36 protein-coding genes and 2 pseudogenes are annotated in these 42,423 nt (G+C 64.0%); 17 read left to right on the top strand and 21 right to left on the bottom strand.

All coding sequences use genetic code 11. The features are described from left to right. A partial coding sequence (locus J7302_RS25090) for an acyl-CoA dehydrogenase C-terminal domain-containing protein (protein ID WP_215380070.1) occupies positions 1-126 on the top strand: 126 nt, incomplete at its 5' end. 380 nt (positions 127-506) lie between these two features. On the opposite strand, the pseudogene J7302_RS26735 reads toward J7302_RS25090, so the two are convergent. The 4 genes and pseudogenes from J7302_RS26735 to J7302_RS25075 form a co-directional block, all read right to left on the bottom strand. Next, a pseudogene (locus tag J7302_RS26735) lies at positions 507-650 on the bottom strand (LysR family transcriptional regulator); the annotation flags it as partial. A 128-nt stretch (positions 651-778) separates the two neighbouring features. Beyond that, entirely contained in the window at positions 779-1,573 is a 795-nt protein-coding gene (locus J7302_RS25085) for a carbon-nitrogen hydrolase family protein (RefSeq protein ID WP_215381258.1), read from the bottom strand. Positions 1,574-1,587: 14 nt separating this feature from the next. Further along, entirely contained in the window at positions 1,588-3,270 is a 1,683-nt protein-coding gene (locus tag J7302_RS25080; RefSeq protein ID WP_215381244.1) for a flavin monoamine oxidase family protein, read from the bottom strand. A 284-nt stretch (positions 3,271-3,554) separates the two neighbouring features. Beyond that, complete coding sequence (locus tag J7302_RS25075; protein WP_215381242.1) at positions 3,555-4,028, bottom strand: Lrp/AsnC family transcriptional regulator; 474 nt, start codon at positions 4,026-4,028, stop codon at positions 3,555-3,557. Positions 4,029-4,237: 209 nt separating this feature from the next. Here J7302_RS25075 and J7302_RS25070 point away from each other — a divergent pair, with 209 nt between their 5' ends. The 4 genes and pseudogenes from J7302_RS25070 (at position 4,238) to J7302_RS25060 (ending at position 7,953) form a co-directional block, all read left to right on the top strand. Beyond that, the gene (locus tag J7302_RS25070; RefSeq protein WP_215381240.1) at positions 4,238-4,708 is read left to right on the top strand and encodes a YMGG-like glycine zipper-containing protein; all 471 of its coding nucleotides are present in this window, start codon (positions 4,238-4,240) and stop codon (positions 4,706-4,708) included. A gap of 203 nt (positions 4,709-4,911) precedes the next feature. Beyond that, entirely contained in the window at positions 4,912-5,169 is a 258-nt protein-coding gene (locus J7302_RS25065) for a DUF2790 domain-containing protein (protein WP_215381238.1), read from the top strand. A 346-nt stretch (positions 5,170-5,515) separates the two neighbouring features. After that, positions 5,516-5,710 (top strand): annotated as a pseudogene (locus J7302_RS27190) (AraC family transcriptional regulator); the annotation flags it as partial. A gap of 116 nt (positions 5,711-5,826) precedes the next feature. Further along, complete coding sequence (locus tag J7302_RS25060) at positions 5,827-7,953, top strand: TonB-dependent receptor (protein ID WP_215381221.1); 2,127 nt, start codon at positions 5,827-5,829, stop codon at positions 7,951-7,953. A gap of 57 nt (positions 7,954-8,010) precedes the next feature. Here the strand turns inward: J7302_RS25060 and J7302_RS25055 are convergent, their stop codons facing one another. After that, the gene (locus J7302_RS25055) at positions 8,011-8,577 is read right to left on the bottom strand and encodes a tetratricopeptide repeat protein (RefSeq protein ID WP_215381218.1); all 567 of its coding nucleotides are present in this window, start codon (positions 8,575-8,577) and stop codon (positions 8,011-8,013) included. 126 nt (positions 8,578-8,703) lie between these two features. On the opposite strand from J7302_RS25055, the gene J7302_RS25050 reads away from it, so the two are divergent. The 4 genes from J7302_RS25050 to J7302_RS25035 all read left to right on the top strand — a co-directional run bounded on the left by J7302_RS25050 (position 8,704) and on the right by J7302_RS25035 (position 13,195). After that, positions 8,704-9,615: a LysR substrate-binding domain-containing protein gene (locus J7302_RS25050; RefSeq protein WP_215381215.1), complete on the top strand. Its 912-nt coding sequence runs from the start codon at positions 8,704-8,706 to the stop codon at positions 9,613-9,615. 318 nt (positions 9,616-9,933) lie between these two features. Continuing rightward, positions 9,934-11,223 (top strand): NAD(P)/FAD-dependent oxidoreductase, encoded by a 1,290-nt coding sequence (locus J7302_RS25045; protein WP_215381213.1) that lies wholly within the window; start codon positions 9,934-9,936, stop codon positions 11,221-11,223. Between the two features lie 36 nt (positions 11,224-11,259). Continuing rightward, positions 11,260-11,817 carry a helix-turn-helix domain-containing protein gene (locus J7302_RS25040; RefSeq protein WP_215381209.1) on the top strand — a complete coding sequence of 186 codons (558 nt, stop codon included), beginning with the start codon at positions 11,260-11,262 and terminating at the stop codon, positions 11,815-11,817. A gap of 25 nt (positions 11,818-11,842) precedes the next feature. Further along, on the top strand, positions 11,843-13,195 hold the full coding sequence (locus J7302_RS25035) for a glutamine synthetase family protein (RefSeq protein ID WP_215381207.1): 1,353 nt from the start codon (positions 11,843-11,845) through the stop codon (positions 13,193-13,195). Between the two features lie 167 nt (positions 13,196-13,362). On the opposite strand, the gene J7302_RS25030 is transcribed toward J7302_RS25035, so the two are convergent. Then, on the bottom strand, positions 13,363-14,286 hold the full coding sequence (locus tag J7302_RS25030) for a LysR family transcriptional regulator (protein ID WP_215381204.1): 924 nt from the start codon (positions 14,284-14,286) through the stop codon (positions 13,363-13,365). Between the two features lie 111 nt (positions 14,287-14,397). On the opposite strand from J7302_RS25030, the gene J7302_RS25025 reads away from it, so the two are divergent. After that, complete coding sequence (locus J7302_RS25025; protein WP_215381201.1) at positions 14,398-15,477, top strand: polyamine ABC transporter substrate-binding protein; 1,080 nt, start codon at positions 14,398-14,400, stop codon at positions 15,475-15,477. Between the two features lie 73 nt (positions 15,478-15,550). Continuing rightward, positions 15,551-16,513, top strand: a complete 963-nt coding sequence (speB, locus tag J7302_RS25020) for an agmatinase (RefSeq protein ID WP_215381199.1) — start codon at positions 15,551-15,553, stop codon at positions 16,511-16,513. Positions 16,514-16,616: 103 nt separating this feature from the next. Here speB and J7302_RS25015 read toward each other — a convergent pair whose 3' ends face one another. From J7302_RS25015 to J7302_RS25000, 4 genes are all read right to left on the bottom strand, one after another. Next, the gene (locus J7302_RS25015) at positions 16,617-17,876 is read right to left on the bottom strand and encodes an OprD family porin (protein ID WP_215381197.1); all 1,260 of its coding nucleotides are present in this window, start codon (positions 17,874-17,876) and stop codon (positions 16,617-16,619) included. A gap of 124 nt (positions 17,877-18,000) precedes the next feature. Continuing rightward, positions 18,001-19,569 (bottom strand): acyl CoA:acetate/3-ketoacid CoA transferase, encoded by a 1,569-nt coding sequence (locus J7302_RS25010; protein WP_215381194.1) that lies wholly within the window; start codon positions 19,567-19,569, stop codon positions 18,001-18,003. Between the two features lie 168 nt (positions 19,570-19,737). Beyond that, on the bottom strand, positions 19,738-21,123 hold the full coding sequence (locus J7302_RS25005) for a GntP family permease (RefSeq protein WP_215381192.1): 1,386 nt from the start codon (positions 21,121-21,123) through the stop codon (positions 19,738-19,740). Positions 21,124-21,520: 397 nt separating this feature from the next. After that, entirely contained in the window at positions 21,521-22,984 is a 1,464-nt protein-coding gene (locus J7302_RS25000; protein WP_215381190.1) for a sigma-54 interaction domain-containing protein, read from the bottom strand. A 117-nt stretch (positions 22,985-23,101) separates the two neighbouring features. On the opposite strand from J7302_RS25000, the gene J7302_RS24995 reads away from it, so the two are divergent. Further along, the gene (locus J7302_RS24995) at positions 23,102-23,260 is read left to right on the top strand and encodes a YqaE/Pmp3 family membrane protein (protein ID WP_003084988.1); all 159 of its coding nucleotides are present in this window, start codon (positions 23,102-23,104) and stop codon (positions 23,258-23,260) included. A 117-nt stretch (positions 23,261-23,377) separates the two neighbouring features. Here the strand turns inward: J7302_RS24995 and J7302_RS24990 are convergent, their stop codons facing one another. Then, positions 23,378-24,226 (bottom strand): EamA family transporter, encoded by an 849-nt coding sequence (locus J7302_RS24990; protein WP_349814475.1) that lies wholly within the window; start codon positions 24,224-24,226, stop codon positions 23,378-23,380. 116 nt (positions 24,227-24,342) lie between these two features. Between J7302_RS24990 and J7302_RS24985 the strand changes: the two genes are divergently transcribed. After that, the gene (locus tag J7302_RS24985; protein WP_215381187.1) at positions 24,343-25,209 is read left to right on the top strand and encodes a LysR substrate-binding domain-containing protein; all 867 of its coding nucleotides are present in this window, start codon (positions 24,343-24,345) and stop codon (positions 25,207-25,209) included. Between the two features lie 184 nt (positions 25,210-25,393). Here J7302_RS24985 and J7302_RS24980 read toward each other — a convergent pair whose 3' ends face one another. The 7 genes from J7302_RS24980 to J7302_RS24950 all read right to left on the bottom strand — a co-directional run bounded on the left by J7302_RS24980 (position 25,394) and on the right by J7302_RS24950 (position 32,774). Next, positions 25,394-26,056, bottom strand: coding sequence for a flavin reductase family protein (locus J7302_RS24980; RefSeq protein ID WP_215381184.1), 663 nt, complete (start codon positions 26,054-26,056; stop codon positions 25,394-25,396). A gap of 12 nt (positions 26,057-26,068) precedes the next feature. After that, positions 26,069-27,571: an amidohydrolase family protein gene (locus J7302_RS24975; RefSeq protein WP_215381182.1), complete on the bottom strand. Its 1,503-nt coding sequence runs from the start codon at positions 27,569-27,571 to the stop codon at positions 26,069-26,071. Next, the gene (locus J7302_RS24970) at positions 27,568-28,764 is read right to left on the bottom strand and encodes an amidohydrolase family protein (protein ID WP_215381180.1); all 1,197 of its coding nucleotides are present in this window, start codon (positions 28,762-28,764) and stop codon (positions 27,568-27,570) included. The genes J7302_RS24975 and J7302_RS24970 overlap by 4 nt, the downstream gene beginning before the upstream one ends. A 111-nt stretch (positions 28,765-28,875) precedes the next feature. Then, positions 28,876-29,928, bottom strand: coding sequence for an extracellular solute-binding protein (locus J7302_RS24965; RefSeq protein ID WP_215381178.1), 1,053 nt, complete (start codon positions 29,926-29,928; stop codon positions 28,876-28,878). 50 nt (positions 29,929-29,978) lie between these two features. Beyond that, entirely contained in the window at positions 29,979-30,770 is a 792-nt protein-coding gene (locus J7302_RS24960) for an ABC transporter permease (RefSeq protein ID WP_215381176.1), read from the bottom strand. Then, positions 30,770-31,684 carry an ABC transporter permease gene (locus J7302_RS24955; RefSeq protein ID WP_215381174.1) on the bottom strand — a complete coding sequence of 305 codons (915 nt, stop codon included), beginning with the start codon at positions 31,682-31,684 and terminating at the stop codon, positions 30,770-30,772. The genes J7302_RS24960 and J7302_RS24955 overlap by 1 nt, the downstream gene beginning before the upstream one ends. Position 31,685: 1 nt before the next feature. Next, positions 31,686-32,774 carry an ABC transporter ATP-binding protein gene (locus tag J7302_RS24950; RefSeq protein ID WP_215381171.1) on the bottom strand — a complete coding sequence of 363 codons (1,089 nt, stop codon included), beginning with the start codon at positions 32,772-32,774 and terminating at the stop codon, positions 31,686-31,688. A gap of 141 nt (positions 32,775-32,915) precedes the next feature. On the opposite strand from J7302_RS24950, the gene J7302_RS24945 reads away from it, so the two are divergent. Both J7302_RS24945 and J7302_RS24940 read left to right on the top strand, forming a co-directional pair. Beyond that, positions 32,916-33,605: a GntR family transcriptional regulator gene (locus tag J7302_RS24945; RefSeq protein ID WP_215381169.1), complete on the top strand. Its 690-nt coding sequence runs from the start codon at positions 32,916-32,918 to the stop codon at positions 33,603-33,605. Between the two features lie 8 nt (positions 33,606-33,613). Next, the gene (locus J7302_RS24940; protein ID WP_215381166.1) at positions 33,614-34,375 is read left to right on the top strand and encodes an aspartate/glutamate racemase family protein; all 762 of its coding nucleotides are present in this window, start codon (positions 33,614-33,616) and stop codon (positions 34,373-34,375) included. On the opposite strand, the gene pfkB is transcribed toward J7302_RS24940, so the two are convergent. Continuing rightward, positions 34,372-35,394: a 6-phosphofructokinase II gene (pfkB, locus tag J7302_RS24935; protein ID WP_251702260.1), complete on the bottom strand. Its 1,023-nt coding sequence runs from the start codon at positions 35,392-35,394 to the stop codon at positions 34,372-34,374. The genes J7302_RS24940 and pfkB overlap by 4 nt on opposite strands. A gap of 416 nt (positions 35,395-35,810) precedes the next feature. On the opposite strand from pfkB, the gene rsxC reads away from it, so the two are divergent. Both rsxC and J7302_RS24925 read left to right on the top strand, forming a co-directional pair. Next, complete coding sequence (gene rsxC / locus J7302_RS24930; protein WP_215381164.1) at positions 35,811-37,211, top strand: electron transport complex subunit RsxC; 1,401 nt, start codon at positions 35,811-35,813, stop codon at positions 37,209-37,211. Further along, entirely contained in the window at positions 37,208-38,194 is a 987-nt protein-coding gene (locus tag J7302_RS24925) for an RnfABCDGE type electron transport complex subunit D (RefSeq protein ID WP_215381162.1), read from the top strand. Before rsxC ends, J7302_RS24925 begins: the two co-directional genes overlap by 4 nt. 344 nt (positions 38,195-38,538) lie before the next feature. Here J7302_RS24925 and J7302_RS24920 read toward each other — a convergent pair whose 3' ends face one another. Beyond that, a complete protein-coding gene (locus tag J7302_RS24920; protein WP_215381160.1) occupies positions 38,539-40,704 on the bottom strand; it encodes a methyl-accepting chemotaxis protein in 2,166 nt (721 codons plus the stop codon). A gap of 68 nt (positions 40,705-40,772) precedes the next feature. Continuing rightward, positions 40,773-42,092 (bottom strand): OmpP1/FadL family transporter, encoded by a 1,320-nt coding sequence (locus J7302_RS24915; RefSeq protein WP_215381157.1) that lies wholly within the window; start codon positions 42,090-42,092, stop codon positions 40,773-40,775. Between the last annotated feature and the right edge of the window lie 331 nt (positions 42,093-42,423).

The following is a 42,423-nucleotide window of genomic DNA, read 5'->3' as shown; positions in this document are numbered from 1 at the left end:
TACGCCAGCAAGCTCGGCACCGCGCGCTTCTACTTCGCGCGCCTGCTGCCGCGCATCCACTCGCTGACCGCCTCGGTGAAGGCCGGTAGCGAATCGTTGTACCTGCTGGACACTGCGCAGTTCTAAGTCTCGTTTCAGTCTCAAAAGGCCCCGCTAACCGCGGGGCTTTTCTTTGTCATGTTGGGTATTGATCTGAACTCGCTGAAGGCTTAGGTGCTAAATATTGCGTTGTTAATTCCCCAATCATGTAAGCCAAAGCTTACATTTTCTGGTGGCTAATGCTGCTACCGGGGTTTTGCAGGCAGGGCTAATCTTCACATCACTAGGACGTCGCGCAGGAAGCGCAGTGCAAAACAGGGATACGCCGGATTTCCGCCAGGATGGCGGTGCGATCAGGGATGTCGGGACTTAGTCTGCAAAACCTCGCTTCGGCGGGGTTTTTCTTTTACTGCGCTTCGCAAACGCGCTCGGCCCTCCGTCACAGCAGTGGCTCTTTCGGCGTCAAAAACCCCTTCCAGCTTCGAGCGCAACAGTTCCAGGATCGCCTGTCGGCGCTGCGCATCGCGAAGTACCAATCCCACTTTCAATGGCACACGCGACTGGCTCATTGGCTTCCACAGCAGGCCCTGGTTGGCGTGCAGTTGCCGCGCGCTGGAACCGACCCTGTTCAGACTGTTGGATTACCTGACCGGGTCGCATGCGGCGTTGACTTGAGGAAGTGACCAAACCTGTAGGTGCGAATGAATTCGCACCTACAAAGAGCATGGTGTCTGGCGGGTTATATCAGCGGGTGATACAGCTCCGGATGCCGATCCTTCAGGTAGGTGATGCTAGCCCGTGAGGCTTCCAGCTTCTGGCGATCCAGGTCGGCGAAGATCAGCGTCTCGTCGCGCCCGGCGCTGGCCGACAGGCCGCCGTCCGGTGCGGCGACGCTGGAGAGACCGCAGTAGTGGATCTCGCCTTCGCTGCCACAGTAGTTGGCGTACGCCAGGTAGCACTGGTTTTCGAAGGCGCGGGCGCGGACCAGCACTTCGGCGACGAAGTCGTAGGGCACCATGTTCGCCGTCGGCACCAGTACCAGGTCGGCGCCGGCCAGCGCCAGCCGTCGAGCATTCTCCGGAAACTCCACGTCATAGCAGATCAACATCCCCAGTTTCCAGCCGTTCAGTTCGACCAGCGGGAAGTCATTGCCGCCAGCGCTGAACATGCTGTTGTCCAGATCACCGAACAGATGCGTCTTGCGATAGTTGCCGAGGCTGTCTCCGCGCTTGTCGATCAGTTGCACCGAGTTGAAGATCGCCCCCTCGGCGCTGTGCTCGGGATAACCGTAGAGAATGGCGATTCCATGCTCGCGGGCGATCTCGGCCACCCGCGCGGCCCAAGGGCCGTCGCGGTGTTCGGCCAGGGCGCTTACCGCGTCCAGGCCGATGTTGTAGCCGCTGAGGAACATCTCCGGGCAGACCAGCAGCGCTGCCCCCTGGGCTGCCGCTTCCGCAGCGCGGCGTTGCAGCCGCTCGAGGTTAGCGGCGGGCTCCAGCGGCAGGGGCGGGCATTGGTAGAGGGCGATGCGCATGGGGTTCTCCTGGATCAGTCCGGCAGCGCAATCGGGCCGAGCTCGGCGAACAGATCGCCGGGGCCAGGGTTCTCGACAGAGCTGCTGCCGCCGAAGTGCTTCATGATGCCCCAGACCGCGTTGAGCGAGGTCTGCACCGCGCCTTCGACCCAGGCCGGCGTCCAGGACACATCGTCACCGGCGATGAAAATGCCGCGCTGCTCAGCCGGCATGTCGTCCTGCATGAAGTGCGCGTACATGCGCTGGTTGTAGCGGTAGTGGCCCGGCAGCGCACCTTTGAAGGCGCCGAGGAAGTGCGGGTCGGCCTCCCAGGACACGGTGATCGGGTCGCCGATGATGTGGCTGGCAATGTCCACGTCCGGGTAGATCTTCTTCAGCGCATCGAGGGCCAGCTTCACGCGCTTCTCCACCGGATGCGGCAGCATCTTCAGCGCATCGCTCATCCACGAGTAGGACAGGCAGATCACGCCCGGCTTGTCGTCGCCGTTGTCGAACAGGTAGGTGCCGCGGGTGAGGCGATCGGTCAGCGTCATGCTCAGGGTGTCGCGGCCGGTCTTCGGATCTTTGTCCTTCCAGAACGGGCGGTCGACCATCACGAAGGTCTTCGACGACTGCATGTAGCGGGTACGGTCCAGGGCCATCCACATTTTTTGCGAGAACAGCGACTCCTCGCATTCGATCTGGGTGGTCAGCAGCCAGCTCTGGCAGGTGGTCAGTACTGCTGCGTAGTGGCGGGTGTCGCCCCAGTTGTCGGTCACCGCCATGCGGCCATCGGCGGCGCGGGCGATGCGCTTCACGCCCGGGCGCGCGGCACCGTTGTGCAAGGATGCCAGGCTGGTGCCGGCCGGCCAGTGCACGCAGCGGTCAGGTGCGTGGCGCCAGATGCCCAGCGGCACCTGCTGCACGCCGCCGACGATCAGGTGCTGGTTGTCGTCGCACGCGGTCATCACCACGCGGAAGATTTCCAGCATCGAGTTGGGAAAGTCCGAGTCCCAGCCGCCGGTGCCGAAGCCCACCTGGCCGAACACTTCGCGGTGGTGGAAGGACAGCTTGGCAAATGCCTTGGAGCTGGCGACGAAGTCGTAGAAAGTGCGGTCGTCCCACAGTGGAACCAGGGTGTTCCACAGATCCTTCAGGCGCTTCACGTCGCGGTCGCGGATCGCCTGCTGGATGTCGCCGAAACGGGCTCCGTCTTCCAGGGCATCGGCCCAGGCGTCGGCCACTTCCTGGAACAGTGCCGGCAGGTCGGAGAGCTTCTCGGCGTAGTAGGTCTTGCCCTCGATGTCGATCACCGTGCTGCCCGAGGCCGGAGTCAGCGGGTTGGGGAAGGGCTTGGTTTCCAGGCCGAGCATGTCGACGTAGTGATAGAAGGCCGTGGAGGAGGCCGGGAAACGCATCCCGCCGAGCTCGGCGGTGATCCCGTCAGTGCCCTCGAAGGTTTGCGAGCGCAGGCGGCCGCCCATCTTCGAGGCCTCATACACCACGGGCTTGAGACCCATCTTCATCAGCTCGTAAGCCGCTACCAGACCGGCGATGCCCGCACCGACGATCGCCACTTCTTCGCCGTGATGTTCGGCCGGAATGCTGCCCAGACCGGCCGGGTGCTGGATCCAGTCATCGAAGGCGAAGGGGAAGTCCGGGCCGAAAATGGTGATGGGTTTCTTGCCGTCGGCGGGGTGGCGATTGTTGTTATTCATGATGGACCTTGATGGCGGTGAGAGAGGGCTGCCAGCTCGGGCAGCGGTGGAGCCATTCTAGGGAGCGTGAAGTTCGTCGTTAAGACGCAAAGTGTCGTCATTTGGAAGTCTTGTTGTGCTAAGTGACGAATTATTTGTACAGAATGACAAGATGCTTCAGCGGCGGACTGTTCCAGGGCGTGTACGAAAGTAAATGCCGGCTCTCAGTGCCACATCTTCTAGGCGAGAGCTTGCTCCCGAACGGATGCGGGGGGGCTTGGCGAGCAGAGTTCGCTCTTATGGGGTCAGGCAGGTGGCGCCAGCGGCTGGCCCCGATCCAGCTTGCAGCTCAGGATGATCGAGGTGGTGGTCTTCTCCACCCCGTCGACGCTGCCGATCATGTCCAGCAACTGGTCCAGCCGCTCCGGTGAATCGGCGCGCAACCAGGCCACGTAATCGAATTCGCCGCTCACCGCACAGAGCAATTGCACCTCGGCCATGCCGGTGAGGCGACGCAGCACTTCCCTGCCACTGCGCGGCTTCACGGTGATGCCGACATAGGCCTGCAATCCGCCATCCGCCACGCGCTGGCCCAGGCGCACGCCGTAGCCGCTGATCACATTGGCCTTCTCCAGCCGCGCCAGGCGCGAGGTCACCGTGGTCCGCGCAATGCCCAGACGCCGTGCAAGCATCGCCACGCTTTCGCGGGCGTTGATTTGCAGCGCTCCGATCAGCTGGCGGTCGATTTCGTCGAGGACGGCGGGGTTCAGGTCAGACATAAGTGGCTCGGCGGTGGCATGTGCAATGAGGTTAGCGGGTGCGCAAGGCTACCTGAAGGGCGCGAAGGGAATGAAACTTTGCTGCCGCAGCCCACTGGTCGGCTGGGCCGTCGCCGGGGCTGTGAGTGACCAGACTTATTGCTGAATGGCTGGATGAAGGCGCAGAGGTACCGGCCGAAACAGCATCTCCGCACGGGAGTCGTCCCGCTATGAAATCGTCGTCATACCTCTACTGCAGCCTGCTGCTCGGCGCGTTGACCAGTCTTCCTGCAAACGCCGAAACCGTGGTGCCCTTGCAAGGGCAGAGCCCCGAACAGGTCCAGCAGGACATCGCCGCGTGCCAGAGCCAAGCCGGCAGTTCAACAAGCACAACCAGCAGCTCCACGCAAAGCGGCGGACGAGTCCGTGGCGCTGCAACAGGCGCCGTGGCCGGCGCGGCGGTTGCCCAGGTGCGAGGCAACCGCCACGAGGAGGTGTATGACCGGGTGGATGACGACGTGAAGCAGGAATACCGGCAGGAGCGCGCCAAGGACGCTGCTGTAGCCGGGGCGGTGGTGGGGGGCTCGCGCCAACGTCAGGAGCGTCGGCAGGACCGCCGCACTGTCGAGCAGGCGAGCAGCACGTCCTCTTCGGCCTACACCAGTTGCCTGCAACAGCGGGGCTATCAGGTGACGCCTTGAGAAGTCGGCGATCAGCAATCGCTGAATCAACTCGAGCGTGCGAGCCCGATGGCATAGGGGCGGGATTGTTGCGCGCCACGGAAAGGCCCTTTCAGTAAAGGCGGCTTTTTCCGCTGCTTCTTCTGGAGTCTCATTTCACCATCGGTCCCAAGGTGCTGTAAGCCGATTCCGGGAACCTGAAATGACTTCCTAAGGAGACTCTCATGAAATGCTCGATTCTCACCGGCGCGAGCCTTTTTTTAGCCGCCTTTGCCAGTAGCGGGGTGATCGCTGCCGAAGCGACCCAAGCTGTCGGCTACGAGTACGGCATGCCGCTGGACGTCGCCCGAGTGATTTCCATCGATGAGCCCAACCCGCTCAGCTGCGAGACCGTGCAGGCGAAGATGACCTACGTCGATTCCAAAGGCGAGCAGAAATCCGTCACCTATCTCAAGCAGTCCAGTGCTTGCGCCAATAGCTGAATGGGTATCGCTGCGCACAATCCAAGCTACTCGGTGCGGGCCAGCGAGCACGACGTGCCGTTTATCACTTTATCGACGAAAGCCTCGAAGGAGGTCGCGGTGGTATTGGATGGTCGCCGTCCTTCCCGGGACCTCACCTGACCATCTTTGATCGCCTGGGCCAGCTCTACATAGAGCCCTGCCAGGCATTCGGAGAATGCCCGCTTCCTGTAGCAGCCCAGCCATATCTGCGAAGGGCGATTGCACGTACCCGAGCTGTGGCCGCCCCAGGCGCGCACCAAGGATTCGGGTCGCCTCGGCAAAGCTCGGGTCACGCTGGCCGAGCAGTTCACGTATCCCCATACCTCGCCAGATCGGCCGCGCTATCGGCCTGATCCACCGCGACCCGGCGCGCGATTGGAGCCTGGCTTCACTGGCGGAGGCGGCGGCTATGTCCCCGTCTGCCTTTGCCGCGCGCTTCACTGCACGGGTGGGCGAGCCGGCAATGCAGTACTTGACGTGTTGGCGCATGAACCTTGCGCCCGGAGCGGTCGGGCGTGGAGGTTGACGGTCTTATCTCGGTGCTCTCTCGGAATATTCTTACAACTCATTGAGCTTTGCTATTTATTTACAAATTAGAATTGTTACCATTAGCGCCAGTATTTTAACAAGGAGCTCATGGTGGCATTTTTGCGCATTAACCCAGCCGCGCTGTCGATGCTGGGTGTACTGGTGATTCCGGCCGTTCAAGCGGAAACGAACGAGGCCCTGGCCATACCGGCAACGTCTGTGACCAGCGCCTACGAACAGCAAAGCTACCAGGCCACCGAGAGCAAGAGCGCGCTGAAGATCGACGCGCCGCTGCGCGACATCCCGCAGACAGTGAACGTGGTCCCTGAGAGCGTGATCAAGGATCAGGGTGCCCAGTCGATGGAGGATGTCCTGAAGAATGTTCCCGGCGTTGGCCTGTCCAACGGCGACGGCCAGCGCGACCAGGTCACCATCCGCGGCTTCAGCGCCATCGGCGATATGTTCGTCGACGGCATTCGAGACGACGCGCTGTATTTCCGCGATCTCTCCAACGTCGAGCGGGTCGAGGTGATCAAGGGCCCGGCCGCCGTGCTTTACGGCCGTGGCTCGTCCGGCGGTTTGATCAACAGTGTGAGCAAAAAGCCCACCTTCGACCCCAAGCAAGAACTGGGCGCCAGCTTCGACAGCGAAGGCAAGCGTCGCACCCAGTTCGACGCCGGCTGGGCCGACCAGCAGCAGGGCAACAAGGCTTTCCGTGTCACCGGTGCACTGGAGGACAGCGACACTTTTCGTGATGACGGCTACATCGATCGAAAGGCCATCGCGCCTTCGGCTTACTTCAGGCTGTCCGATGACCTGGAGCTCAACCTGGGGGCCACTTACCTCTACGACAAGCGCCTGATCGATTTCGGCATCCCCGCCCGCGGCGATCGCCCGGTCGATGTCGATCGCGACAAGCGCTTCGGCTCCGGCGACCCAGACCAGGATTACGCCCGCAGCGAGGTGTTCTCCTTCACCGCCGGCATCGATTACCGGATCAACGACGACTTCACCCTGAGCAACACCAGCCGTTACTACCGTTACGATCTGGACCGCAACAACACCCTGGCCGACAGCAGTGCGACCCGTTTCGTCACGGCCCCTAACGGCGAACTGCTGGTCAAGTTGAACCGCGGTAACGTCGCGCGTGATGAGTACGGTGTGTTCAACCAGACCGAGTTGAAGCAGCAGGCCCAACTCGCCGGCATGCAGCACAGCCTCCTCTACGGCATCGAGCTTGGACATCAAGATAAATACCAGCGCGTGTTCAATCAGAACAACGTGGCGCAGGTGCCGGTTTATCGCGACGCCCTGGTCGTCGTGCCGGAGCATGCCAGCACGCTGTCCTCCAAGGGCACCAACTTCCAGGACACCGCTGGCTTCTATGTGCAGGACATGATCGAGCTGTCCTCGCAGTGGAAGGCACTGCTGGGTGTGCGCTACGACATCTTCGGCCAGGAATACGATGACGATCGCGTGCAGAACGTCGACCTCGACCGCACCGACAAAACCTGGAGCCCGCGCGCCGGCCTGGTGTTCCAGCCGGATCAGATGCAGTCCTATTACGTCTCGGTCAGCCGCGGCTACCAGCCCTCCGGTGAGGTCTTCGCCGTCAGCGTGGCCAACGAGAATCTCGAGCCGGAAGAAACCACCAACTACGAGCTGGGCGCCAAGTGGGACTTCCTCGACAGTCGCCTGTCGGTGACCGCAGCGGTCTTCCGCCTCGAGCGCACCAACATCAAGACCGCCGACCCGACCAACCCAGCCTTGCTGGTGCTCGCCGGTGAGCAACGCACCGATGGCTTCGAGGCTACCTTCAGCGGCCAGCTCAGCGACAAGTGGCAGGTCTACGGCGGCTACGCCTACCTTGACGCGGAGATCACCAAGTCCAACAGCAAGACCAACGGCGTGCCCAACGAAGGCCAGACGCCTACGCTCACCCCGCGCAACAGCGCCAACCTCTGGCTGGTGCGTTCGCTGACCCCGCAATGGCGCGTCGGCATGGGCGCCAACTACGTGGATGATCGCTACACCGCACTGGACAACGTGGTGGTGATGCCCAGCTACACCACCGTGGACGCCGCGCTGCTCTACAACGAGCCGAAGTGGGACATGGCGCTGCGCCTGCACAACGTCTTCGATCGCGACTACTACGCCTCGGCCCACGGGTCCGTGGACCTGATCACTCCGGGGGCGCCCCGGACCCTGGAGCTGAGCGCCAACTACAGGTTCTGAGACCTGCTCCAACAAAGACGCCCGGCCAATGCCGGGCGTCTTGCTTTCTACCGTCGGCTAGTTCGCCGGCAGCTTCTTCAGCGCCTCGCAGCTCGGTGCGTACTGCTTGTCGCAAGCGCTTTGGTAGAGCGCGCGGGCCTGGTACAGGTCTTTCTGCACACCCTCCGTGCCCTGGGCATACATGCTGCCTAGCACATGCTGCGCCATGGCGTTGCCGGCCGCCGCGGCTTGATTCAGGTACTTGAGCATGGCGAGCGGGTCAGCCAGGGCCGGGTCAGCGCGGCCGGTGTAGAGAAAGGCTAGGCTCACCGCGGCCTGGGCATGGCCCTTGTCGGCTGCCTGCTTCCACCAATAGGCCGCTTGCTGGAGGTTCTTCTCCGGCTTGCCGACGAAGTATTGGTTACCGAGCTGGAACTGGCTTTCGAGGTCGCCACGCATGGCCTGCTGATGGAGGCGCTGCAGATCGGTGGCGGGTGTTGGCGTCTCGGCTGGTTTGGCTGGTGCACTGGCAGGCGCTGTGGGGGCCGGGCTGCTGGCGGGGGGCGTGGTTTGCTGCATCGTGCAGGCAGCAAGCAGGGCCACGGCGCCGAGGCAGGTGAGGCGCTGGAGTGGGCGGAGAATCATGGGCGTCGTCCTTTTCTCGAATCAGGGAGGAGGGTAGTTGCATCCGTCGAAGCCGTCACTCGCTGGCTCTCGACTCTTGCCGGAAAAGCAGATATCTAGGTATTGATCATTGCCTGGAGGTCATGAATGAGAACCACGCTGGACGAATTGCAAGCGTTCACCACGGTGGTCGATACCGGGTCCATCACGGCCGCCGCCGAGCACCTGGCGCAGACCGCTTCGGGTGTCAGCCGCGCTCTCAGCCGGCTGGAGGACAAGCTCGACGTCACTCTGGTGCACCGCACCACCCGGCGCCTGGAGCTCACCGAGGAGGGCGAGGCGTTCCTCGTCCAGGCGCGGCGCATTCTCGCCTCGGTGGAGGAGGCTGAGGAGCAGATGGCCCTGCGTCGGCAGAGGCCGGCGGGGCGCCTGCGAGTGAACGCCGCGTCGCCTTTCGTCCTGCATGTGCTGGTGCCGCTGGTGGCTGGCTTTCGCGCGCGCTACCCGGAAATCGAACTGGAGTTGCACAACAGCGAGCAGATTATCGACCTGATCGAGCAGCGCACCGACGTCGCCATCCGCATCGGCACGTTGCGCGATTCCACCCTGCATGCGCGGCCCCTCGGTAGCAGTCGCATCTGCGTGCTGGCGAGCCCCGCCTACCTGCAGACGCATGGCACGCCCGAGCGCGTCGACGATCTGGCAGGGCACGCTCTGCTGGGCTTCACCCAGCCGGAAAGCCTTAACGTCTGGCCCTTGCGTCATGCCCAAGGCGATGGCTTGCCGATCACCCCGGCCATCAAGGCCTCCAGCGGCGAGACACTGCGCCACTTGGCCCTGGCGGGTGCTGGACTGGTTTGCCTGTCCGAATTCATGACCCAGACCGACCGCGTCGAGGGGCACCTGGTGCAGGTGCTGGCTGTCGACACGCTGGAAGTGCGCCAGCCGATCAATGCCGTGTACTACCGAAACACCGCACTGGCTTCGCGCATTACCTGTTTTCTTGATTACGTGGCGGATTGCTTGAAACACGAGACCTGGGCTGAGCGAAAAGACTGAGTTGCAGGAACGAATTCATTCTGTGAATCAGTCACTGTGCTCGCCTTCTCTCACCCCCAGCCCCTCTCCTAATGGGAGAGGGGAGTTCAGTCCTGCCAAGCAGCCCTGGTTGCGCTGATCCGTTCCGGCTGTCTGAAATTTTCTCCACCTTTGACTGGGTATTGTGGCGTCCGCGGTCATTAATTGTTGGTCATAGCCGTTGGTACGCCTGCAAGGACGGATCAAATGTTGCTTATTTCGAACGCTCAGGCTTGGCGTTATGAATTATCTCGTGTATTTTTTCATGAAATTTAATTTCAATAATTTCACGAGGCTTTCATGTTCAAGCAGTCCGCCCAGCATGTCGGCACCTACTACGCCCGCACCTATCCGGGCAGCATTCCGCTGCGCCCAACCCTGTCGGGTAGTGAAGACACTGAGGTCCTGATCATCGGCGCCGGCTTCAGCGGCCTGCACACCGCGCTGCGCCTGATCCAGGCCGGCAAGCGCGTGACCCTGCTGGAAGCCAGCCGCGTGGCCTGGGCGGCCTCTGGGCGCAATGGCGGCCAGGCGTTGCTGGGCTGGTCCTGCGACATGCCTCCGCTGGAGAAGGCCCTGGGCCTGGAACGAACCCGCCGCCTGTGGGACAGCATGCGCTGGGCCGCTAGCGAAATGCGCGAACTGCCGCAGCGTCACGGTTTCGATGTCGACTACCGCGTCGGCAGCCTATGGACAGCAGTGCAGCAGCGTCGGGTCAAACTGCTGGAAGAAGCCCAGGAAGATGCAATCCACAAATGGGGCTACGACCAGATGCGCCTGATCGGTCGTGACGAGCTGCCCGAGTGGATCGACAGCCCGCGCTACCAGGCTGCGCTCTATGATCCCGAAGCTGCGCACCTCAACCCGCTGAAGCTGGCCCAGGGCTTGGCGGCTGCCATCGAGGCCGGTGGTGGGCACATCTACGAACAGAGCCAGGTGTTGGAGTATCGCGAGACACCGACGGGCTACGTGGCCCGCACCGCCAAGGGCGAAGTGCGCGGCGAGGTGCTGGTGATGGCCTGCAATGCCTACGTCGATCGTCTCGATCGCCAGCTCTCCAGCCGCCTGCTGCCGGTGGGCTCCTACCAGGTGGCCACCGCCCCGCTGGACCCGGAGCTGGCGCGCTCGCTGTTGCCGCGCAACAGCTGCGTGATCGACAACCAATTCGTCCCTGATTACTTCCGCCTGACGCCGGACCATCGCCTGCTGTTCGGCGGCGGTTGCACCTACCTCGGTGGTCTGCCGAAGGACGTGCCAGCGGCGACGCGCCCGTACCTGGAGCGGGTGTTCCCGCAGCTGCAAGGTGTGGAGATCGAGTTCGGCTGGGGCGGCCATATCGACGTCAGCATGAAGCGTACGCCTGACATCGGCCGGAAGGGCCAGCGCTATTGGCTGCAGGGCTTCTCCGGACACGGCGTGCTGCCGACCCTGGCCGGCGCCCGCGCGGTGGCCGATGCCATCCTCGGCAATGACGAGTTGCTCGGGCTCTACGAAGCCATTGGCAATCCGCGTTTCCCGGGTGGCGCCTTGCTGGCCGCGCCGCTGGAGGCTGCGGGCAAGGCCTGGTACCGCCTGCGTGATGTGATTTAAGTTCGCGCGGTCGAAGGCAGGCTCTAAGGAATACAGATGGACAAGCAAGACGAAATCGAAGGCCTCGCGATCCTGATTCGCGACCTGCGCAAACACAAGAACGTGACCCTGGGTGACCTGGCCACGCGGATCGACCGCTCCGTGGGCTTCCTGTCCCAGGTGGAGCGCGGCCTGTCGCGCCCCACCGTGGCTGACCTCACCGCGATCAGCGAGGCCCTCGGCGTGCCGACCACCTACTTCTACAGCCTGAGCAAGCCGCGCGAACTGCGTTGGGTGACCCGTCCCGGCGAGCGCCGCACGCTCTATTACGCTGGCGGCATCACCGACGTGCTGGTTTCGCCGACCATGTCCGGTGGCTTCTCCATGCTCGAAAGCCTTCTCGAACCCGGCGCTACCAGCGGCGAAGGCCATCTGGACGACAGCTCGGAGCAGGGCGGCTTCGTCCTCGAAGGTGAGCTGACCGTCTGGTACGGCGATGATGAAGATCCGGTAACCCTGTATCCGAATGACAGCTTCCAGCTGCCATCCCACGCCCAGTTCCGCTACGCCAATCTTTCCGACAAACCGACGCGGGTGCTTTGGGTATTCACCTGAAGACAGAGCCCGCAGGACTGCTGTGATGACATCAACAAATCAGTACCCCGATCTGCTCAGCGAAGTACGTGCCTTCCGTGCCCAATACCCTGAGGTGCGCTACATCGACCTGATCTGCCTGGACATTCCCGGCCATTTCTACGGTAAGCGCTACCCCGTGGAGATGGTGGAGAAGGTGGCCGCTGGCAGCCCACTCAAGGTGCCGCAGAACTGCGTGCTGCTGGGCACCCAGGGCGGGCTCTACCCGATCGGTGACTACTGCTTCAACGACGGCGACCCGGATGCCCCGCGCCGCCTGATCCCCGGCACCCTCAAGCCGGTGCGCTGGGAGAAGGAGCCACTGGGCCAGATGCTGATCAGCTCCGACGGTACCGAGGCGCCGATCGAGTTCGAACCGCGCGAGGTGCTGGCGCGCGTGCTCCAGCGTCTGGAGAAGCGCGGCATCCGCCCGGTGGTGGCCTTCGAGCTGGAGTTCTACCTGTTCGACCGCAAGCTCAAGGACGGTCTGCCGGCTTTCCCGCGCGACCCGCTCTGCGAAGACGAGGACGACCAGCCGAACATGCACATCGAGCGCCTGTCGCGCTTCTCCAACGTGCTGCATGAAATGGTCGAGGCGGCCAATGAGCAGGGTGTGGCGGCCAACGTCATCACCGCCGAGCTGGGACCAGGTCAGTTCGAGATCAACTTCGGCCACTGCGACGACGGCCTCAAGGCCGCCGACTGGGCCGCCCTGTTCTGCCGCAGCACCCGTGGCGTCGCCCTCAAGCACGGCCACCGCGCCAGCTTCATGAGCAAGCCCTACCTGCATGCGCCAGGCAGTGGCATGCACGTCCACGTCAGCCTCTATGACCGCGAAGGCAACAACCTGCTGGCCGGCAATAGTCAGCGTGCGCTACGCCACGCCGTGGCCGGCTGCCTGGATCTGCTGCCGCATTGCATGCCGATCTTCGCCGCCAACCACAATGCCTTCCGCCGCTACGGCGCCATGGTCAACGCCGCCAGCCGCGCCAGCTGGGGCTTCGAAGACCGTGATGCGTGCATCCGCATCCCCGAATCCGACGGCCGCAACCTGCGCATCGAGCACCGCCTGGCCGGCGCCGACGCCAACCCCTACCTGGTGCTGGCCGCCATCCTCACCGGCATGGAGCACGGCCTGGATGCCGGACGCGAGCCCATCGCTTCGCTCAACGAAGATCGTACCAGCGGCATCGAGTTCCCCAAGGACATGCTTACCGCCGTGACGGCCATGCGTAGCCATTCCGTGGTGAACGAGGGGCTCGGCTCGGAGTTCGTGATGGTCTACTGCGAGAACAAGCGCCAGGAGTATCTGGACTTCATGAACGAGGTCAGCGCGCGGGAGTACCGCTGGTACATGTAACCGCCAAACCAATGCGGGGCCGTAGGTTGGGTTCAGCGCAGCGATACCCATCAGTCCGAGTCAGCGATGGGTGTCGCGTTGCTCAACCCATCCCACGCTCATCGCCCGCACGGAGTGATGCCGGCCCCAACGTTTGGAGCCGGCACGGACAGAACCCCCTCGCCTCTTCAGGGAGAGGGGGCGGGGGAGAGGGCAGCCTCCCCGAATACCCCGATCAAATCTTCCACGAACGCCACCTGCGCCTCGCTCGGCTGCCGGCCGCGATGGCGCGTCAGGTGGAATTGCACGCGAAATCCCGTCTGCTCCGGTAGCAAGGCCTGTAGCCGTCCCGCAGTCTCCCAGGGCGCAGCGATGTGCTCGGGCAGGTAGCCGATATGGGCACCGGAGAGGATGAATGCGAGGCAGCCTTCGACCTGCTCAGTGCGGGCGCTGCTGCTGGCGCTCTGGAAGGGTTCGTGGCTTTCGCCGAAGCGGTAGGGGTGGTGCACGCGGTCGCAGGCGGCCAGATCATCCAGTTCGACCGTTGCACGCCCGAACAGCGGATGCCCAACCCCGCAATACAATTGCTGCTGCTCACTGAACAGCGGCAGGTAGTCCAGCGCCGCCTGGCTGCCGGAGAAGTAGCCGATGGCCAGGTGCAACTGATCCTGCAGCAGACGCCGTTCCAGTTCGGCGGGCATGGCGCTGATCAGCTCGAACTGCACCGCCTGGTTGCGCTGGCGAAATCGCCCGATGGCCGCGCCCAGGCGTTGCAACACCTGATCGTCGAGCGATTCCGACAGGCCGATGCGCAGCTCCCCCAATAGCAGGTCGGCCATGCCTTGTGCCTCGCCCTTGAAGATCTCGATGGCCCCGAACAGTTTGCGCGTGGCGGCCAGCACCTGCTCGCCTTTGGGCGTCAGGCGGAAGCCCGCCTTGCCACGTTCGCACAGGCGAAAACCCAGGCGCGTCTCCAGCTTGGCCATCTGTGTGCTGATGGTGGACTGACCGACGCCCAGTTCGCCCTGGGCCGCACTGAAGCCGCCGCTCTCCGCCACACAGATGAAGATCCGTAACAGTTGCAGGTCAAGGTCATGGAGCTGGCTGAGCATGGTGGCACCAAACATTGATGGCTGTAGATGCCAAAGTAGAACACTTCATATTTATTCAAAGCAAAGGCCGGCGCAGCATGGCTCCACCTGCCAGATACCAGGAGCCCCGCCATGCGTTTTCCCCTGTTGCTTGCCCTGTTCGCCTGCGTGCTGCCCGTGCACGCGGAAGACAAGGTCCTGAACCTCTACAGCTGGTCCGCCTACGTCCCGCCGCAGGCCTTGCAGCGCTTCAAGGACGAGAGCGGCATCGAGGTGAAATACGACATCTTCGACAGCGCCGAAGCGCTGGATGCCAAGCTGCTCACCGGCGGCAGCGGCTACGACGTAGTCTTCCCCGCCAGCAGCGGCCTGGCTCGGGCAATCAAGGCCCAGGCCGTGCAGCCGGTACGGCGCGACCAGTTGAAGCACTTCGCCAACCTCGACCAGGAGCTGCTGGCCAAGTTGGCCACGGTCGACCCGGAAAACCGCTTCGGCGTGCCCTACACCTGGGGCACCGTGGGCCTCGGCATCAACAAGGACGCTGTGACCAAGCGTATCCCCGATGCGCCGCTGAACAGCCTCGACCTGCTGTTCAAGCCGGAATACGCCAGCCGCCTGAGGGACTGTGGCATCGCCGTGATCGACTCGCCGCAGGAGGTGATCAGCATTGCCCTGCATTACCTCGGGGAAGATCCCTACAGCACTGACAAGGCCGATCTCAAAGCCGTGCAGGCGCTGTTCGCCCAGTTGCAGCCGAACGTGCGCTACGTCGGCTCCGGCCGCCACATCAATGACCTGGCCAAGGGTGAGATCTGCCTGGCGCTGACCTACAACGGCGATGCCGCTATCGCAGCCGACCAGGCCCGCGAGGCGAAGATGCCGTTCGAGCTGATCTACCGCATCCCGCGTGAAGGCACGCTGATCTGGTTCGACACCATGGTGATCCCGGCCGATGCCCCGCACCCCGAGGCCGCCCATGCCTTCATCGACTTCATGCTGCGCCCCGAGGCCATTGCCGAACTGACCAACAGCCAGTTCTTCGCCAATGCGAACAAGGCGGCAACCCCGTTGCTCGACCCCGAGGTTTCCGGCGACCCGGACATCTACCCAAGCAAGGTCGTGCGCGACCGTCTGTTCAGCGAGCAGATCCAGTCGTTGAAAGACCAGCGCGCACGCACGCGGATCTGGACCAGTTTCCGTACCCAGTATTGAGCAGCTTTCAATTACCTCGCCCCACCCCACCCTTCGCCCCAGAGGGCGAGTGGAATCAATGGAGACCGATGAGATGGACCACGCCTTCGAAAACGATCAGGCCATCACCCGTGACAGCCTCTACGGCACGGCCGCCGAACCCACCTACGCCGGCATCACCAGCTTCATGCGCCGCCGCTACAGCCGCGACCTGCGCGGCGTCGACCTGGTGGTGAGTGGCGTGCCCTTCGACACCGCCACCACCAACCGCCCCGGCAGCCGCTTCGGGCCGCGTGCGATCCGCGCTGCCTCGGTGCAGATGGCCTGGGCTCGCCATTACCCCTGGGAGTTCGACCCCTTCGACCACCTCGCGGTGATCGATTACGGTGACTGCGCCTTCGACCATGGCACTCCGCAGGCCACCCCGGAAATCATCCAGGCTCATGCCGCGCGCATTCTCGAGTCCGGCGCGGCCATGCTCACCCTGGGCGGCGATCACTTCATCAGCTACCCGCTGCTCAAGGCCCACGCGGCGAAGCACGGCCCGCTGTCGCTGATCCACTTCGACGCCCACAGCGACACCTGGCCGGACGAAGAGGTGAAGCGCATCGACCACGGCACCATGTTCTACCACGCCGCCCGCGAGGGACTGGTGGACCCGGCGCGCTCGGTGCAGATCGGCCTGCGCACCACCAATGACGACGTGATGGGCTTCCAAGTGCTGGATGCGCGCGAAGTGCACCGCCACACCCCTGAGCAGATCGCTGAACGCGTCCGCGCGCGGGTGGGCGACAACCCGGTGTATCTGACCTTCGACATCGACTGCCTGGACCCCGCCTTCGCCCCCGGCACCGGCACGCCAGTGTGCGGCGGCCTCACCAGCCACCAGGCGCTGGAAATCCTCCGCGGGCTGCGTGGCATCAACCTGGTGGGGATGGATGTCGTGGAAGTGGCGCCACCCTACGACAACGCCGAAGTCACCGCCCTGGCCGGCGCGACCCTGGCGATGGAAATGGTGTGCCTGTATGCGGCGCGGCATAAATTGGGGATGAGGTAATCACGCCTTCGTTGGGCTTCGCTGCGCTCAGACCTGCGCGGTCCGCACCAACCTACACACTTCGTAGGTTGGCGCTGAGCTTGCGAAGCCCAACGTGCATCCATCACCACAGCGCCAGGGTGTAGCTGAGAATCAGCCGGTTCTCATCGATATCGCTGCCGAAGTTGCTCCGCGTGCTCGCGTTGCGCCACCTGATCCCGACATTCTTCAGCGGTCCGCTCTGTACCACGTAGGCGATGTCGGTGTTGCGTTCCCATTCCTTGCCGTCACCGGCCGCGCCGCGCAGGTCGACGTTGTCGCCCGACAGGTAGCGGGTCATGAAGGTCAGGCCGGGAATCCCCAGGGCGGCGAAGTTGTAGTCATAGCGCGCCTGCCAGGAGCGTTCGTCTTCGTTGCCGAAGTCATTGATCTGCACCAGGTTCACCAGGTAGGCGTCGGTGCCGTTGATGTAGGCGAAGCCGGTGTCGCCGCTCATCCGCTGATAGCCGAGGCCGAAGGCATGGGCGCCAAAGCTGTAGGTGAACAGCGCGCCGATTGCGGTGTTGTCCACGTTGCTGCCGCCATCGTCGGTGCTGCGTGCCCAGCGCAGGTCGGACTTCAACGCCTGCCCATCGGCAATCGGCAGCAGGTGATTGAGCGTCAGGTAATGCTGCTTGTAGAGGCCGTCGAGCCCGCCATAGTGATAGGCGGTGCCGAGGTTCGGCGTCCACTTGTAGGTGGCGCCGGCGAAGTCGAACTGGTCGGTGGTCTTGGTCGAGCCCAGGGTGATGTTGCGGTTGCCGCCGCTGAAGACGGTCATCTCTTCGTTGTCGGAGGAGTTGCGCTGGTTGATGCGGTCGAAGCGGCCGAGGTCCAGGCTGAGGTTTTCCACCTCCGCCGAATTCAGCCAGGCGCCGCGGAAGGTTTGCGGCAGCAGGCGGCTGTCGTTGTGCAGGGCCACCGGCAACTTGGGCAGCAGGGTGCCGACCTTCAGTGTGCTTTGCGAGGCGCGCAGCTTCGCGGTCAGGCCGAGTTCGCCATATTCGTCCTGGGCACGGTTGGGAACCTCGCGGTCGGACTTGAGTAGTCCGGTGCCGACCCGGTCGGGGCTGGAGTCGAGCTTCAGACCGAGCAGGCCGAGGGCGTCGACGCCCACGCCAACCGGGCCCTCGGTGAAGCCAGACTCATAGCGCAGTAGAAAGCCCTGGGCCCATTCTTCGGCCTTGCTCTGCTTGGCGCCTTGCTGGCGGAAATCACGGTTGAAGTAGAAGTTGCGCAGTTCGAGGCTGGCTTTGGAGTCCTGGATGAACTCCGCGCTGGCAGGGCCGCAGAGGGCCAGGGCAGCGGTGCCGCAGAGGGCGAGAGTGACGGGCTTGCGATCCATAATGGTTCCTCTTCTTGTTGTTGTTCTGTGCACAGCAGTGCCCGCTCCAGCCTGTATTGGCTGAAGTGGGGTGACAGGGGAAAAAGACGCGGGCTCAGAACGAGCCCGCGTTTCACGCTTCAACTCAGGTGAGGCTTTCGCCTCCGATCAGGTTCCGCAGGCCGATGCGTTCTTCCCGGAACAGCCGCGTATCCATCCGCTTCGGTTCGCGCACGATGGGGACGAAATCCATGCGTTCGAGAATGTCCCGCTCGAGGTCCACGCCGGGGGCGATCTCGATCAGCTCCAGCCCTTCGGTGGTCAGGCGGAACACGCAGCGCTCGGTGACGTAGAGCACCGGCTTGCCGGACTTGGCGGCGAGCCGGCCGGCAAAGGTGCGGTGTTCCACCTGGCGCACGAACTTGTGCACCGCGCCGTCCTCGATGATGCGCAGCGCGCCGTCCTCGATGCGAATGTCCTGCGGGCCCGCAGTGAAGGTCCCGACGAAGACAACCGCCTTGGCGTTCTGGCTGATGTTGATGAAGCCACCGGCACCGGCCAGTCGCGAGCCGAACTTGGAGACGTTGAGGTTGCCTTCTGCATCGGCCTGGGCCAAGCCCAGGAAAGCGATGTCCAGACCGCCGCCGTCGTAGAAGTCGAACTGGTAGGGCTGGTCGATCAGCGCGGCGTGGTTGCTCGCTGCGCCGAAGTCCAGGCCGGAGGCCGGCACGCCACCGATCACGCCGGGCTCGGCGGTCAGCGTCAGCAGGTCGATCACGCCTTCCTCGGCGGCCACCGCGGCCACGCCTTCAGGCATGCCGATGCCGAGGTTGACCACAGCACCGGGCGGCAGCTCCAGAGCGGCGCGGCGGGCAATCAGCTTGCGCAGGTCCAGCGGCATCGGCGCCAGGCTGTCGGTGGGCACCTGCACCTCGGCGGCGAAGGCCGGGTTGTAAGTGGTGGCGAAGGTCTGCTGGTGGTTTTCCGCGCGAGCCACCACCACACAGTCGACCAGGATGCCGGGCACTTTCACCTCTCGCGGGTTGAGCGAGCCGCGCGCTACGACGCGTTCCACCTGTGCAATGACCAGACCGCCCGAATTGCGCGCGGCCATGGCGATGGCCAGGCTCTCGATGGTCAGTGCCTCGCGCTCCATGGAAAGGTTTCCGTCCTCGTCCGCGCTGGTAGCGCGGATCACTCCGACGTTGATCGGGAAGGTCTTGTAGAACAGGTAGTCCTCACCATCGATGGGCATGCGCCGCACCAGATCGTCGGTGGTCCGCTCATTGAGCTTGCCACCGCCGAATGCAGGGTCGACGAAGGTGCCCAGGCCCACCTTGGACAGCTGCCCCGGCTTGCCCGCGGCAATGTCGCGGAACAGCTGCGAGATCACGCCCTGTGGCAGGTTGTAGGCCTCGATGCGGTTCTCCACCGCCAGCTTCTGCAGCCCCGGCACCAGGCCCCAATGGCCGCCGATCACCCGGCGCACCAGGCCTTCGTGGGCCAGATGGTTGAGGCCACGGCCTTTGCCGTCGCCCTGGCCTGCGGCATACACCAGGGTCAGGCCCTGCGGCGCCTGCTCGGCCTGGAAACGCTGCTCCAGGGCGATGGCGATCTCCTCGGCGAAACCGATGCCGACGAAGCCGCCGCTGGCCAGGTTGGCGTTATCCGGAATCCGCGCCACCGCCTCGGCGGCGCTCATCACTTTGCTCATGGTTTACCTCGAGCGGATTGATCTGGGGATGAAGGCTCTGCTTGTCCTGGGGGGGCGATTCCAATCGCTAGGGGCTGCGCAGCCGCCCCATAAGGATCACAAGGGCAGCCCTTCGGCCTGCTTAGCGAATGAATGTGCCCCCACAAAGCCACAAAGCCACAAAGCTGATCAGAAACTCCCGAACAGGCTGCCCAGGGTGATCACCACGGTGAGTGCCATCAGCGGGAAGATCACGGTGTTCATGAAGATGAATTTGTACGAGTCGCGGTGGGTCAGCTTGCAAATGGCCAGCAGCGAGATCACCGCACCGTTGTGCGGCAGGGTGTCCATGCAGCCGGAGGCCATCGCGGCGACGCGGTGCAGCAGTTCGGGGCTGATGCCGGCAGCGTTGGCCATCGCCAGGTATTGCGCGCCCAGGGTCTTGAGGGCGATGGACATGCCGCCCGAGGCCGAACCAGTGATGCCGGCGAGGATGTTCACCGCTACGGCTTCGGACACCAGCGGGTTGCCCGGCACGCTCAGCACCAGGTCGCGGATCACCACGAAGCCGGCCAGGGAGGCGATCACCGAGCCGTAACCCACTTCGGAGGCGGTGTTGAGGATCGGCAGCATGGAGCCGAAGGTGCCGTCGTTGACGCTCTGCTTGAGGTCGACCCAGCGCTTCCAGTGCAGGCCGACCAGCAACAGCACGGCTGCCGCCAGGGCAACGATGATCGACCAGATACCGATCAGCGACTTGGCGTCCTGCAAGCCACCGAACTCGGGCTTGGCCAGGTAGCTGGTGTCGACGGCGGGCAGCACTTGCTTGGCCATCACGAAGTTCAACGCGATCACCAGCAGAATTGGCAGCAGGGCGATCCAGAAGCCGGTATTCGGCACCCCGGTCAGCTCCAGGGTGTCGTCCTTGTGGCTTCCGTAGCCCTCGCCGGCAGCCATCAGTTGCCGCGCTTGGGCGCTCAGCCACCAGCTGCCGAGGCCGAGCATCATCAGGCCGCCGATCAGCCCGAGGATCGGCGCGGCGAAGGCGTCGGTGCCGAAGAACGGGCTGGGGATGGCGTTCTGGATCGCCGGGGTGCCGGGCAATGCGGTCATGGTGAAGGTGAAGGCGCCTAGGGCAATGGCGCCCGGCAGCAGACGCTTGGGAATGCCCGCCTCGCGGAATAGCGCGGTACCGATCGGGTAGACCGCGAAGGCCACCACGAACAGCGAGACGCCGCCGTAGGTCAGCAGGCCGCAGGCCAGGACGATGGCAAGGATGGCCCGCTCGCGGCCCAGCTTGGTGACGATGCCTTGGGCAATGGCGCGGGCCGAGCCGGAGTCGTCCATCAACTTGCCGAAGATGGCACCGAGCAGGAACAGCGGGAAGAACTGGATCAGGTAGCCGCCCAGGGCTTTCATGAAGACCTGGGTGTAGGTCGGCAGCATCAATGCAACGTCACCGGCGAAAAGCACGGCAAGCAGGGCCAGCAACGGGGCGAGGATCAGGACGTTGATGCCGCGGTAGGCGAGGTACATCAACAGCGCAAGCGAAATCAGGATACCTAGGGTGCCCATGGGGACTTCCTTCTTGTTGTTGTTTTCAGCCGCGTCGAGGCGGCCTGTTCAGCGGCCGCGCAATTCAGGCAGGTCGGCGGCTATGCAGGCATAACAGCGAAAGCTGTGCCAAGACGGATTACGACTTTGGTCGTAGAGGAGGAAAGGGCTCTGGATCGAGGGTTGTGGACGAAATTGGCGAATCCCGGTCAAGGCGTGCTAGGGAAATGGGCTGTCCAGAATTCTGGACTGCGTCCAATTGGATGGACACATGTCCATGTTTCTGGACAAATCCAGCAACCTTCATTGTTTTTCATGTGGGGGCGAATTCATTCGCAAAGCAGGCCATAGGCCTGCACTTTTGGTCCTTCAGGGGCTGCTCTGGGGCCCTTTGCGAATGAATTCGCACCCACACCTATCAAAGGCCATGCACCTGCAACTTGTTGTACAGGCTCGCCCGGGCGATCCCCAGGCGTTCGGCGGCCTGGGTGCGGTTGCCATTGCATGCGGCGAGCGCAGCGAGGATCGCCTGGCGCTCGGCGGCAGCAAGGCTTTCGGACAAAGGCCGGACCTCACGGGGCGGCTCTACGGGAGTGGCCAGGGCTGCTGCTGGCGCGCTTGCAGCAGGCACCGGGTCCACCAGCAGCGGGCGGATGGCGCGGGTGCCCAGCGGGCCGCTATCGCTGCTCATCTGCGCCCGTTCCAGCAGGTTGCGCAGCTCGCGCACATTGCCCGGCCAGGGCTGGGCCTGGAGGAGTTGCAGGGCGTCGTCGGCTAGCTCCAGCGGCGGCTGGCTGGAGCGGTTGGCGATGTCGTCCAGCAGGTGCTCGATCAGCGCGGGCAGGTCCTCGCGACGTTCGCGCAGCGGGGGCAGGCGCAGGGTGAGGACGTTGAGGCGGTAGTAGAGGTCTTCGCGGAACTGCCCGGCCGCCACCTTGGCTTCAAGGTCCACGTGGGTGGCGGCGATCACCCGCACGTTCAGCGCCTTCACCTGGTTGGAGCCCAGAGGTTCCACCTCCTGCTCCTGCAACACGCGTAGCATCTTCGCCTGCAGGGGCAGCGGCAGGTCGCCGATCTCATCGAGGAACAGCGTGCCGCCATCGGCCAGCTCGAACTTGCCAGCACGAGCGCGGCGCTCGGCACCGGTGAAGGCGCCCGGAGCGGTGCCGAAGAGTTCGGCTTCCACCAGGGATTCAGGAATCGCCGCCACGTTCACCGCAACGAAAGGCCCGTTGGCGCGCAGCGACAGGTTGTGGATGCCCTGGGCCAGCAGCTCCTTGCCAGTGCCGGTTTCGCCGCGCAGCAGCACCGTGGCGTCGAGCTGCGCGGCGCGGCGTGCCTGGCGTTTCACTTCGCTGGCGGCGGCGCTGGTGCCGATGAACCCTGCGATGGTGTAGCGCGCGCGGCGGGCCTTGGCCAGTTCGCGCTGGGTGGCGGCCAGTTGGGTCTGCAACTGGTTGTACTTGGCCATGAGCGGCTGCAGGTGGCGGGCGCGGTCGAACAGCACGAAGCCCAGTGCGCCGACCAGGGTGCCGTCCGCGTCCCGCAGTGGAATGCGGGTGACCACGAAGTGCTCGTCACCGAAGGCCATCAGGTCGAGCATGCTCGGCTGGCCGCTCTGCACCACCTCGCGCAGGCGGCTGGCCGGCAGCACTTCCTCGATTTCCTTGCCGAGTACGCTGCGCGGGTCCGTGATGCCGACCTTGGCGGCGTACTTGTCGTTGATCCAGACGATGCGCGCCTGGCGGTTCACCGCGATGGTGCCCTCGCACTGGGCATCGAGGTGGTCGAACAGCAGCGGCATCGCCACTTCGCGGAAGCGCTCGGGGGAGACGCCGATGATCAGGCCGTGCTGGTCGAGGTCTTCACTGGCGATGGGCATGGCAGGGGCATCCGGCTGAAACATCAGGCAGCGATTATGGGGGGCTGTCGTAATGAACGCCTAGCCTGTAGGACTGTCGATAGCTGGGCAGATGACCTTTCCCACAAGGAGTGTTCCATGGACCTGATCCGCATCCTCATCGCCATCCTCCTGCCGCCGCTGGGCGTCTTCCTCCAGGTCGGCTTCGGCGGCGCCTTCTGGCTCAACATCCTGTTGACTCTGCTCGGCTACATCCCCGGCATAGTTCACGCCGTGTACATCATCGCCAAGCGCTAGGTGCGGGCCCGACCCGTAGGATGGGTTGAGCCTGCGATACCCATCAATCGAAGCACCCACCATCGATGGGAATCGCTTCGCTCGTCCCATCCTGCGGGCTAATGCTTGCGCACGACGCTAATCCACCATCTTGATCAGGAGGATGCCGGCGGTGACCACGCAGGCCGCGAGGATGCGGCGGATGCCGAAGGGCTCCTTGAACACCAGGCTGGCGATGATGGCGGCGATGATGACGCTGCTCTCGCGCAGGGCCGCGACCTTGGCCACGTTGTCCAGGGTCATGGCGTAAAGCACCAGGCCGTAGGCCACGCAGTAGTTGAAGCCGCCGAACAGCCCGACTTTCCAGTTGGCCTGGGCGAAGCGTAGCACCAGCGGGCCACGGCGCATCCAGGCCACCACCGGGATGGTCATGCTCTGCATCAGCGTCAGGTAGACCACGAACTGCAGCACGTTGTCGGCACGACGCACGCCCTGGGCATCGATCAGGGTGTAGAGCGCCACCCCGGCGCCGGCCAGCGCGGCGCAGCCCAGAGCTTTCAGGGCTCGGGATTCCAGGCGGGTGGAGAGCAGGCTGAGGATGCCAAGTGAGATCAGCACAATGCCCAGCTGCATGGCTCCGGACAGGTGCTCGCCGAACACCAGCCCGGCGCAGAGCGCCACAAGCAGCGGCGGTAGGCCGCGCACCACCGGGTAGACCTGGCCGAAGTCGCCGAACTGGTAGGCACGGATCAGGAGCAGCCGGTACAGGGTATTCACCACCACCGACAGGCCGATCAGGCCCCAGACTACCGGTGGCGGCGGACTTACCAGCGGCAGCAGGGCAATGCTGAAGCAGAAGGCTACGCCGTCCACCAGGGCCATGGAGGAGAGGCGGTCGCTGCCAGCCTTGATCACCGCGTTCCAGGAGGCGTGCATCAGGGCGGAAAGCAGGACCACCAGGGTGGCGAGATCGGTATCCGACAACACGTGAAATCCCCTGCCGCAAGAGGCTGTAAGTGTGGTGCCAAGGGTGCGGGTTCATCGAGACATCATTCAAATCGTTTATCGTTATCCGTCGAATAACTCTCACTGATGGCCTGCCCATGAATCTCTTCCAGCTTCGCGCCTTCGATGCGGTGGTCCGCGAAGGCAGTTTCACCCGTGCGGCCGAGCGGCTATGCATCAGCCAGCCGGCGGTGACCGGGCACATAAAGGCACTGGAAGAGCATTACCAGGTGCGTCTGCTGCGGCGCACCGCCCGGCAGGTGGAGCCGACCGAACTGGGTCGGCGGCTGGCGGCCATCAGCCATGCCCTTTTCGCCCTTGCCGACCAGGCTGAAGACCTGCTGGACAGCAGCCAGGCGCTGGTTTCCGGTCGCCTGGAGCTTGCCGCCGACAGCCCGCACCTGGTCATGCCGCTGCTGGCGCGGATGCGCGAGCGCCATCCCGGCGTGCGCATCAACCTGCGTCTGGGCAACACCCAGGAGACGCTGACCGCGCTGAACGGCGAGCGGGTCGACCTGGCGGTGATCAGCGATATCTCCGAGCGCCCAGGCCTGCTCCTTCAGCCATTGGGAGAGGCGCGCCTGTGCCTGTTGTTGCCAGCCAATCACCCGTGGGTGGGAACGCGGGAGGAGGTGGCGCTGCATGAGCTGCGCAGCGAGGTACTGCTGCAACGCGAGCCGGCCTCGCTGACTCGTCGAACCTTCGAGCGCGCCTGCTTGGACCTGGGCCTGGAACTGCGTGCCGAACTGGAGCTGAACAGCCGCGAGGCGGTGATCGAGGCGGTCGCAGCGGGGCTTGGGGTGAGCATCATCTATTCGCTCGAGGTCCCCCGCGATTCGCGTGTGCGGGCGCTGCCCTTGCAGGGCGAGGGGCTGGTGAGCCGGCATTTCCTGGCGTGCCTGGAGCGCCATGCGGAGCTAAGAGTGGTGCAGGCGTTCTTCGAGGTGGCGGCAGACGCTCACTAATCCAACTCCTCTCCCTGAAGAGGAGACTCGTGTCTGCAAAGCAGGATGTTGCCGGAAGCTCGGAGTGATGCCTTACCACAGGGATCAGCGCCCCTCTCCCGTTGGGAGAGGGGCTGGGGGTGAGGGATGCTCCAAGCCAGCTCGGTGTCCGCCAATGCTGTTCTTCGCTGCATTCAGCGCCAATCTACGACTCCGCAGGCCATACCCTTTCCCCACCTCCCGGCTGTTCCTTCCACGCCTGCAGCGATCGCGTCGGTAGATCGAAATAATCCCGCGTCCGTGCATAGCCATGCCCGCCCATGCGGCCGATGGCATCCAGCCCGAGCTGGTCGATATACAGCGTCTGCGGGTCGATCAGCTCTTCGCGCACGTGGGCCATCAGCACTTCGCCGAGGATGATTTCCCGCGATTGGCCGATGGACAGGCCCATCATGCGCCGACATTCCAGGGCCACAGGCGCTTCCTTGATCCGCGGGCAACCGACGCGGCTGCCGGGGATGGCGGTCAGCCCTGCAGCAATCAGTTCGTCGAAGCCCGGTTCGAAGGGCACGGCGCAGACGTTCATGGCTTCCACCAGCGCATCGCTGACGATGTTCACGGTGAACTCCTGGTTCAGCAGGATGTTACGCGTGGTGTCCTTGGGGCTGAGGTCAGCGTGGTTTTCCACCCCCAAGGCAAGGATCGGCGGGTCGGCGGAGAGGGCGTTGAAGAAGCTGAAGGGCGCGGCATTTGCGCGTCCTTGCGCATCCACCGTGGTGACCAGGGCGATAGGCCGGGGCACCACGCTGCCGATGAGGATCTTGTATTTCTCACGGGGGCCCAGTTGGGCGAAGTCGAAGCTCAGCATGGCGTGTTCTCTTTATTGGCCGGACGCGCTGGCGAGGGTGCAGAGCGGCCGCGCTTCGCTCCAGGCATCGGCGAAGGGGATGGCCGGTTGGAACAGACTGCGCCAGTCGGGTTGGCCGAAGGCGCGCGTGGCGTGGCTCCGCATCAGCGCGTGGAACTGCTGCTGGGCCTGGTGCTGGAGACTCGCGTAGTCGACGCCGTTCACCTGGCCGTCGTGCATCACGCAGCGGCCGTCGATCCAGCTGGCGATGCAGTCGTCGCCACGGCCGGCGAGGATCAGGTTCTTCAGCGGGTCGAACAGCGGGCCGAGGTGCATGCCAGCGAGGCTGAACACGGTGATGTCGGCACGCGCACCCGGCGCCAGGCGGCCGAGGTCGTCGCGACCCAGGGCCTTGGCGCCACCGAGGGTGGCAGCGTTGTAGAAATCGAGGGCGCTGGTGCCCTGGTTGCCGCCTGCCTTGATGCGGGCGATGTTCAGACCCTGGCGCATGTTGTCCAGCAGGTCCGCCGGCCAGGTGTCGGTGCCCAGCGCGAAGTTGATGCCACGGGCACGGTAGCGGCCGAAGGAGTCCAGGGCCTCGCCGTCACGGGCGAACACCACCGGGCAGTGGATCAGGCTGGTGCCGCTGTCGGCGAGGCGCGCCAGGTCGTCGTCGCCTTCGATGTAGATGCCATGGGGCAGCACGCTGCGAGGGCCGAGCAGGTCGAGGTGTTCCAGCCAGGCCAGCGGCGCCAGGCCACGCAGTCGTTTGACCCGCTTCACTTCACCGGGGCCCTGGCAGCAATGCAGGCGCACCGGGGCGGCCAGTTCGCAGCTGAGGGCGGCGGTGCGTTGCAGCAGCGCCGGAGTGCAGGTCTGGATGCGATCGGGCAGCAGGGCGCCACGGATCAGGCCGCCGTGGCTGCCATCGAATTCGCGGAAGAAGCGCTCGGCAGCGTCCAATCCGGCCAAGCCGCGGGGTTCATCCCAGTGCTCGGCCAGGGTGCCGTCGGCGCGCAGGTATTGCATGCCGCTCATGTAGCAAGGGCCGAGGTAGGTGCGCAGACCCAGTTCGGCCGCCACGTCGGCCACGGCGGCGAACTCGTCGAAGGTCTCCGCCCACTCGCGGTAGTACATGGAGGTGATCGGCATGGCCGTGGTGATGCCGTTGCGGATCAGTTGGGTGAAGGCGTAGCGGTACTTGAATACTTCTTCGTCGAAGCTATAGCTCTCACGCGGTCCCGTGGCCAGGTACTCTGCCGACCACATGCGGCCCATGTCGCGCTCGTCGCCGTTGTCGAGGGTGAGCACGGTGGAGTCGAGATCGCCTAGGGCGTCGAGGTCGATGAAACCTGGGCCGAGCAGGGCGTTGCCGTAGTCGATCCACTGGTCGACCGGGCCGGGAAAGCCGCGGCCGACGAAGAGAATGCGCGCGCCTTCGATGACCACCTCGCCATCGCGCCAGAGCACGTGGCGACTGCCGTCGAAGCCGACCACGCAGCTGGCCTTGAGGCCGATGCGGCGCGGCGCGGTCACAGGCGGCTCTCCAGCAGACGGCCCGAATCGGCGACCAGCCGGCCGGCACGGAACACCTGGCGTTGCGGTCGGGCGACGACCGCTTCACCCAGGCTCTGCGCGGGCAGCAGCAGGAAGTCGGCGCGCTGGCCGGGCACAAGGCAATTAACTTCACGACCCAGCGCCATGGCGCCGTGGCTCGAGGCGGCCTCGAAGGCTGCGACCAGTTCTTCGTCCTTGTTCAGGTCGAAGCGGAAGGCCAGAAGCATTGCACGTTCGAGCATGTCGCCGTTGCCCATGGGCGACCAGGCATCGCGGATGCCGTCCGAGCCCAGGCAGAGGTTCACGCCCGCCTCATGCAGGGCGAGGAAGGGTGGCACGGCGCAGTCGGCCGGTGCCGAACTCATCAGGGAGATTCCGAGGGCGGCCAGGCGTTCGGCCAGCGGCCGCACTTGCCCCCAGGGCGCCATCCCTAAGCAGTAGGCGTGGCTGATCATCACCTTGCCCTGACGGGCGAAGCGTTCGGTGTAGTCGGCGATGCGGGCGATCTGCCAGAGGCCGAGTTCGCCTTTGTCGTGCAGGTGAATGTCGACCCCGCGGTCGAACTCGGCAGCGAGACCAAAGACGATGTCGAGCTGGGTGATGGGGTCGTTGTCGATGCCACAGGGGTCGAGACCGCCGACGTTCTCCACGCCCAGGCCGAGGGCTTCACGCATCAGCTCGGCGGTACCAGGGCGGCTGACCAGCCCGGTTTGCGGAAAGACCACCAGCTCCAGGTCGATCAGGTCGTGGTAGCGCGCCTGCAAGGCCTGCATGGCTTCGACATGGCGCAGGCCGAATTCGGGATCGATATCCACATGGCAACGCATGGTCAGCGAGCCGCGGGCGATGCAGTTTTCGAGCAGGGCGCCGGCGCGCTCGGCGATGGGTGCGGTGACCTCGCGTAGTACGCGGCGCTCGTTGGCGATGTAGTCCTTGAGTGTCGGGCCGGCGCTATTGGGGCGCCAGGGTTGACCCCAGAGGGTCTTGTCCAGGTGGATGTGGCTTTCCACCAGGGCAGGGGTCATGAGCCGGCCGGCGCCGTCGATATCGCCGGCTGCACCTGGTCCAGTAGAGGCCGGGCGGCGCTCGACGAGCAGACCGTCACGGATCAGGAAGTCTTCGGCTGCGCCGCCCAAGGGGCGGACGTTGCGCAGCCAGTAGCTATCAGCCATGGGAACCTCTGAAGTAGTGTGGTGGCACGATGTGTTCCCGTAGGAGCGAGCAAGCTCGCGAATGTGCGCGGGCTCTTCGCGAGCAAGCGCGCTCCTACAGGGCTTGGATCGTCAGCCCTTGAGCTTGGACCAGATGCGGTCCTGCAGTTCGCGCGCCTGGTTGCTGCACTCCTTCTCGGGACGCAGGCGTTCGGCGTATTCGTCGGGCATGTTGATGGCGTCCATCACTTTCCACTTGGCGTCGAGAAGCTTGTCGCTGTCGATGCCGTTGGCGTAGGCAATCGCGTTGGACACGGCGGCAGCGTTTTCCGGTTTCATCATCCAGTCGATGAAGATCTTCGCGTTGCCCGGGTGCGGCGCACTTTTCGGCACGGCGAAGTTGTCCTGGAACATGGCCACGCCTTCACGCGGATAGACGTATTTGATGGTGCTCTTCTGCAGGGTGGCGCGGGCGGTGGAGCCGTTCCAGTTCTGCATCATGATCACCTCGCCCGAGGCCATGCGGTCCACGGTGTTGTCGGAGCTGTACATCTTCAGGAAGGGCTTTTGCTTCTGCAGCAGCTCGAGGATGCGCTTGGCGTCCTGTGGATTCTCGCTGCACTCATCCACGCCCAGGTAGTGGCTGGCGGCGTTGATCACACTGCTGGGAGTGTCCAGCGCGGCGAGCTGGCCCTGGAGTTCGGGACGCGGCTCGAAGAACTCCTTCCAGGAGTCATCCAGCTTGCCGCCCGGCACCCGTGCGCTGTCATAGGAGAAACCGGTCGTGCCCCAGAGGTAGGGCGCCGAATACTTGCGGCCGGGATCGAAATCGGGGTCGCGGAAGGCCGGTTTCACATGCACGAAGTTCGGCAGGCTGGAGGCGTCGATTTCCTGCAGGTAGCCCTGCTTGATCAGGGTGCGCATGATCGAGTGCGACGGCACGATCACGTCGTACGCGGCGCCGCCGGCCTGCAGCTTGGCCAGCAGGGTTTCGTTGCTGTCGTAGCCGTCCATGGTGACCTTGATGCCGGTCTCCTTCTCGAACTTGGCCAGCAGCTCCACCGGGTAGTAGTCGGTCCAGTTGTAGAAGAACAGCTCCTTGGGCTCATCCGCCTGGGCGAAGCTCGCGGCGAAACAACTCAGGGCAAAACCGGCTACCCCATGACGCAATGCTTTCAACTTCATTGTTTTTCTCCGGGTTGAATAACAGGGTTGGGCAGTAGTGGAGCGATGGATCAGGTGGTGGGTTTGCCACGCTGGCCGAGCCAGTACGACAGGACCACCAGCACGATCGAGATCGCCAGCATCAGGGTCGAGATGGCGTTGATCTCGGGAGTCACCCCGGCCTTGATGGCCGAGAAGATGTAGACCGGCAGCGTCGTCGAGCCGGGGCCAGCGACGAAGAAGGTCATGATGAAGTCGTCGAGGCTGACCACGAACGCCAGCACCGCGCCGGACAGCACCGCCGGGAAAAGCAGCGGCAGGGTTACCCGGCGGAAGGTGTGGAAGGGGTTGGCGTAGAGGTCGTTGGCAGCCTCCAGCAGGCTCTTGTCCAGGTCGTTCAAGCGTGCGCGGATCGGCAGGTAGGCAAAGGGGATGCAGAAGCCGACGTGGGCGATGATCACCGTCAGCAAGCCGAGCTTGATGCCGAGCGCCATGAACAGCAGCAGCGTGGCTACGGCGGTGACGATCTCCGGCAGGATCAACGGCAGGTTGATGCCGCCTTCCACCATCTTCTGGCCGTAGAACGGCCGGTAGGTGGCCAGGGCCGCCAGTAGGGCAATGGCGGTGGCGCACACGGTGGCGATGCCAGCGACGATTACCGAGTTCAGCGCCGCTGCCTGGATCGACGGGTTGGCCAGGATGCGCCCGTACCAGGCGAAGGAGAACTCGGTCCAGACCGTGGCGGTGCGGTTGGCGTTGAAGCTGTAGGCGATCAGCACCAGGATCGGCAGGTACAGGTAGGCCAGGACCAGCAGGCTGGTTTCGCGGGTCAGCGGCAATTTCTTCAGGTGGTTGGCGATCATCAGCGGGCTCCCTGGCGGACGGCTTTGGCGACCTTGCGGCTGTAGAGGGCGTAGAAAACCAGAGCGAGCAGCATCAGGCCGAGCAGGAGGAACGACAGCGAGCTGCCCAGCGGCCAGTTGCGCGCGGTGCCGAACTGCTGCTGGATCAGGTTGCCGATCATCAGTGTCTTGCCGCCACCGAGGATCGCCGGGGTGATGAAGGCACCCAGGCTCGGCACGAACACCAGCAGGGAGCCGGCCACCACGCCGGGCATGGACAGCGGCAGGATCACCCGGCGCAGGGCTTTGACGCGGTTGGCGCCGAGGTCGTAGGCAGCTTCCACCAGGCGCCAGTCGAGCTTCTCCAGGGTGGAGTAGATCGGCAGGATCATGAACGGCAGGAAGCTGTAGACCAGGCCGATCACCACGGCGAAGTCGTTGTACAGCAGGGTGATGCCTCCGGCCTGCGGGAACAGCGCGTTGAGACTCTGCGCCAGCCAGCCGTGCTCGCGCAGGATGATCAGCCAGGCGTAGTTGCGGATCAGCAGGTTGGTCCAGAACGGGATGGTGATCAGCAACACCATCAGGTTGCGCGAACGCTCGCTGAGGCTGCTCATCCACAAGGCTACGGGGAAGCCGAAGAGGAAGCACAGCAAGGTGGTACCGCCGGCCTGGAGCACCGAGCGCAGCAGCGCTTGGGCGTAGACCCAGTTGAGTTCCAGATTGCCGTCGAAGTCCTCCTGGAAGAACAGCTGCACATAGCTCTGCCATTGCCAGTCGGCGCTCCAGTCGACGCCGCCGTAGAGGTTGCGCGGCAGCAGGCTGATGTAGCCCATGATGCCGAGCGGAATGGCGATCAGACCGATCAGGGTGAGCAGCACCGGGGAGAGCAGCAGCAGGCGATTGAGGCTCGGGGGAGTAGCGCTGACGCTCATCTCAGGCCTCCATCAGCAGGCAGGCGTGGGGTGGCAGATGCACCGCCACTTGCGAGCCGACCGCACGGGCGCTGGAGCCGCCCTCGTTGCTTTCGCGCAGCATCACCTTCGCGTCATTGGGGAGCCGGCACTGGTAGAGGGTGGCGGTGCCGACATAGAGCACCGCCTCGATCACGCCGCGCAGGTGGTGTGGCTGGCTCGGTTCCACCAGCTTCGAACGCTCGGGGCGGAAGGCCAGCTGCATCTTGCCGCTGTTGGCACGTTCGCCGAGGTTGCAGGGGATTTCCACCGGCAGGCCCTCAGGCTGGAACAGGCTGCCGTTCTGCGGGCATTGGCGCAGGTTACCGGGCAGGAAGTTGATGTCGCCGATGAAGTGCGCGACGAACCGGTGCTGCGGGCGTTCGTAGATTTCGTTGGGGCTGCCGACCTGGAGGATCTTGCCGGACGACATCACTGCGATACGGTCGGAGAGCGTCAGCGCTTCTTCCTGATCGTGGGTGACGAAGATGAACGTGATGCCAGCCTCCTGCTGTACGCGCTTGAGCTCGACCTGCATCTCCTTGCGCAGCTTCAGGTCCAGCGCCGACAGTGGCTCGTCCAGCAGTAGCACGTCGGGCTTGGGCGCCAGCGCTCGGGCCAGGGCCACGCGCTGCTGCTGGCCGCCGGACAGTTCGGCGGGGCGACGCTTGGCCAGGTGCTCCATCTGCACCAGGGCCAGCATTTCCTTGACCCGCCCTGGAATGGCCCCGCGATCCAGCCCCTGCATCTCCAGGCCGAAGGCGATATTCTCCGCCACGCTCATATGCGGGAAGAGTGCGTAATTCTGGAACACGGTATTGACCCGGCGCTTGAACGGCGGCAGGTCGTTGACCCGTTGCCCGCCGATGCGGATATCGCCGGAAGTGACCTGCTCGAAACCGGCGATGGACCTTAGCAGCGTGGTCTTGCCGCAGCCCGAGGGGCCGAGGAGGGTGAAGAATTCGTTGTGCTGGATGGTCACCGAGACGTCATCGAGCGCAGGGCTAACCTCGAGGTCGTCCGTGTAGCGCTTGCTGACGTGTTGCACCTCGATAGTCGATGTGTGCTTCATATTGGTGCATTCCTCTTGTTTTTGTATGCAAAAATTGAATGCAATCTAGAAATACTCGGATTATGCTGACAGCGCAACCGGGTTTTTCTGCGGGCTTGTTTCCGCTTGAAACGGTTTGCGCACGGAATTACGGAGTCTCGAATGGCAGACAAGAAGCTGGAAACCACGGTGGACCGTGTTTACCAAGGGGTTTACCAGGCCATCAGCAATCGCTCGTTGCGCCCGGGGATGAAACTGGGCGAGGCCTCGCTGGCCGAGTTGTTCAACGTCAGCCGCACCTCGGTGCGGGCAGCGCTCAAGCAACTGGAAGCGGATGGGCTGGTGTCCACCGAGCCAAACAAAGGTGCCTGGGTATCACTACCCAGTGACGAAGAGATCCGCTCGCTGTTCGAAACGCGGCGGTTGATCGAGATCGGTATCGTCACCGAACTTTGCCGGCGCCGGGACAGCGCGGCCATGTGCGACCTGCGCGATCACCTTCTGCTGGAAGAAGAGGCCAGGCGCGAGCACGATCACCAACGGCTGATCCACTTGCTCGGCGAGTTCCATATCAAGCTGGCCGAGGCCCTTAATAACCCGGTGCTGCTGGACTGGTTCCGCAAGCTGATTTCCCGCGCCTCGCTCTACGCCGCTGCGCTGGACGACGACCGTCATGACGTGTGCCGCGACGACGAGCACCTACGGCTGATCGAGTTCATCGAGGCTGGCAACCAGAACGCTGCCATCGAACTGACCTGTATTCACCTGGCGGGTATCGAAAACGCCATCCTCGACGTGGCCGGCAAGCTCAAGGCGAACTACCACCCGCTAAAACACCTGATCGAGACCTGACCTCGGCCATGAAGATCCAGCTGATCAACCCGAACACCAGTGCCGCCATGACGGCCAGCCTCGCTGATGCGGCGCGGCAGGTGCTGCACCCCGGCAACCAGTTGCTGGCGGTGACCAATAGCGCCGGCCCAGCCTCTATCGAAGGCCACTACGACGAAGCGCTGAGCGTGCCAGGGTTGCTCCAGGCGATCCGTGATGGCGAGCGCAATGGTGTTCAGGGCCATGTGATCGCCTGCTTTGGCGACCCCGGCCTGCTGGCCGCGCGAGAGATCGCCCGGCACCCGGTGATCGGCATCGCCGAAGCTGCCATGCACCTGGCCACCTGGGTCGCCACCGGTTTCAGCATCGTCACCACCCTCGGCCGCACCAAGGTCATCGCCCGTCACCTGGTGGAACGCTACGGCTTCCACCAGCATTGCCGGGGCATTCACGCGGTGGAAATTCCGGTGCTGGCGCTGGATGACGACCCCGAGGGCCTGCTGCGTAGCATGCGCACGGCCTGCGCCGGAGCGTTGGAACGGGACGAATCCGGCGCCATCGTGCTCGGCTGCGCCGGCATGAGCCACCTGGCCACCGAGCTGACCGAGGAGCTGGGCGTGCCGGTCATCGACGGCGTGAGCGCGGCGTTGAAAATGGTGGAAATGCTCGGGGAGCTGAAGCTGAGCACCAGCAAGCGGGGGGACTTGGATTATCCGCTGGCCAAGCCCTATGCGGGGTTCTTGCAGGGGTTTGCCTGGCCGGCCCTCACCCCCGCTTCTTCTCCTCTTTAAGGAGCGGGGGCGCCCTGCAGCCACCCAAACAATCGCTCCGTCTCTTCCACGCGGCACAACTCGCTGCCTTCGGTCATGATCGCAGCCGTCCCCGCGGCCACGCCGTAACGCGCCGCCTCCAGCCACCCGGCTCCCGCCGCCAGCTTCAGCGTGACCGCCGCGACCAGGCTGTCGCCCGCGCCGACCGTACTGCGGCGCGGCACCGTCGGCGCCGGAATGCGCTCGATCAGCGAGTCGGTCACCAGTAGCGCGCCTTGAGGCCCCAGGGACACCAGGACACCCTGACAGCACCCCGCCTCCACCAGCCCGCGCGCCAGTTGTGCCAGTTGTTCCGGCCCGGCGATAGCCACCCCGGCCAGCGCGCTCAGTTCCTCCAGGTTCGGTTTGATCAGGAACACGCCGCCCACATCCAGCGCCTGGCGCAGGGCTGGGCCGGTGCTGTCGACCACGCAGCGCACCCCGTTTCGCACGGCTCCCTGCAGGAGGCGCGGCAGAAAGTCCGCCGCCAGCCCCTCCGGCAGGCTGCCGCTGATCACCAGGTAATCCGGGGCTGGGATCGCCGCCAGTGCAGCGAGCAAGGCTTCCTGCTCCGCCGGCGCGAGCCGGGCGCCGGGCATGACGAAACGGTACTGCTGCCCGTCGGACTGGTTCGTCACGTTGATGCACTCGCGCGTCCACTCCGCAATCGGCACCACCCGATTCGCCACGCCCTCGGCATTCAGCCGCTCCACCAAGTGCTGCCCCGTCGATCCACCGGCCGGAAACAACGCAAACGCCTCGCCCCCCAACCGGTGAATCGCCCTGGCCACATTGATCCCACCCCCGCCAGGCGCATACACCGGCGTGCTGCAGCGCAGCTTGTCATTAGGACATAGCCGCGGGATGCCGGTGGCAAGGTCCAGTGCTGGGCTCAAGGTCAGGGTGACGATGCGGAAGGTGGTGGCCATGCTGCGGACCCTGCTTGGTGGAGGAAGGGCATACAGGATCAGCGTAGGCGAGTGCTGACTTGGGATCAGCAAGGAAGCGATTAGCGTCAGACAGAAACGCAAAAGCCGCGCACTGCGCGGCTTTCGATTTGGTGGGCCCACACGGACTCGAACCGTGGACCAAAGGATTATGAGTTGCCTAGAAACCCACTTGGAGCATGTGGTTGGACGCCGCTGCACACGCCACGATCATAGCCGGCCAAAGGCTGCGTGTTTACAACTCGGCAATACTTCGCCGTGCTCCTGTTGATCGCCACGCAGGTCGACAATTCACTTACCATTCGTCAGGTTATTGATCAAATACTGAACAACTCACCCGTTCGGCACTCTGAATCCCGTGAGTGATCGAGTGCCCCGCCTCGCTTTTCCCTCAAGACCCCGGAAGCAATAACCCCTTATGCGCATTGGTGCACAGGGGTGTTTTACGTCCAAAAATTGGAGGGCAGAAAATGTCTAGCCAATCGTTGCAAAGCGTCGAGCGCATGCAAGACCTCGTCCGCGGCCAACGTCAGCCGCAACAGAAACCCTTCTGGCGCCGCCTGCTCGCCGTCGCCTCACCCTCGCAGCGCAGCTGGCACGGAGGGATCAAGCTCAGAGGCTACAAGGAGTTATCCAACGCCACGCCGATTGCCCCGATCGCAGTCGGACAGGTGCAGCTGGCAATCCCGCTCGAGCGGGGGCGCCGATGCGCCGAGCCTTGCGTCCAGCCGGGGCAGCTTGTGCGCAAGGGTGAGGTGATCGGTATCGGCGATGACAACACCCCTTGGGTGCATGCCAGCACCTCCGGCATCGTGGAACAGGTTGGTCTCGCCTTCGCGGCCGACTCGGCCGAGCCGGTCATGGCCGTCATTCTGCATGCAGATGGTCTGGATGAGTGGGTCGAACGCCCGGTGCCGGGGCTACCGCAAACGCCCGAGGCGCTGGTCGAACGGGCATTGCGGATGGGGATAGTTGGCCTTGGTGGGGCGGGTTTCCCGACGGCCCTAAAGCTGGCCGGCGCCCAGCACCCCGACCTGCTGCTGATCAATGGTGCCGAATGTGAACCCTTCCTGACCTGCGATGACCGTCTCATGCGCGAACGCGCCGAGGCGCTGATCGAAGCCGCCGATTATCTCGCCGCGCTGCTGGGAATAACGCTGACCCGTTTCGGGATCGAAACCAACAAACCGGAGGCGATGGCTGCCTTGTGTGCCGCCGCTCGCCAGGCGCGCACCCGGGTCGAGATCTGTCCGCTACCGGAGCGTTATCCGGCAGGGGGCCAACCGCTGATGATCAAGAGCCTGAGTGGCCGAAACCTGGCGCCAGGGACCCGGCCCGCCGATATCGGCGTACTGGCGCTGAATGTCGCGACGCTCTACGCCCTGGGACGGGCCATCTTCCATTCCGAACCGCTGATATCTCGCGTGTTGACGCTGACCGGAGTCTGCGAGCGCCCCGGGAATGTTGAAGTGCCGGTGGGTTACCCGGTCAGCGCACTGCGCGCCGTTGCTGGCGCTGACCCCGAAAGCCAGCTGACCCAGGTCGGCGGCCCGATGATGGGACAGCCGCTACCGGACCCAACCGCCGTCATCAGCAAGACCAGTAGCTGCCTGATATTCGGCGCCGAGCGCTACCTGCCGGCAGCCCAACCCGCGGGCAGTTGCATCCGTTGTACGCGCTGCGTGGATGTCTGCCCGATGTCGCTCAGACCGCTGGACCTCTACGCCGCTGCCGAGCGCCATGACAAGGCCAGCCTGCAGGAATTGCGACTGGATGCCTGCATCGAATGCGGCAGCTGCAGCAGCACCTGTCCGAGCCATCTGCCGCTGCGCGAGCGCTTCCGCCAGAGCAAGACGGAGCTGCGTACATGAGCCTGATACTCCGTCCGACCCCGCACCGACTCCGCACGGTGATGCTGCTGGTCAGCTTGTGTCTGCTGCCGGGCACCGCCCTGTACGCCTGGCAATTTGGCGTCGTGGTCTGGTTGCAGACCTTCTGGTGCGTGTTGCTGGCCCTGGGCTTCGAATCCGCCCTGCTGCGCCTGCGCGGACGCAATGTACGCGAGGGTTTGAGCGACCTGAGCTGGCTGGTGCTAGGCCTGATACTGGCTCGGGCACTGCCGCTGATGGTGCCGCTGTGGATGATGGCGCTGGCCAGTTTTGCTGCTCTCGCACTGTGCAAACACGGCAGTGGAGGCCTGGGTCGCAACCGTCTCAACCCCGCCATGGTTGGCTTGGGGATCATCGCTATCTGCTTCTACCAGCAGCTGTACCCCGCGCCATCGAACTATGCCCCCTGGACCCTCGCGATGGGCGCCAAGGAGGTGCTACTGCAGCAGCTACAGCTGACGGCTCCCCTTGACCTCGATGCGTTCGCCGGCGCCACACAGCTATCCCGGAACCAGCTCACACCGATCACCCCCAATCTGTCAGGGTACGGCTACATTGCCGGCGGTTTGATGCTGGCTGTACTGCGGGTGATCCGAATCGAGATTCCCCTGGCGTTGCTCGCCAGTGCGGCATTGCTGTGCATGGCAGCCGGCCATAGCCCACAGGAAAGCCTGTACAACCTCAGCCTTGGCGGCCTCCTGTTCACCGCCTTTTTCATCGCCACCGATCCGGTCACCAGCCCCGATACGCGTGCTGGCCGCATCCTCTTCGGCGTGACCATTGGCGTGCTGACCGAAATGATTCGCGAGTTTGGGCTTTATGCCGATGGTCTCTGCTTCGCCGTGCTGGCTGCCAACCTGCTGGTGCCGCAGATCGACCGGCTGGTGCTGCGCATACAGCGCCCCTGGTACATAGCGGACCGGGTTGAGAGCGTGCGCAGCGACCCGAGTCGAGGTGAAGGGTGAATGCGCCGAGTGGCCCTCGAGTTGAGCAACGATTGCCATGACTTCCACTCCGCGCCATGGCAGGGAAGGGGTCGGAAAGTGACTGGGCAGCGCCGGCTTTTGACCAGCGCCGCCCAGGTCCAGCGCGGGGGGATGGGATCGCTATGGAGTACGGGTAGTACCTATAGCGGCATGCGCTCCATTCGCATGACGGATATGAGGCCAGAACGGTAGTTCCGGTCTCATTCGCCGACGTCCTGTCAGCAGCACTGAGGCCTCTCAACTACGCCGGACTCCTTGGGCATCCCGGTTGGGCATCTCCGCTTCAAGGCCCTGACCAAGGTGGCGTTTCTTGGGTGTTTGCTTCATGCAGCTGAGTTTTCGCTTGTCCGCGGGCTCACGTTGAATTGCGCAACGAGCTGTTGCAGTTGGTTCGCCGTATGCCTCACTCGCTCCGCGCTGTTGCGCAGGACGTCGACTGACTGCCCCATCTCGCTGGAGGCCTGGTTCACGCCGCGTATGGTCTGGCCGTACTCCAGGCTGCGCTGGTTGAGCTGCTTGATGATCTCGAACATGCGCTCCACCGTGCGATGCAGGTGCAGGTTCTCGCTGGAGGCCTCCTCGGTCAGGCGCAGGCCGCTGTCGACATTGCGCACGCCGTCCTCCATGAAGTCCACCGCTTGGCGGGTGGCGCCCTTCAGCCCCTCGACGCGGTTGCGAATGTCCTCGGCGGCGCTGGCGGTGCGCTGGGCGAGATTGCGGACTTCCCCGGCGACCACGGCGAAGCCGCGCCCGTGGTCGCCAGCGCGGGCCGCCTCGATGGCGGCATTCAGGGCCAGCAGGTTGGTCTGGTTGGTGATGTCGGCGATCAGTCCGACGATCTCCTCGATCTGGGTCATCTGGCTGTCCAGGGACTGCACGCTGCCGGCAGAGCGCTCCACCACGTCGCGGATGGAGCGAGCGCCCAGGCGTACCGACTCGAAGCGCTGATGGGCGCGGGCCACCACCTCGTCCATGGCCTGCTTCATTTCCGAGGCGGTCATCGAGGCCTGGTTGATTTCCCCCAGCTGCTCTTCCACCAACACCAGCATGGCGTGCACCGCCTCGGCCACCTGGCCGCTGGTCTGGCTGGCCTGGCTGCTGCGCTCGAGCATCTGGTCGTTGGTCCGGTGCATGTGGTGGGAGGCGTCTATCACCCGGCCGACGGTGCCGTCTAGGTTGTCGATGAAGCTGTTGATCCAGCGGCCCATGTCGCCGGTTTCGTCATGTCGCATGCGCGAGCTGTCCAGTCGCTGGCGCAGGTTGCCCTCGCCCTCGGCGATGGTGCGCACCAGGGTGGTCATCTCCTGCAGGCGGGCGGCCAGGCGCCCCGGGCCGAAGTGGCGGAAGCACAGGGCGCCCGCGCCCAGTAACAGGGTCTGCAGCAGATAGAGGGCGTTCTCCGGCAGGCCGCTGTGGCGCTGCAGGAGGAAGCCGGCGGCGGTGACGGAGACCAGGGTGAGCAGGTAAGTGCGCATCAGGGCGAAGCTGATGGAGCGACGGCGGTAGACCTCTTCCAGGTCAGCCTCGCACATCATCCCCCAGCGGTCCGGCGAGCCGGGGAGCTGGAAGGTCACGCCCTTGCCGATCACCGGGATATGGCGGTAATCGGAGTAGCCGGGGTAGCAGACGAAGAGGTTCGAACCCTTGTGGATGGTTTCCCGCACGCCGGGGTGCAACTGGCCGGTGGCCGGGTCGGTGAAACGCAGTTCCAGCTCGGTGTGCTGCTGGACCCGTACCGTGCCGAAGGCGGTGTGCACGCCCTGCTTGAGGTTCTCGCCATGGGTGAAGGTCGCGTCCTCGAAGCGTGAGCGGGAGAGGGCGGTGCCGGCCTGGATCGAAGGATCCAGGCGCGAGTCCACCATGAACAGGTAGTTGTCTCCGGACTCCCGGTAGATATGCCCCGCCTCACGCTGGATCAGGTCCCCCAGCACGTCGTTGGGCACCCGGCCGCAGAGACAGCCCAGAGTGCGCTGCCCGATACGGATGGGCTGGTAGAACATCAGCGTCACCGCATCGTGGAAGCGCGAGCTGCTGGGGCCGATCACCAGGGTCTGCGGGTCGCGATAGGGGCCGTGCAGCAGCGGCGCGCACAGGCCGCGGGCAAGGGCCTCCGCCGGTAGGTCGCGGGCGCTCAGGCGCGGGGCGAAGGTGCTGGCGGTGACGTGCCCCTCGGCATTCACTAGGAACAACTCGGAGAGGTCGGGCATGCGCTTGAGCCAGGACTGCAGCAACCCTGCGTCGGGCTGGAGGTCGTGGCCCAGGCCGGCGGCCAGTTCCTCCAACTGCTGCCACTGGCTTGCCGCCCAGTCCTGCAGCAGCCGCACACGGGTCTCGGCGATGCCCTCGAAGGTCTGCTCCACCTCGGCGTAGACGCTGCGATTGAGCCAGCAGGACCAGCCCATGGCCAGCTTGCCGGTTCTGCCGAACCAGGGCAGCCAGGCGCGCTCGCCGGGAGACAATTGCATGTGGGAGCTTTGCAGCACAGTCATAGTGAGCCCCTATTCACTAACAGCGACAGGTTCCGGCACAGGTGAGAAATCACGGACAGAACCGCCTTTTAGAAGTTGTACGAAAACTGCACGGCCAGTCCGTTTGCCCTGTTGTTGAACTTTGCGCTGTATTCGGGCTGAAGCGCTGGATCTCCCGATTGATGTACCGAAGCCTCGGAGTCCCAGAGATAGCCGTAGGCAATATCCACCGTCAGGTCGGGGCTTGGTGAATAGGCGGCGCCGAATGTCACGGCCTTTCGGTTGCCCACGGGAATTCGCACACTGCGGTCCGCATTGCCGACCGGAGCGGGATCGTATGCGTAACCTGCTCTCAGTACCCACTGCGGGTTGAGTTGATAGGCCACGCCAATGGCTGTTGTCCAGGTGTCATGCCAGTTCAGTGTCTCGCCAACCCGACCCAGGCCCACGCTTTGGCCAATGGCGGAAACATTGCTATTGATGGCTTCGAACTTCTGAAGTCGGCTCCAGCGAGTCCAGGTGGTACCCAGGTATCCAGTCCAGCGGCTATTGAAGCGGTGGGTGATGGATGTATCCACCGACTCGGGCATTTCCAGGTCGATCTTGGCGTCATACTTTCCATCAAGAGCGAGAAAGGCCGGAGCGCCGGATACCTCGGTGTGCCCCTCGAGTTGATAGCTTCGCTTGGAGTGGTAGGTAATGCCCCAGGTGGTTGAATCACTCAGGTCGAGCAACAGGCCGATGTTGTAGCCGATGGCGGTGTCGTCTCCCTTGATGGCGACCTCTGTTTCCGTACCGTTGTTCAGGCTGCCGGTCGCCAGGTTGTTCCGGAGGTCCGCTTCAAAATAGTTAAAAGTCAGGCCGCCGCCGATGGATAGGAAGTCATTGACGCGATAGGCAATAGTCGGTTGCAGGGTGATTTCTTTCGTTTCGCTATGAGAGCCATGGTGACGGCCCTGGAACGTGCTCTCGTAATCATTGATCAGGCCACTCGGAACATAGAAGCCAAGACCAATCGAAAAACGATCATCAAGTGGCGTGGAGATATAGGCGAAGGGCATGACTCCAATGGGGACCGAGTCTCCTTTATTTGTTCCTGAAGCGTCGCTGCTTGCATCGCTGATGTCGTTGCTGACCGATATCAAGGCCGCTCCGCCGCTGATCTGGCTGCGCTTCAGCTTGGTCAGGCCGGCAGGGTTTCCATAAATGGTGCTGGCATCCAATGCAGATGACGATCTTCCGGCATAAGCGGTTCCAGCGCTGCTGGCGCTCTGCTCGTTTAGTGCAATGCCATTGGCACTTGCGGCCGTTGAAAGGCTGAATAGGGCAGTGGCAAAGGTGAGCCTGGTCAGCAGAGATTTAATCAGGGAGTTGGAAGTGTATCGAGTTGCACGGCTATTGGTTTTCATCTTTCATATCTTTTTTGTACTGGTTTGTTTAACGCTGACCAAGCTTTAGGCAATGACTTGCTTTTCCGAGCACTTTTCAGTGTCGGCTGGAGTTTTCCTAAGTTGTACTTAATTCCCTGATTGCCCGTACTTGAAGGCGACTGAGTTGGTAAATGGCACGTAAAAGGCCGCCAGTCGTGCTGGCGGCCCAGGTCTCGGGCTTGTGGCCTTCAACTAGTGAGGTTTTTCAACGAACCCCGGAGTTGCGCAAGGCGGCAGGGGTGTAGTCGGCGGCGAGTGTCTTGACGCCGAACTCGACACCCTGACTTTCCTCGTTCTTCAGGCCCGAAAC

The sequence above is a fragment of the Metapseudomonas boanensis genome (genome assembly GCF_018704125.1).
GTDB lineage: Bacteria > Pseudomonadota > Gammaproteobacteria > Pseudomonadales > Pseudomonadaceae > Metapseudomonas > Metapseudomonas boanensis.
This window is presented reverse-complemented; position numbering and strand designations above follow the sequence as displayed.

Coding starts and splice junctions, on each gene's coding strand:
- J7302_RS24920 (WP_215381160.1), bottom strand. CDS start 40,704: ATGACTGTGCTGCAAAGCTCCCACATGCAATTGTCTCCCGGCGAGCGC.
- J7302_RS24960 (WP_215381176.1), bottom strand. CDS start 30,770: ATGATCGCCAACCACCTGAAGAAATTGCCGCTGACCCGCGAAACCAGC.
- J7302_RS24970 (WP_215381180.1), bottom strand. CDS start 28,764: ATGGCTGATAGCTACTGGCTGCGCAACGTCCGCCCCTTGGGCGGCGCA.
- J7302_RS24980 (WP_215381184.1), bottom strand. CDS start 26,056: ATGCTGAGCTTCGACTTCGCCCAACTGGGCCCCCGTGAGAAATACAAG.
- J7302_RS25065 (WP_215381238.1), top strand. CDS start 4,912: ATGAAATGCTCGATTCTCACCGGCGCGAGCCTTTTTTTAGCCGCCTTT.
- J7302_RS24985 (WP_215381187.1), top strand. CDS start 24,343: ATGAATCTCTTCCAGCTTCGCGCCTTCGATGCGGTGGTCCGCGAAGGC.
- J7302_RS24950 (WP_215381171.1), bottom strand. CDS start 32,774: ATGAAGCACACATCGACTATCGAGGTGCAACACGTCAGCAAGCGCTAC.
- J7302_RS24940 (WP_215381166.1), top strand. CDS start 33,614: ATGAAGATCCAGCTGATCAACCCGAACACCAGTGCCGCCATGACGGCC.
- J7302_RS25075 (WP_215381242.1), bottom strand. CDS start 4,028: ATGTCTGACCTGAACCCCGCCGTCCTCGACGAAATCGACCGCCAGCTG.
- J7302_RS25030 (WP_215381204.1), bottom strand. CDS start 14,286: ATGCTCAGCCAGCTCCATGACCTTGACCTGCAACTGTTACGGATCTTC.
- rsxC (WP_215381164.1), top strand. CDS start 35,811: ATGTCTAGCCAATCGTTGCAAAGCGTCGAGCGCATGCAAGACCTCGTC.
- J7302_RS25055 (WP_215381218.1), bottom strand. CDS start 8,577: ATGATTCTCCGCCCACTCCAGCGCCTCACCTGCCTCGGCGCCGTGGCC.
- J7302_RS25010 (WP_215381194.1), bottom strand. CDS start 19,569: ATGAGCAAAGTGATGAGCGCCGCCGAGGCGGTGGCGCGGATTCCGGAT.
- J7302_RS25050 (WP_215381215.1), top strand. CDS start 8,704: ATGAGAACCACGCTGGACGAATTGCAAGCGTTCACCACGGTGGTCGAT.
- J7302_RS24995 (WP_003084988.1), top strand. CDS start 23,102: ATGGACCTGATCCGCATCCTCATCGCCATCCTCCTGCCGCCGCTGGGC.
- J7302_RS25045 (WP_215381213.1), top strand. CDS start 9,934: ATGTTCAAGCAGTCCGCCCAGCATGTCGGCACCTACTACGCCCGCACC.
- J7302_RS25025 (WP_215381201.1), top strand. CDS start 14,398: ATGCGTTTTCCCCTGTTGCTTGCCCTGTTCGCCTGCGTGCTGCCCGTG.
- speB (WP_215381199.1), top strand. CDS start 15,551: ATGGACCACGCCTTCGAAAACGATCAGGCCATCACCCGTGACAGCCTC.
- J7302_RS24965 (WP_215381178.1), bottom strand. CDS start 29,928: ATGAAGTTGAAAGCATTGCGTCATGGGGTAGCCGGTTTTGCCCTGAGT.
- J7302_RS25015 (WP_215381197.1), bottom strand. CDS start 17,876: ATGGATCGCAAGCCCGTCACTCTCGCCCTCTGCGGCACCGCTGCCCTG.
- J7302_RS25085 (WP_215381258.1), bottom strand. CDS start 1,573: ATGCGCATCGCCCTCTACCAATGCCCGCCCCTGCCGCTGGAGCCCGCC.
- J7302_RS24925 (WP_215381162.1), top strand. CDS start 37,208: ATGAGCCTGATACTCCGTCCGACCCCGCACCGACTCCGCACGGTGATG.
- J7302_RS24955 (WP_215381174.1), bottom strand. CDS start 31,684: ATGAGCGTCAGCGCTACTCCCCCGAGCCTCAATCGCCTGCTGCTGCTC.
- J7302_RS25060 (WP_215381221.1), top strand. CDS start 5,827: ATGGTGGCATTTTTGCGCATTAACCCAGCCGCGCTGTCGATGCTGGGT.
- J7302_RS25040 (WP_215381209.1), top strand. CDS start 11,260: ATGGACAAGCAAGACGAAATCGAAGGCCTCGCGATCCTGATTCGCGAC.
- J7302_RS25080 (WP_215381244.1), bottom strand. CDS start 3,270: ATGAATAACAACAATCGCCACCCCGCCGACGGCAAGAAACCCATCACC.
- J7302_RS25000 (WP_215381190.1), bottom strand. CDS start 22,984: ATGCCCATCGCCAGTGAAGACCTCGACCAGCACGGCCTGATCATCGGC.
- J7302_RS25070 (WP_215381240.1), top strand. CDS start 4,238: ATGAAATCGTCGTCATACCTCTACTGCAGCCTGCTGCTCGGCGCGTTG.
- J7302_RS25035 (WP_215381207.1), top strand. CDS start 11,843: ATGACATCAACAAATCAGTACCCCGATCTGCTCAGCGAAGTACGTGCC.
- J7302_RS25005 (WP_215381192.1), bottom strand. CDS start 21,123: ATGGGCACCCTAGGTATCCTGATTTCGCTTGCGCTGTTGATGTACCTC.
- J7302_RS24945 (WP_215381169.1), top strand. CDS start 32,916: ATGGCAGACAAGAAGCTGGAAACCACGGTGGACCGTGTTTACCAAGGG.
- J7302_RS24915 (WP_215381157.1), bottom strand. CDS start 42,092: ATGAAAACCAATAGCCGTGCAACTCGATACACTTCCAACTCCCTGATT.